54 protein-coding genes (1 of these 54 running past the window's edge) are annotated in these 56,177 nt (G+C 65.1%); 35 read left to right on the top strand and 19 right to left on the bottom strand.

What is annotated here, in order from left to right:
* Positions 1–134, bottom strand: partial view of a guanine deaminase gene (guaD, locus tag HBF24_RS08140; protein ID WP_167171618.1) — the beginning only. 1,198 nt of this gene lie to the left of the window's left edge; 134 of the gene's 1,332 nt are visible here — the first part of the coding sequence; the start codon lies at positions 132–134; its stop codon lies beyond the left edge, outside the window.
* Between the two features lie 102 nt (positions 135–236).
* On the opposite strand from guaD, the gene HBF24_RS08135 reads away from it, so the two are divergent.
* Positions 237–1,388, top strand: a complete 1,152-nt coding sequence (locus HBF24_RS08135; protein WP_167171615.1) for an acyltransferase — start codon at positions 237–239, stop codon at positions 1,386–1,388.
* 17 nt (positions 1,389–1,405) lie between these two features.
* Here HBF24_RS08135 and phhA read toward each other — a convergent pair whose 3' ends face one another.
* On the bottom strand, positions 1,406–2,293 hold the full coding sequence (phhA, locus tag HBF24_RS08130) for a phenylalanine 4-monooxygenase (protein WP_167171612.1): 888 nt from the start codon (positions 2,291–2,293) through the stop codon (positions 1,406–1,408).
* 147 nt (positions 2,294–2,440) lie between these two features.
* Here phhA and HBF24_RS08125 point away from each other — a divergent pair, with 147 nt between their 5' ends.
* From HBF24_RS08125 to HBF24_RS08080, 10 genes are all read left to right on the top strand, one after another.
* A complete protein-coding gene (locus HBF24_RS08125; RefSeq protein WP_167171609.1) occupies positions 2,441–2,917 on the top strand; it encodes an Lrp/AsnC family transcriptional regulator in 477 nt (158 codons plus the stop codon).
* Between the two features lie 67 nt (positions 2,918–2,984).
* Complete coding sequence (locus HBF24_RS08120; RefSeq protein WP_167171606.1) at positions 2,985–3,794, top strand: lysophospholipid acyltransferase family protein; 810 nt, start codon at positions 2,985–2,987, stop codon at positions 3,792–3,794.
* Positions 3,795–3,856: 62 nt separating this feature from the next.
* Positions 3,857–4,804: an alpha/beta fold hydrolase gene (locus HBF24_RS08115; protein WP_343162732.1), complete on the top strand. Its 948-nt coding sequence runs from the start codon at positions 3,857–3,859 to the stop codon at positions 4,802–4,804.
* 111 nt (positions 4,805–4,915) lie between these two features.
* Complete coding sequence (locus tag HBF24_RS08110; protein WP_167171601.1) at positions 4,916–6,013, top strand: PQQ-dependent sugar dehydrogenase; 1,098 nt, start codon at positions 4,916–4,918, stop codon at positions 6,011–6,013.
* A 46-nt stretch (positions 6,014–6,059) separates the two neighbouring features.
* A complete protein-coding gene (locus tag HBF24_RS08105) occupies positions 6,060–6,683 on the top strand; it encodes a YbhB/YbcL family Raf kinase inhibitor-like protein (protein WP_167171598.1) in 624 nt (207 codons plus the stop codon).
* 213 nt (positions 6,684–6,896) lie between these two features.
* Positions 6,897–7,055: a DUF1328 domain-containing protein gene (locus HBF24_RS08100; protein ID WP_167171595.1), complete on the top strand. Its 159-nt coding sequence runs from the start codon at positions 6,897–6,899 to the stop codon at positions 7,053–7,055.
* 144 nt (positions 7,056–7,199) lie between these two features.
* Complete coding sequence (locus HBF24_RS08095; RefSeq protein ID WP_167171592.1) at positions 7,200–7,610, top strand: DUF883 family protein; 411 nt, start codon at positions 7,200–7,202, stop codon at positions 7,608–7,610.
* A gap of 22 nt (positions 7,611–7,632) precedes the next feature.
* The gene (locus tag HBF24_RS08090) at positions 7,633–8,136 is read left to right on the top strand and encodes an ABC transporter ATP-binding protein (RefSeq protein ID WP_167171588.1); all 504 of its coding nucleotides are present in this window, start codon (positions 7,633–7,635) and stop codon (positions 8,134–8,136) included.
* Positions 8,108–8,395 (top strand): hypothetical protein, encoded by a 288-nt coding sequence (locus tag HBF24_RS08085; protein ID WP_167171586.1) that lies wholly within the window; start codon positions 8,108–8,110, stop codon positions 8,393–8,395. Before HBF24_RS08090 ends, HBF24_RS08085 begins: the two co-directional genes overlap by 29 nt.
* A complete protein-coding gene (locus tag HBF24_RS08080) occupies positions 8,392–9,546 on the top strand; it encodes an AI-2E family transporter (protein ID WP_167171583.1) in 1,155 nt (384 codons plus the stop codon). The genes HBF24_RS08085 and HBF24_RS08080 overlap by 4 nt, the downstream gene beginning before the upstream one ends.
* A 19-nt stretch (positions 9,547–9,565) precedes the next feature.
* Here HBF24_RS08080 and HBF24_RS08075 read toward each other — a convergent pair whose 3' ends face one another.
* Complete coding sequence (locus HBF24_RS08075; RefSeq protein WP_167171580.1) at positions 9,566–9,988, bottom strand: VOC family protein; 423 nt, start codon at positions 9,986–9,988, stop codon at positions 9,566–9,568.
* Positions 9,989–10,002: 14 nt separating this feature from the next.
* Positions 10,003–10,791 carry an undecaprenyl-diphosphate phosphatase gene (locus tag HBF24_RS08070; protein WP_167171577.1) on the bottom strand — a complete coding sequence of 263 codons (789 nt, stop codon included), beginning with the start codon at positions 10,789–10,791 and terminating at the stop codon, positions 10,003–10,005.
* A 701-nt stretch (positions 10,792–11,492) separates the two neighbouring features.
* Between HBF24_RS08070 and HBF24_RS08065 the strand changes: the two genes are divergently transcribed.
* The 12 genes from HBF24_RS08065 (at position 11,493) to HBF24_RS08010 (ending at position 26,760) form a co-directional block, all read left to right on the top strand.
* Positions 11,493–12,248 (top strand): TorF family putative porin, encoded by a 756-nt coding sequence (locus tag HBF24_RS08065; protein WP_167171574.1) that lies wholly within the window; start codon positions 11,493–11,495, stop codon positions 12,246–12,248.
* A 27-nt stretch (positions 12,249–12,275) separates the two neighbouring features.
* Positions 12,276–12,614, top strand: a complete 339-nt coding sequence (locus tag HBF24_RS08060) for a P-II family nitrogen regulator (protein WP_167171571.1) — start codon at positions 12,276–12,278, stop codon at positions 12,612–12,614.
* Between the two features lie 49 nt (positions 12,615–12,663).
* Positions 12,664–14,004: an ammonium transporter gene (locus HBF24_RS08055; RefSeq protein ID WP_167171569.1), complete on the top strand. Its 1,341-nt coding sequence runs from the start codon at positions 12,664–12,666 to the stop codon at positions 14,002–14,004.
* Between the two features lie 203 nt (positions 14,005–14,207).
* Positions 14,208–15,623 (top strand): type I glutamate--ammonia ligase, encoded by a 1,416-nt coding sequence (gene glnA / locus HBF24_RS08050; RefSeq protein WP_167171566.1) that lies wholly within the window; start codon positions 14,208–14,210, stop codon positions 15,621–15,623.
* 331 nt (positions 15,624–15,954) lie between these two features.
* Positions 15,955–18,969, top strand: a complete 3,015-nt coding sequence (locus tag HBF24_RS08045; RefSeq protein WP_167171563.1) for a response regulator — start codon at positions 15,955–15,957, stop codon at positions 18,967–18,969.
* Positions 18,969–19,373, top strand: coding sequence for a response regulator (locus tag HBF24_RS08040; RefSeq protein ID WP_167171559.1), 405 nt, complete (start codon positions 18,969–18,971; stop codon positions 19,371–19,373). The genes HBF24_RS08045 and HBF24_RS08040 overlap by 1 nt, the downstream gene beginning before the upstream one ends.
* Entirely contained in the window at positions 19,370–21,061 is a 1,692-nt protein-coding gene (locus HBF24_RS08035) for a GGDEF domain-containing response regulator (RefSeq protein ID WP_167171557.1), read from the top strand. Before HBF24_RS08040 ends, HBF24_RS08035 begins: the two co-directional genes overlap by 4 nt.
* A 414-nt stretch (positions 21,062–21,475) precedes the next feature.
* The gene (gene ahpC, locus HBF24_RS08030) at positions 21,476–22,039 is read left to right on the top strand and encodes an alkyl hydroperoxide reductase subunit C (RefSeq protein ID WP_167171554.1); all 564 of its coding nucleotides are present in this window, start codon (positions 21,476–21,478) and stop codon (positions 22,037–22,039) included.
* 131 nt (positions 22,040–22,170) lie between these two features.
* Positions 22,171–23,763 carry an alkyl hydroperoxide reductase subunit F gene (gene ahpF / locus HBF24_RS08025; protein WP_167171551.1) on the top strand — a complete coding sequence of 531 codons (1,593 nt, stop codon included), beginning with the start codon at positions 22,171–22,173 and terminating at the stop codon, positions 23,761–23,763.
* Between the two features lie 96 nt (positions 23,764–23,859).
* Positions 23,860–24,873: an ATP-binding protein gene (locus tag HBF24_RS08020; RefSeq protein ID WP_167171548.1), complete on the top strand. Its 1,014-nt coding sequence runs from the start codon at positions 23,860–23,862 to the stop codon at positions 24,871–24,873.
* Entirely contained in the window at positions 24,870–26,282 is a 1,413-nt protein-coding gene (ntrC, locus tag HBF24_RS08015) for a nitrogen regulation protein NR(I) (RefSeq protein WP_167171547.1), read from the top strand. Before HBF24_RS08020 ends, ntrC begins: the two co-directional genes overlap by 4 nt.
* Positions 26,275–26,760 carry a GNAT family N-acetyltransferase gene (locus tag HBF24_RS08010; RefSeq protein WP_167171544.1) on the top strand — a complete coding sequence of 162 codons (486 nt, stop codon included), beginning with the start codon at positions 26,275–26,277 and terminating at the stop codon, positions 26,758–26,760. The genes ntrC and HBF24_RS08010 overlap by 8 nt, the downstream gene beginning before the upstream one ends.
* Positions 26,761–26,807: 47 nt before the next feature.
* On the opposite strand, the gene HBF24_RS08005 is transcribed toward HBF24_RS08010, so the two are convergent.
* Positions 26,808–27,929 (bottom strand): hypothetical protein, encoded by a 1,122-nt coding sequence (locus HBF24_RS08005; protein ID WP_167171541.1) that lies wholly within the window; start codon positions 27,927–27,929, stop codon positions 26,808–26,810.
* A 127-nt stretch (positions 27,930–28,056) separates the two neighbouring features.
* On the opposite strand from HBF24_RS08005, the gene HBF24_RS08000 reads away from it, so the two are divergent.
* Positions 28,057–29,343, top strand: a complete 1,287-nt coding sequence (locus tag HBF24_RS08000; RefSeq protein ID WP_167171538.1) for an acetyl-CoA C-acetyltransferase — start codon at positions 28,057–28,059, stop codon at positions 29,341–29,343.
* 11 nt (positions 29,344–29,354) lie between these two features.
* Positions 29,355–29,831: an energy transducer TonB gene (locus HBF24_RS17465; RefSeq protein WP_167171536.1), complete on the top strand. Its 477-nt coding sequence runs from the start codon at positions 29,355–29,357 to the stop codon at positions 29,829–29,831.
* Between the two features lie 6 nt (positions 29,832–29,837).
* Here HBF24_RS17465 and HBF24_RS07990 read toward each other — a convergent pair whose 3' ends face one another.
* From HBF24_RS07990 to HBF24_RS07970, 5 genes are all read right to left on the bottom strand, one after another.
* Positions 29,838–31,760 carry a phospholipase D family protein gene (locus tag HBF24_RS07990; RefSeq protein WP_240922339.1) on the bottom strand — a complete coding sequence of 641 codons (1,923 nt, stop codon included), beginning with the start codon at positions 31,758–31,760 and terminating at the stop codon, positions 29,838–29,840.
* A gap of 70 nt (positions 31,761–31,830) precedes the next feature.
* A complete protein-coding gene (locus HBF24_RS07985) occupies positions 31,831–32,490 on the bottom strand; it encodes a YceI family protein (RefSeq protein WP_240922362.1) in 660 nt (219 codons plus the stop codon).
* 15 nt (positions 32,491–32,505) lie between these two features.
* A complete protein-coding gene (locus HBF24_RS07980; protein WP_167171530.1) occupies positions 32,506–32,979 on the bottom strand; it encodes a histidine phosphatase family protein in 474 nt (157 codons plus the stop codon).
* 53 nt (positions 32,980–33,032) lie between these two features.
* Positions 33,033–33,665: a ParA family protein gene (locus HBF24_RS07975; RefSeq protein WP_167171527.1), complete on the bottom strand. Its 633-nt coding sequence runs from the start codon at positions 33,663–33,665 to the stop codon at positions 33,033–33,035.
* Positions 33,666–33,704: 39 nt separating this feature from the next.
* Positions 33,705–34,736: a hypothetical protein gene (locus tag HBF24_RS07970; RefSeq protein WP_167171525.1), complete on the bottom strand. Its 1,032-nt coding sequence runs from the start codon at positions 34,734–34,736 to the stop codon at positions 33,705–33,707.
* Positions 34,737–34,926: 190 nt separating this feature from the next.
* On the opposite strand from HBF24_RS07970, the gene HBF24_RS07965 reads away from it, so the two are divergent.
* Positions 34,927–35,124, top strand: coding sequence for an antitermination protein NusB (locus tag HBF24_RS07965; RefSeq protein WP_167171522.1), 198 nt, complete (start codon positions 34,927–34,929; stop codon positions 35,122–35,124).
* 85 nt (positions 35,125–35,209) lie between these two features.
* Here HBF24_RS07965 and speE read toward each other — a convergent pair whose 3' ends face one another.
* The gene (gene speE, locus HBF24_RS07960; protein ID WP_167171519.1) at positions 35,210–36,061 is read right to left on the bottom strand and encodes a polyamine aminopropyltransferase; all 852 of its coding nucleotides are present in this window, start codon (positions 36,059–36,061) and stop codon (positions 35,210–35,212) included.
* Between the two features lie 273 nt (positions 36,062–36,334).
* On the opposite strand from speE, the gene speA reads away from it, so the two are divergent.
* Positions 36,335–38,221 (top strand): arginine decarboxylase, encoded by a 1,887-nt coding sequence (gene speA, locus HBF24_RS07955; RefSeq protein ID WP_167171516.1) that lies wholly within the window; start codon positions 36,335–36,337, stop codon positions 38,219–38,221.
* Positions 38,222–38,243: 22 nt separating this feature from the next.
* Here the strand turns inward: speA and HBF24_RS07950 are convergent, their stop codons facing one another.
* Complete coding sequence (locus HBF24_RS07950; protein ID WP_167171513.1) at positions 38,244–39,005, bottom strand: SDR family NAD(P)-dependent oxidoreductase; 762 nt, start codon at positions 39,003–39,005, stop codon at positions 38,244–38,246.
* 129 nt (positions 39,006–39,134) lie between these two features.
* On the opposite strand from HBF24_RS07950, the gene HBF24_RS07945 reads away from it, so the two are divergent.
* A complete protein-coding gene (locus HBF24_RS07945) occupies positions 39,135–40,091 on the top strand; it encodes an RDD family protein (protein WP_167171510.1) in 957 nt (318 codons plus the stop codon).
* Positions 40,092–40,179: 88 nt separating this feature from the next.
* Here HBF24_RS07945 and HBF24_RS07940 read toward each other — a convergent pair whose 3' ends face one another.
* From HBF24_RS07940 to radC, 3 genes are all read right to left on the bottom strand, one after another.
* A complete protein-coding gene (locus HBF24_RS07940; protein ID WP_167171508.1) occupies positions 40,180–40,776 on the bottom strand; it encodes an SPOR domain-containing protein in 597 nt (198 codons plus the stop codon).
* Positions 40,777–40,827: 51 nt separating this feature from the next.
* On the bottom strand, positions 40,828–42,516 hold the full coding sequence (gene argS / locus HBF24_RS07935; RefSeq protein ID WP_167171505.1) for an arginine--tRNA ligase: 1,689 nt from the start codon (positions 42,514–42,516) through the stop codon (positions 40,828–40,830).
* Between the two features lie 454 nt (positions 42,517–42,970).
* A complete protein-coding gene (gene radC / locus HBF24_RS07930; RefSeq protein ID WP_167171502.1) occupies positions 42,971–43,639 on the bottom strand; it encodes a DNA repair protein RadC in 669 nt (222 codons plus the stop codon).
* 132 nt (positions 43,640–43,771) lie between these two features.
* Between radC and coaBC the strand changes: the two genes are divergently transcribed.
* From coaBC to HBF24_RS07915, 3 genes are read left to right on the top strand one after another with little or no spacing between them, the layout of a single operon-like run.
* The gene (gene coaBC, locus HBF24_RS07925) at positions 43,772–44,983 is read left to right on the top strand and encodes a bifunctional phosphopantothenoylcysteine decarboxylase/phosphopantothenate--cysteine ligase CoaBC (RefSeq protein ID WP_167171499.1); all 1,212 of its coding nucleotides are present in this window, start codon (positions 43,772–43,774) and stop codon (positions 44,981–44,983) included.
* Positions 44,980–45,435, top strand: coding sequence for a dUTP diphosphatase (gene dut, locus HBF24_RS07920; protein WP_167171496.1), 456 nt, complete (start codon positions 44,980–44,982; stop codon positions 45,433–45,435). Before coaBC ends, dut begins: the two co-directional genes overlap by 4 nt.
* Before the next feature lie 29 nt (positions 45,436–45,464).
* On the top strand, positions 45,465–47,816 hold the full coding sequence (locus tag HBF24_RS07915) for a phosphomannomutase/phosphoglucomutase (RefSeq protein ID WP_343162731.1): 2,352 nt from the start codon (positions 45,465–45,467) through the stop codon (positions 47,814–47,816).
* 96 nt (positions 47,817–47,912) lie between these two features.
* Here HBF24_RS07915 and HBF24_RS07910 read toward each other — a convergent pair whose 3' ends face one another.
* Positions 47,913–48,596, bottom strand: coding sequence for a DUF4124 domain-containing protein (locus tag HBF24_RS07910; protein ID WP_167171493.1), 684 nt, complete (start codon positions 48,594–48,596; stop codon positions 47,913–47,915).
* 56 nt (positions 48,597–48,652) lie between these two features.
* Entirely contained in the window at positions 48,653–49,300 is a 648-nt protein-coding gene (gene pyrE / locus HBF24_RS07905; protein ID WP_167171490.1) for an orotate phosphoribosyltransferase, read from the bottom strand.
* 156 nt (positions 49,301–49,456) lie between these two features.
* Between pyrE and HBF24_RS07900 the strand changes: the two genes are divergently transcribed.
* Genes HBF24_RS07900 through HBF24_RS07890 form a run of 3 tightly spaced genes read left to right on the top strand, consistent with a single transcriptional unit; the run spans position 49,457 to position 51,845 of the window.
* Entirely contained in the window at positions 49,457–50,227 is a 771-nt protein-coding gene (locus HBF24_RS07900; RefSeq protein WP_167171488.1) for an exodeoxyribonuclease III, read from the top strand.
* Position 50,228: 1 nt separating this feature from the next.
* Positions 50,229–51,524, top strand: a complete 1,296-nt coding sequence (locus HBF24_RS07895) for an MFS transporter (protein ID WP_167171485.1) — start codon at positions 50,229–50,231, stop codon at positions 51,522–51,524.
* A 24-nt stretch (positions 51,525–51,548) separates the two neighbouring features.
* Positions 51,549–51,845: a hypothetical protein gene (locus HBF24_RS07890; protein ID WP_167171481.1), complete on the top strand. Its 297-nt coding sequence runs from the start codon at positions 51,549–51,551 to the stop codon at positions 51,843–51,845.
* Positions 51,846–51,929: 84 nt separating this feature from the next.
* Here the strand turns inward: HBF24_RS07890 and HBF24_RS07885 are convergent, their stop codons facing one another.
* Positions 51,930–53,051, bottom strand: a complete 1,122-nt coding sequence (locus HBF24_RS07885) for an anhydro-N-acetylmuramic acid kinase (protein WP_167171478.1) — start codon at positions 53,049–53,051, stop codon at positions 51,930–51,932.
* A gap of 6 nt (positions 53,052–53,057) precedes the next feature.
* The gene (locus HBF24_RS07880) at positions 53,058–54,515 is read right to left on the bottom strand and encodes a peptidoglycan DD-metalloendopeptidase family protein (protein ID WP_167171475.1); all 1,458 of its coding nucleotides are present in this window, start codon (positions 54,513–54,515) and stop codon (positions 53,058–53,060) included.
* A 204-nt stretch (positions 54,516–54,719) separates the two neighbouring features.
* Between HBF24_RS07880 and tyrS the strand changes: the two genes are divergently transcribed.
* Complete coding sequence (tyrS, locus tag HBF24_RS07875) at positions 54,720–55,928, top strand: tyrosine--tRNA ligase (protein ID WP_167171472.1); 1,209 nt, start codon at positions 54,720–54,722, stop codon at positions 55,926–55,928.
* Positions 55,929–56,177 lie beyond the last annotated feature (249 nt).

Here is a 56,177-nt window from a genome sequence, read left to right as displayed (position 1 = left end):
CGCCCGTCGGCGACGACCACCAGCGCATCGCTTTCGTAGCGGCGCGTGGCCTCTATGCCCTCGACAAACGGGTCGCCGGTGTAGGTGAGCACGGCGCCACGGATGGCGGTGCAGTGGGCGGGCAGCTGGGTCATGACATGAGTATGGCGCGAAAAAACGGCGCCAAGCCTAGCAGTTTGTTGGCTATGGCATGCGTGATCGGCACACTGGTGGTTTCAGCGACGAAAACCGGGCCAATGGCATCGACTCCACATCGTGCGCTGGCACGCAACAGCGGTATCGATCTGCTGCGCGGCGTGTCGATTGTGCTGGTGCTGTGCAACCACATCGGTTTGAGAATACCGCTGCAGCACACCGCACTGGCGGCGTGGCTTCCGGTGCGCCTGCTCAAAGCGGTGATCTACAACGGCCTGCCGGCGGTATACATGTTCTTCGTGATCTCCGGTTTCCTGATCACCACCAATCTTCTGCGCCGCTGGGGCGAGCCGGGCGCGGTGCGACTGCGTGCTTTCTACGCGCGCCGTTTTGCCCGCATCGTTCCATTGTTGCTGCTGGTGCTGGTGGTACTGAGTGGGCTGCATCTTGCCGGCGTGCCGGATTTCGTGATCCATCGACCGGGACAGTCGCTGGGCGGCGCACTGGCCTCGGCGCTGGGGCTGTACCTGAACTGGTACGAGGCGCATACCGGCTATCTGCCCGGCAACTGGGACGTGCTGTGGTCGCTGTCGATCGAGGAGCTGTTCTATCTCGGCTTCCCGCTGGTGTGCCTGGGGTTGGCACGACGCTGGCGTCTGGGCGTGGTGCTGGTGCTGCTCGCCTTGACCTTGCCGTGGGGCCGCGCGCTGGCCGCGCATGGCAACGAAATTTGGCTGGAGAAGGCCTATTGGCCGGGTATGGCCGCCATCGCCTGCGGTGCCAGCGGCGCGCTGCTGGCGGCCCAGCTAGACGGTTCGGTGCGCCGTGGCCGCGTGCTGGCTTGGCTGGGCGGTGTGATCCTGGCGCTGCTGCTGATCTGGGGCGATCGCCTGTGGCCATGGCTGGGCCAGGGCGTGATGCTGGCCTTGGTCGTGGCCACCACGATGCTGGTCATCGGGCTGCACGAGCGCGCCCTGGGCGTGGCAACGCCCTCACGGCCGTTGCCTGGGCTGGGTTGGCTGCGTGCTTGTGGGCGTTTGAGTTACGAGATCTATCTGACCCACATGTTCGTGGTCTACACGGCGGTGGGGCTTTATCACCGATGGGGCTCGGCACTGGCCGAAGGCTACCTGTGGTACGTACCCATGGTGGCGCTGGCCTTGGGCTTGGGGTCTCTGGTGGCGCGCACCGTGTCGCAACCCTGTGAGCGCGTCTTGCGGGCGCGCTGGCTGGAATCGAATCAAGCGGCGTAAGCGGCCGCCGCCGGAGGTTAGGCGTCGGCGTCGGTGGCGAAGCCTTCGCGCGTGCCCTCGTGGAACACGGTGTCGTCGGCGCGCACAGCGCGGGCGGGGAAGTCCTCCAGTTCGGCCAGGCGCTGGTAGATCGGCGCAAAGTCCGGTCGCGTGGCGTCGAACAGCTGCTCGAAGCTGTCGATCACGAAGTAGCTCTGCTGGAAGGTATCGATGCGGTACATGGTGCGCATGATGCGTTCCAGGTCGAAACCGAGGCGGTTGGGCGCGTCCGACTCCAGGCTGTAGATCGACTCGCCCTTGGAGCTGACGATGCCCGAACCGTAGATGCGAAGGCCCGCATCGGTGCGGATCAGGCCAAATTCCACCGTGTACCAGTACAGGCGCGTCAGGTTCAGCAGCGCCTGCTCGCCGATGCCGTGTGCCTTCATGGCGCCACGTCCGTAGGCTTCCATGTAGTCGGCGAAGATGGGGTTCATCAGCAGCGGCACATGGCCGAACAGGTCGTGGAACAGGTCCGGTTCGGAGATGTAGTCGATCTGATCGGGCGAGCGAATCCACCAGGTCACCGGGAAGCGGCGGTTGGCCAGGTGCTCGAAAAACGTGTACTCGGGCAGCAGACCTTCCACGCCGACCAGTTCCCAGCCGGTGGCCTGGCGCAGGATCGGGTTGAGTTCGGCGAATTTCGGAATCGCGTCGGCGCTCATGTGCAGCGCGTTCTGGCTGTCGATGAATTCCTGGCAGGCGCGTCCGGGAAGCACCTCGCGCTGGCGCGCGAACAGCTGCGACCAGACCTGGTGATCGGTGGCGCTGTAGCTATCCCAGGGCTGGTCGACCACACCGGTGGCGTACACCGGAATGGTGCCGCGATCGGTCTGCTGGTGTTCGACTTTGCGGGGAATCTGCATGACGCGCCTCCTGCTGCGGGCTGCGGAACGGGTGGCCTTCCAGCTTACGGTGATCGCCGCGCAAGGTGGTTGCGCGATTGCGTGATTAAGCCGCATTCATGCAATATCATTGCGCTCAAAAGCCGATATGACGCATGAATATTCGAAATGGCCATGGATCGCACCGATCACTGCATACTTGCCATGCTGCAGCGGCATGGACGGATCACCAACGCCGAGCTGGCCGAAAGGGTCAGTCTTTCGCCATCGGCGTGCCTGCGCCGCGTGCAGCGACTGGAGGCCTCCGGCGTGATTGCCGGCTATGCCGCGCAGGTGGACCCAGCGGCGATCGGGCTGGGCCTGCAGGCCTTCGTGCGCGTGCAGCTCAAGCAGCACGATGCGGCCACCGTGGAGCGCTTCGTCGAGCTGACCAATGGCTGGGACGAAGTGGCCGCCTGCCATGCGCTGACCGGTGACATGGATTACCTGTTGCACGTGTATGTGAGCGACCTGGAGCATTTTTCGCGCTTCTTGCTCGACCAGTTGCTGCGCACGGCGGGCGTGGCCGACGTCAACTCCAGTTTTGTGTTGCGCACGGTAAAACGCTCGCCATCGATGTCGCTGGCGCCTCCCGACGCCGCCTGATCGGCACGCGCGTGCGGGCGTGCATCTAGCGGTCAGGGACCGGCCTCGGCTACTCTTGGCAGCTTCTATGGACGCTTCGACTCACACCCCAGGCCCCGTGCGCGACAAGCGTGATCCATTGCGACCGCTGCGTTACGCCTATCGCATCCCTCTGCTGCTCGTGCACGTGCTGCTGGGCATTGCCCTGTGCGGCATTGTGCTGACGCTGTTTGGCGGCAAGGTGATGCACAAGGGCCGTGAACCGTTCGCGCATCGCACCATCCGCTGGTGGTCGACCGGCCTGCTGCGCATTTTCGGCTTCCGCGCGCGCCGCATCGGCACGCCGCTGAACGACCCGACGCTGTTCGTGTGCAACCACAGCTCGTGGCTGGATATCGAGCTGATGCATACCCAGCGCGCGGCGTGTTTCGTGGCCAAGGCCGAGATCGCACGCTGGCCGGTGGTCGGCTGGATGGCGGCGCGCGGCGGCACCATCTTCCATCGCCGTGGCTCCAACCACTCGCTGGCGGCGGTGATGCAGGTGATGGTCGATCGCATGCGCGGTGGCCGCTCGGTGGCGGTGTTTCCCGAGGGCGGCACCAGTTCCGGCGCCGATCTTCGCGTGTTCCATGCGCGCATCCTGCAGGCGGCGATCGATGCCGAATCACCGATCCAGCCGGTGGCGCTGCGCTATGCGCGCGGCGGCAAGCGCTGGCTGGACGTGGCGTTCCGGCCACGCGAGAGCTTTCTGTCCAATGTCATCCGCCTGATGGGCGAGCCGACGCTGGATGCCGAGGTGCATTTCCTCAAGCCCGTGCCGGTGCATCCGGACGGTCGCAAGCGCATGGCCGAGCAGGCCCGCGCACAGATTGCACAGGCGTTGGAAGACCCGGCATGACGCCGCCGAGGGGATCGGATTTCCTGCCACCACGCGTGCTGCGAAACGGGCATCTGCAAACCATGCTCTCTTCCAGCGGCATGCGCCGGCTGTGGCAGCGCAGCCACGCCCGCGCCGCGGTGCACGATGGTGCCGAGGCCGTCACGTTCACGTTGAGCGATGGCGTGCGTCTTTCCGGTGCGGTGACGCGGCAGAAGGTGCGCCAGAAGGCGCGCGGTTTGTTGATCCTGTTCCACGGCTGGGAAGGCAGCATCGATTCGACCTATGTGCTGCAGACCGGCGCGCGCATGCTGGCCGATGGCTGGGACATTTTTCGCCTCAATTTTCGCGATCACGGTGCCACGCATCATCTCAATACCGAGCTGTTCCATTCGTGCCTGATCGACGAGGTGGTCGAGGCGACAGCCGAGGCCACACTGCGCTATCTGCCATACGAGGGCGCGCCGCTGGGTCTGGTTGGTTTCTCGCTGGGCGGCAGCTTTGCGCTGCGCGTGGCGCTGCGTGCGCCGGGCGCCGGCATTCCGTTGTCCAAGACGGTGGTGGTGTGCCCGATCATCGATCCGCATGCGGGCCTGAGGTCGCTGGAAACGGCGATCTGGATCTACGAGTGGTACTTCATGCACAAGTGGCGCGGCTCGCTCAAGCGCAAGGCGCAGGTGCATCCGCAGCATCGCTACTTCGAGCCACGCGACCTGCGCCACAACATGCGCGAGCTGACCCGAGTGCTGGTCGAACGGCACACCGATTTCGGCTCGCTCGATGCCTACCTGGATGGCTACTCGGTGGGCGTGGATCGGCTGGCGCAGATGCAGGTGCCGACCACCATCCTGACCTCCGAGGACGATCCGGTGATTCCGGTGGCCGACTTCCACGACCTCAACCTATCCGAGGCGGTGGAGCTGGATATCTCGCGCTACGGTGGCCATTGCGGCTACATCCAGGATTGGCGCATGAACGTGTTCACCGACGACTACATCGCCGCGCGCCTCAACGCCTGCGCTCAGGACTGACCGCACCGCCTGGCCACGGCCAGCCGCGCTTCATGCGCGTGCGCGTACACTGGCGAGCGCCAGTGGCGCCGCTGTCGCGCCACATGTCGCCACCTGCGGGGAGTCCATGCGATGCGCTTCGTATTTGCCTTGATTGCACTGCTTTTGGCTGTGCCGGCCGGGGCCGCCACGCACCTGGACCGACTGACCCTGCCGCCGGGTTTTCACATCGCGCTCTACAGCGATCAGGTGCCCAATGCTCGCGAGCTGGCCCTGGGCACCAACGGTACGGTGTTCGCCGGTTCGCGTGATGCCGGCAAGGTCTACGCGCTGACCGACCGCGATGGTGATGGCCGCGCCGATCAGGTGCGCGTGGTTGCCTCGGGTCTGAAACTGCCGGTCGGCGTGGCCTTCCACCACGGCAATCTGTACGTGTCGGCCGTCAGCCGTATCTACGTGCTGCGCGACATCGAGCAGCATCTGGATGATCCACCCCAACCGCAGCTGGTCACCGACAAGCTGCCTGACGATCTGCACCACGGCTGGAAGTTCATTGCCTTCGGCCCGGACGGCAAGCTCTACGTGCCCGAAGGCGCGCCGTGCAACATCTGCCTGCCCGACAAGCAACACGCCAAGCTGATGCGCATGGACGCCGATGGCAGCCATTGGCAGGACGTGGCCTACGGCATCCGCAACACCGTCGGTTTCGACTGGCAGCCGGGCACGCACACGCTGTATTTCACCGACAACGGCCGCGACATGATGGGCGACGACGTGCCCTCCGACGAGCTCAACCGTGTCGATCATCGCGGTCAGCATTTCGGTTATCCGTTCTGCCACCAGGGTGATGTGCCCGATCCCGAATACGGCAAGGGCCACCCGTGCAGCCGGTACACACCGCCAGTGCTGAAACTGGGCGCGCATGTGGCCGCGCTGGGCATGCGCTTTTACACCGGCACGATGTTCCCGGCCGCCTATCGCGGCGCCATCCTGATTGCCGAGCACGGCTCCTGGAATCGCAGCACCAAATCCGGCTACCGGGTCATGGCGGTTCACATGCACGGGCGCAAGGTCGGTGCCTACACGCCGCTGGTGACCGGTTTCGAGCAGCACGAGTCGGCCTGGGGCCGACCGGCCGACGTGCTGGTGCTGAAGGACGGCAGCGTGCTGGTCAGCGATGACCTGGCCGGCGCCATCTATCGCATTACTTATCGCTCGCCCGATGCCTGAGCGCACCGGGCGCTATCGAACCCACGTTTCGCACAAGGAGTGATCCATGCATTTGCGCAGTGACAGCTTTGCCCATGGCCAGCCCATCCCGGTGAAGTTTGCCTTCGGCAAGATCGGCGATCCGGTCGAGCTATCGGACAACCTGAATCCGCACCTGGCCTGGAGCGGCGCGCCGGATGACACGCGCTCGTTCGTGCTGATGTGCGTCGATCCGGACGTGCCCAGCAAGCCCGATGACGTGAACAAGAGCGACCGCCAGGTACCGGCCGATTTGCCGCGTGCCGAGTTCGTGCACTGGCTGATGGTGGATATTCCGCCCGAGTGCCGCGAACTGGGCGAGGGCAGCTGTGCCGAGGGCGTCGCGCCGCATGGCAAGAAGCAGCCGCTGGGTCCGCCGGGCGCCCGCCAGGGTATCAATGACTTCACCAGCTGGTTCGCCGGTGACTCGGACATGGAAGGCGACTACTTCGGTTACGACGGCCCGTGCCCACCGTGGAACGATTCGATCGTGCATCACTACCACTTTCGCGTGTATGCGCTGGATGTGGCCTCGCTGGGCCTGGAAGGACGCTTCACGGTGGCTGACGTGCGCCGCGAAATGGATGGCCATGTGCTGGCCGAGGCTGCGCTGATGGGTACCTACAGCCTCAATCCGAAGGTGCCTGCGTAGGCAGGCGGTCATGCGCGCCGTGAACAAAGCCAGGCCGCCTGTTCACGGCGCGATGACGATGGTGAATACCGCCCCGGTGCGCCGCCAGGCTGTTCAGCAGGCGCTGTTGCCAGCATGCCAAGAATGGTCCCCAACGCGGCAGGACACGACCTCAAGCGACATCGTCCAAGGTCCTACGCGTCCACCGCACCAATAGTTGAGGAGGGTTCGACCATGCTTCATTACGCACTGATATTCCTGGTGGTTGCCATCATCGCGGGCGTCCTGGGTTTCTGGGGTGTGGCCGGTGTGGCCGCCACTGTGGCCAAGGTCCTGTTCTTCATCTTCCTGATCCTGTTCATCATCTCGCTGTTCCGTCGCGGACGGGTCTAGCCAGGGCTTAACAGGTGACGGTCGCCCGCAGCGACATCGTCCAACGCGTACGGCCGACGCGACGCCTGCCGGGTTGACCGGCATCAAGGGCCCGCGCCGGCCGTTGCACGATGCTTCAAGCACATTTGCGATAAGGAGGCTGACATGAGCAAGCAAGCCAGCAACAAGAGCCCGGCCGCCACGGCCGATACCGCCCCGACGGCGGCCAGCGCCGAGACCTCGCCGGCGCATCCGCGCTACGAGGAACAGGCCGAGCGTTTCAAGGGTGCCACGTCGGAGAAGATCCACCGCGCCAAGGACAGCGTCGACCGCACCGCCGACCGCGTCGAGTCGGGCATGCACAGCGCCACCGACCGCGTTGCCGACGCCGCTGACCGCGCCGCCGACCGCGCCGAGGCCGCCAAGCAACGCAGCCGCGAAGCCATGGACGAGGCGGTCGCCCACGGCAAGGACTGGCTGGAGCAGGCCAAGACCTACGTGCGCGAAAAGCCCACTCAGTCGGTGGCCATCGCGGTGGCCGCAGGTTGGCTGATCGGCCGTCTGACGCGCCGCTGATACACGCACGCAGGGGATTTCTATGGCACCGACGGCGTCGGCCGCCGACCACGCGCAGGCATCACCTGACGGCCCATCCGAGCCAGATGGGCAGACGCAGGCGGACAGGCGTGATGACAGCCCGCTGCCTCGCTGGCTGGTGCTGTTGCGCCAGGCGGCAGCGGGTGTCAGCGATCTGGCCTCGGCGCATGCGCGGCTGCTTGGCGCCGAGCTGAAGCTGGCGCGCGCTGCGGCCCATCTGGCGATGTTCGCGGCGCTGGCGGCCACCGTGTTCGCCGTCGCCCTGGGGCTGGCGCTTCTGGCCTTGCTGGGGCACCTGTTGGCGCAGTGGTATGGCTCGTGGGCCTGGTCGCTGCTGACCATCTGCGGTCTGCTCGCGCTGGGCCTTACCGGCTCTATCTTCACTTTCCGGCACTGTCTGCACCTACTCAGCCTGCCCGAATCGCGGGCGCACTGGCGGGCGCTGGTGGACGACGCCTTGCATGCGGGGAAACACGATGATGATGCTGATCCGCCGCAAGGCTGAGGTGGCCCGCGCCAAGGCCGATGTGCGCGCCGCGCGGCAGTCGCTGCACGAGCCGCTGGCCGAGTTTGCCGCCAGCGCGCGTGCTCACCCCTGGCCGTGGCTGGGCGGTGCGCTGGGTCTTGGCGTAGTGCTGGGCTGGACACGTCAGCGCATCTGGCGCATTCCTGGCATGCTCAGTCTTTTGTCCAGCGAGGCGCTGGACCAGCTGGCCGCCTGGCTGCCCGGCGGTGATGACGATACGGATGTGCCGCCCCCATGAGCGAAAACCAAGAGCCGTCGGCACCGAAGGCGGGATCAGAACCGGTGCAGGCCGAGGCCACGACGGCACGCGTGAGGCATGTGACCCGTTATCGCATGCCCGGTGCGCGGCGCTTCAACCGGCATTTTCGCGCCGTGCGCAAGGTGTTCAATGCGCTGCTGATCCTGGCCATCCTGTATACCCTGGCGCTGACCAAGTCACTGCTGATCCCGTTTGTACTGGCCGCCTTCCTGGGGCTGGGGCTGAACCCGATCGTGGCGGCGGCCACGCGTATACGGGTGCCGCGCGCGCTGGCGGCGGTGGTAGTCATGCTGGTGCTGGGCAGCGGTCTGGGAGCTGCCGTGGTGTCTCTGGCCGGCCCGGCGGCCAGCTGGTTGCATCGTGCGCCAAGCATGCTGCGCCACATGGCGCCCAAGTTGCGTCCGGTCACCGAGCAGCTCAACGCCGCCACCCGTGCCACGCAGTCGCTGGTCGGCGAACACGGCCATACGCACAGCGGCAATACCACCCATGTCGCCATCAGCGCCTGGGATGTGCTACAGACCACGCCGTTGGTGTTGGCCAATATCCTGACGGTGGCGCTGTTGGTGTTTTTCTTCCTGGTCTATGGCGAGGCGCTGTTGCGTCGGCTGGTGGAGATTTCCCCCACGTTCGAGCAGAAACGCCACAACGTGGCGATTGTGCGCTCGATCCAGATCGAGGTTTCGCGCTACCTGCTCACCACCACCATCATCAACAGTTGCCTGGGCGCCATTACCACGGGCTGGCTGTGGTGGATGGGCGTGCCCGATCCGTTGTTGTGGGGTGGCGTGGCAGCGCTGGCCAACTTCATTCCCTATGTGGGGGCCATCACCACCACGTTGCTGCTGGCAGGCGTCGGCCTGCTGCACTTTGCGCACACCTGGGACGGCGTGGTGCCGGCGTTGGGCTTTGCCTGCCTGACCGCCATTGAGGGCAACCTGATCACGCCGATGATCCTGGGCCATCGCATGCGCCTGAGCCCGGTGGCCATCCTGATGTGGTTGCTGCTGTGGGGCTGGCTGTGGGGTATTCCCGGCGCGCTGCTGGCCGTGCCCATGCTGACCAGCACCAAGCTCATCACCGAGCGCCTGCGCGGCTGGGAATGGTTCTCGCATATGGTGCAGCGCTGAGCGCGTGCGGTTGCCGGCCTTAGCGCGCGAACAGCTGGTTCATGTCGGCAAATGCCTTGAACTCCAGCGCGTTGCCGCAGAGGTCGAGCAGGAACATGGTGGCCTGCTCGCCGGGCTGGCCGGCAAAGCGCACATGCGGTTCGATGATGAAACGGGTTCCGGCTGCGCGCAGGCGCTCGGCCAGCGCCTGCCAGGCCTCCATCGACAGCACCAGCCCGAAGTGACGCACCGGCACCGCATCGCCATCGACGGCGTTGGTGTGGCGGTGGCCGGCTTCCTCCGGCGCCAAGTGCGCGACGATCTGGTGGCCATGGAAATTGAAATCGACCCAGTGCTCACTGCTGCGCCCCTCAGGACAGCCCAGCAGCGTTCCATAAAAGGCGCGTGCCTTGGCCAGTGAGGTCACCGGAAAGGCCAGATGGAACGGCGGTATCGAGTTCATCGCTTAAGTCCCCGTCAATGCGCCAGCATGACCAGCAGCGCGACACCGAACACGATGCGGTAGATCGCGAACGGGGTGAAGGTATGACTGCGGATGTAGCCCAGCAGCCATTTCACGGCGATGAAGGCGACGATGGCCGAGACCACAAAACCCACACCCAGCGCGGTCCAGTTCTCGTGCGCGACCTGACCGTCCTTGATGACCTTCAAAAGCTCGTAGCCGGTGGCTGCATACATGGTCGGAATGCCGACCAGGAAGGCAAATTCCGTCGCCGTGGGGCGGTGGCTGGTGCCAAACAGCATGGCCGCGAAAATGGTCGAGGCCGATCGCGAGGTGCCGGGAAAAATGCCGGCCACCATCTGCGCGATGCCGACCAGGATCGCCACCGTCCAGGTGATGCGACGGCTTTCCGGGCGACGCTCGGCAATCTGCTCGGCGGCGATCATCCAGATACCGCCGATGATCAGTGTCCAGGCGATCGGGCCGATGGCCTCGGGCAGCTTGAAGCCCATCTTCACGGCGATCAGCCCGAGCACCGCGGTGATCAGGAAGGCCACGATCAGCTTGGCCAGGTAATCGCGATTGTCCGGCTTGCGCCAGTGCACTAGCAGCTCCCACAGGCGGCGCCAGTAGATCAACGTCACGGCCAGGATGGCGCCGGCCTGGATGCCGACATTGAACAGGTCCGAACGCGCACCCAGCCAGCGCTCGGCGATGATCAAGTGGCCGGTGGAGGAAATGGGCAGGAATTCGGTAATGCCCTCGATGATGCCGAGCAGGATGACATTTAGCAGGTGGTTCATGCGCGCGCGCGTCCGGTGCCAAAGACATCAAGTGTAAGTGCAAATCGGGACGGCGCGATGACCTTGCAGAGGCGACGCGCGGGCGTCGTGTCATGCGTACAGGACATCGGGCTACTGTCCGTGGCAAGAGTATGCGGTATCTGCATCTGCGGTATTTCACATCACCAGGGGTGGAAAATTCCTAGTTCGTGACTGTTGCGTTGCAGCAATATTGCGTTGCAGTATCGAACGCAGCGACGTCAACCGCGAGCGTTGGAATGCGGTTCGTCACCGGCGCCCCGCGGCCTTCTGGCGCGATACTGGCGACCGCCGACCACCCCGGTCGGACATAGCACCACGGCTTGCTTCAGGCCCGGCCGCCATCGTGCGGGCGGCGCGCCATGCAGCACTTCGCATCCGCCTTTCCCGGATGCCAGTTCGGTTCAGCGGCCCATAGAGGGCCATCCCGGCCGCACCCGTGCAATGCGGTACGGGCTCGCTTGTCCGCAGCCACGGGGATCTTGCCGTCATGTCCGACCATCGCACGTCTATGTTGCTTGGCGCTGCCATAAGGACTGGCGTCCCGCCGCGTGCGTGTTCTGTCTTGTTTCGCCTGTTTTTCCACACGCCGCCGAGCATCAGCCGGTGGCGTATCGGTGTGTGACTTGCTGCTCGCCGCTCCGGTTCGGGTCACACCTGCCCCGCCCAAAGAGGAATGCACCATGCCCAGCCTTACCCGCTTAGCCTGTCGTGCTGTCGTTCTTGTCCTGTGCCTTGTCGGCGCTTTCAGTTCGGCCGTCTATGCGGCTGATGTATCCGGCAGCGCAAGCGTCGTCAGTGACTACCTGTTCCGCGGTCTGTCGCAGACCAATCGTGATCCCGCGCTGCAGGCGGGTATAGAGATAGATGGCGCGCAGGGCCTCTATGCCGGTGTCTGGGGCAGCAATATCAGCTGGTTGTCGGATGGCTCGACCAGCACCGCCCCGATTTCCAGCAGTCTGGAAACGGATGGCTACATCGGCTGGCGCACCACGTTCGCCAACAAGGCAAGCTTCGATGTCGGCCTCTACACGTACTACTACCCCGGCACCTACCCCTCCGGCTTTACCAGTCCGGACACCACCGAGGGCTATGTGGGCGTCGGCTATGCCGGCTTCCACCTGAAGTACTCGCATGCCTTCACCAACCTGTTCGGCTTTGCCGACAGTAAGCACAGCGACTACTGGGATCTGTCCTGGAGCCATGACCTGGCCGCGCGGTGGTCACTGTCGGCACACGTTGGCCATCAGCGCGTCAAGCACGTGGCGAGCGGCGACTACACGGACTGGAACCTGGTCCTCTTACGCAGTTTTGCGCATGGCTATTCGGTGTCCCTGGGCTACTACGACACCAATGCCGATCGCGGTGTGTACACCAATGCCCACAACCATTATCTGGGCCGCGCCACTGCGGTGCTGGCGCTCAGCAAGAGCTTCTGATCCGAACCGCCCACGAGGGAATCTGCCATGAAGTTGATCACCAGCATCATCCGTCCCTACAAGCTGGACGAGGTACGCGAGGCGTTGTCGCAGGCTGGCGTGTCCGGCATGACGGTGACCGAGGTGCGCGGCTTTGGCCGCCAGAAGGGTCATACCGAGCTCTATCGCGGCGCCGAGTACGTTGTCGATTTTCTGCCCAAGATCAAGGTCGAGGCGGTGGTCCCCGAAGACCTGCTGGAAAGTGCGCTCGAAGCCATCCAGGGTGCCGCACGAACCGGCGCGGTCGGTGACGGCAAGATCTTCGTCACCAGCGTCGACCAGATCATCCGTATCCGCACCGCCGAGGAAGGTGCCGATGCGCTGTAAGCGTGCGGCTCGTTCCATCCGTCAACGCCCTGCCTACGAGAGGTCCGACATGAACCGAACATCGCTCGTTTCTTCCCTGCGCGGTACGCGCTTGCTGACGCCACTGGCCGCTCTGGCCGTGTTTGCCCCCGCCGTGCATGCGGCCACGCCGGCAGCCCCGGTGGTGGACAAGGGTGACGTGGCCTGGATGCTCACCTCGACCCTGTTGGTGCTGCTGATGACGGTGCCAGGCCTGGCGCTGTTCTATGGCGGCCTGGTGCGTGCCAAGAATGTACTGTCGGTGCTGATGCAGGTGCTGACGGTGTTTTCGCTGCTTGTGGTGCTGTGGATGATCTACGGTTACACGTTCGCCTTCGGCAGCGGCAATGCGTTCATCGGGAGCGCCAAGGAGCTGTTCCTGCGCGGAGTGACGCCGTCCTCGCTGGCGGACACCTTCAGTGCCGGCGTGAAGCTACCCGAATACGTGTTCATCGCGTTTCAGGCGACGTTTGCAGGCATCACCGGTGCGCTGATCGTGGGCTCATTCGCCGAACGCATGAAATTTTCCGCGGTGCTGCTGTTCTCGGTGATCTGGTTTACCTTCGCCTACATTCCGATCGCGCACATGGTGTGGGGTCCCGGTGGCTTCATGCTGACCCGTGGCGCGCTGGATTTCGCCGGTGGCACGGTGGTGCACATCAACGCCGGTATCGCCGGTCTGGTCGGTGCCTTCCTGCTGGGGCCACGCATCGGCATTGGCCGTGAATCGATGCGCCCGCACAATCTGACCCACACCATGGTAGGCGCTTCGCTGCTGTGGGTAGGTTGGTTCGGCTTCAACGCAGGCTCCAATCTGGAAGCCAATGCCGGGGCCGCGCTCGCCTTCATCAACACCATGGTGGCGACCGCCGCCGCCGTGCTGGCCTGGCTGGCGATCGAGCGCGTGCTCAAGGGCAAGCCCTCGATGCTCGGTGGCGCATCCGGCGCGGTGGCCGGGCTGGTTGCCATCACCCCGGCCTGCGGCACCGTGGGGCCGATGGGTTCGATCGCGATCGGCGCGGCGGCCAGCCTGGCCTGCGTGTGGGGCGTCACTGGCATGAAGAAACTGATTGGCGCTGACGATGCGCTGGATGTCTTTGGTGTGCACGGTATTGGCGGTATCGTGGGGGCCCTGCTGACCGGGGTGTTTACCGCGCCATCGCTGGGTGGCACTGGCGCCGCCGGATTCTCCATCGGTCACCAGCTGGCGATCCAGGCGCTTGGCGTGATCATCACCCTGGTCTGGAGCGGCGTGGTTTCGCTGGTCGGCTATCTGGTCGTGAAGGCGGTGCTGGGGCTGCGCGTGGAAGAAGAAAAGGAGCGTCAGGGTCTGGATACCACCGTGCATGGCGAGACCGCCTATGAAACCTGAGCATGCGTAGTTCCCGCTCGCCGCATGCGGAGAGCGGCGTACGAAGCATCGCCTGCGCACCAGAAAGGAACAATTGGTGGGGTTGCTTGTTCCAATGTGGTGCATGTTTTTGCTATGGCATGCACCAACGCCCCGTTTTTTTCTACGCCCGGGTTGGCATACAGGTTGCATCACCCCGGGCATCTTTAATGTGAGGTTCGTCCATGTCCATTTCCGCCACCGATGTCCTGAACCAGATCAAGGATGAGGAAATCGAATTTGTCGACTTCCGCTTTGCCGACATGCTTGGCAAGCAACACCACGTGGCTTTCCCGGCGCACAGCGTCGATGAGGGCACCTTCGAAGACGGCAAGATGTTCGATGGCTCCTCCATCTCCGGCTGGAAGGGCATCAACGAGTCGGACATGATCCTGATGCCCGATCCGGACACGGCGCTGGTCGATCCTTTCAGCGCCCACAAGACGCTGATCCTCACCTGTGATGTACTCGAACCCAGCACGCTGCAGGCCTACGGCCGCGACCCGCGCTCCATTGCCAAGCGTGCACAGGACTTCCTGAAGTCCTCGGGCATTGCCGACACCGCCTATTTCGGTCCGGAGCCGGAATTCTTCGTGTTCGATTCGGTGCGCTGGCAGAACGACATGGGCCGTGTGTTCTACGAGATCGAGTCCGAAGAGGCGCATTGGAGCTCGCGCTACAAGTACGAGGAAGGCAACACCGGTCACCGTCCGGGCGTCAAGGGCGGCTACTTCCCGGTGGCGCCCGTCGACTCGCTGGCCGACCTGCGCGCGGATATGTGCCAGGTGCTTGAGGAGCTGGGCCAGGTGGTCGAAGTGCATCACCATGAGGTGGCCAACGCCGGCCAGTGCGAGATCGGCACTCGCTTCAACACGCTGCTCAAGAAGGCCGATGAACTTCTGATGATGAAGTACGTGGTCAAGAACATTGCCCACCAGAACGGCAAGACCGCCACCTTCATGCCCAAGCCGGTGGTGGGCGACAACGGCTCGGGCATGCACGTGCACCAGTCGCTGAGCAAGGATGGCGAAAACCTGTTCGCCGGTGACCTGTACGGCGGCCTGAGCCAGACCGCGCTGTGGTACATCGGCGGCATCTTCAAGCATGCACGCGCCATCAATGCGTTCTCCAACGCCACCACCAACAGCTACAAGCGTCTGGTGCCGGGCTTCGAGGCGCCGGTGATGCTGGCTTATTCGGCCCGCAACCGTTCGGCCAGCTGCCGCATTCCTTATGTAAGCAACCCCAAGGGTCGCCGTATCGAGGTGCGCTTCCCTGATCCGCAGCAGTCCGGCTACCTGACCTTCACCGCGCTGCTGATGGCCGGTCTGGATGGCATCATCAACAAGATCGACCCGGGCGCCGCCGCCGACAAGGATCTTTACGACCTGCCGCCGGAAGAAGAGAAGAACATTCCGCAGGTCTGCGCCAGCCTGGATCAGGCCCTGGACGCGCTGGACAAGGATCGTGAGTTCCTGAAGGCCGGCGGTGTCATGACCGACGACTTCATCGACGGCTACATCGCGCTGAAGATGCAGGAAGTGACCAAGTTCCGCGCGGCTACGCATCCGCTGGAATTTTCCATGTACTACTCCGGCTGATCGCCGACCTGCGGCCGTCCATGCGGCCATATGCGAAGAAGGCGCCCCTCGGGGCGCCTTTTCTTTTTCTGGTCCGATGAAAATACCTATCCGTACCATGAGGTACGGTACCTATTCAGGGAACTGGAAATCGGCCGATAGACAGGCCTATGCTTGAGAGCCGGATGGCCTAAAAAGGCTCCGGTCGCTGCCGGGAGGGCAGGGTCCCGGCGGGTGGCCGCATGAATTGCGGTCGCGGGGGGTGAGCGGTTGCAGGACGACCAGTGACGGTCGGTGCATCCGCCATCGAGTCTTGCGCGTGCTGCTTCTTGATGGAGGCGCAGGTAGACGCATGATCGAAAAAAACGTGGCTTCAAGGATTGGCCGCTTTCTGGGCATTCTCGCACTGCTTTGCGCCAGTACGTTGCTGGCTTGGCTGATCTACGCCTTCATCCAGCACCAGGCCAACCAGCACAGCGACCGCGTACGCAATCGCGCCGCCATCGAATTGACCCAGCGCACCATCGGCGGCGTATTGGGCAATGTGCGCGGCGATGTGCACATGCTCATCCAGTCGTCCGTGGTGCACGACTATCTGGACGACCCCACGTCGGCGCATGAGCAGAGCCTGCAACGATTGTTCGAGCGTCTGGCTCGGTTGCGTGGCTCCTACGCTCAATTGCGTTTGCTCGACGAACAGGGGCATGAACGTGTGCGTGTGGACTCGCACGGGTCGGCTACGCAGCTTATTCAAGGCCATCAGCTTCAGGACAAGGCATCAAGCTACTACGTGAAGGCGATCCGGCAATTGCCGCCGGGCCAGCTTTACATCTCGCCCATGGATCTGAATGTCGAGCATGGCCGGGTGCAGCAGCCATGGCTGCCAACCATCCGCGTTGGCGCGGGCGTGTTCGATGCCGATGGCATGCAAAAAGGCATGGTGGTGGTCAACCTGGATGGTCGAGGCCTGATCGCGCAGTTGCGCCAGGATGCCGGGCTGGCCGTCGGATCGATGTGGTTGCTGGACCGTGACGGCCACTGGCTGATCGGCCCCAGTCGCGAGGATGACTGGTCTTACATGCAGACCTCCGGCCGGCGCGGCGGACTGCCACAGCGCTACCCGCAGGTGTGGGGTGAGGTTCGTGCACAACAGGCAGGCCAACTGGAGACCGATGCCGGCCTGCTGACTTTCGCCAATATATCGCTGGGGGCCTCGGTGGCCGGCGCGCCGCCCTCGATGCTGCGGCTGGTGTCCCTGCGATCGGGCGACGGTTTGGACTGGTTTCCGTCGCTGCGTTTCTGGCCATTCTATCTGGTGACCTTTTTGCTTCTGGCTCTGATCGCAGCGTGGATTGCGCGACAGCAGGAGCTGCTCGGACGCGAGCGCGAGACCACCGAAGCCAACAGTCGCCTGCTCAACGACATCTTCCAGCACTCGCCGCTGATGATGAAGGTGAAGGATCTGGAGGGCCGCATACTGCGGGTCAACGAGACCGGTGCGCGCATGATCGGGCGTGATGCCAGTGTGCTGGAGGGCGAAACCCTCAAGCCAGTCGCCTCGCAGGCCACGCTGGCGATGATCGCCGAGCACGACGCCGAGGTCATGCGTACCAACCGTGTGACCCAGTATGAGGAGAACGTCGCTTACGTCGGTGGCAGTTATACCCTGCTGACCACGCGATTTCCCGTGACCGGCAAGCGCGGCAGCATCATTGGCGTGGGTGCGGTGTCGGTGGATATCAGCGCGCGTATCCATACCGAGGAAGTGTTGCGCCTGGCCAAGATCGAGGCCGAATCGGCCAATCAGGCCAAGAGCGCCTTCCTGGCGAACATGAGCCACGAGCTGCGCACGCCACTCAATTCCATCATCGGCCTGAGTGAACTGCTGATCGAGGACCTGGAGGAGGACAACCAGAATCAGCATGTGGAGCCGGTGCGACGCGTGGTGCAGGCGGGGCGGCATCTGTTGTACCTGATCAACGACCTGCTCGATCTCTCGCGCGTCGAGGCCGGGCGCATGGAATTGCGCCTGGAAAATTGCCTGGTGCGTGATGTGGTCGATGTGGTGGCCGGTTCCATGCAGCCGCTGATCGAGGCCAATGGCAACCGTTTCCACGTGGATATCGCGGCTGAGGTGGAACTGGTACACGCCGATCCAGTACGTCTGCGACAGGTACTGATGAACCTGCTGAGCAATGCCGGCAAGTTCACCCACAACGGCACTGTGCACCTGCAAGTGGCCTGTGCCGGCAACGGGAATGAACGACGTGTTTCGTTTACGGTGGCCGACTCCGGTATCGGCATGGATCCGGCGCAGCTGGAGACCGTGTTCGAGCCGTTCCACCAGGCCGACCCGTCCATTTCGCGCCGTTATGGAGGTACCGGCCTGGGTCTGGCGATAACGCGCCAGCTGGTGCTGCTGATGGGCGGCGATATCCGTGTCGACAGCGCCGTCGGGCGCGGCTCCACCTTCACCGTCTACCTGGCCTCGGGGATGCTTGGCGATAGCCGCGGAGGCGCGAGCACTTCGCTCGCCGACCGGCGTCCGGCCGGTAGTCCGTGGATCGACCATGACAACGGCGAAGGTGGCACACGCGGGCACACCGTGCTGATTGTCGATGATGATCCGGATGCCGTGCAGGTGCTGGCCAATGCCATTCGCCGCCAGGATGTGCGGGTGGTGGTAGCCAGTTCGGGAGCGCAGGCGCTGGCCATGGCGCGCAGCGAAGCCCCTGACCTGATGCTGCTGGATATCTTGCTGGGTGACATGAATGGCTGGGATGTGCTCGGTGCGCTGCGTGCCGACCCCCTGTTCGCGGAATTGCCTGTCATCGTCTGCACCATCACTGATCGCGAACAGCGCATGGTATCGCTGGGTGTGGCCGAGCATCTGTCCAAACCGGTCGACCGCAATCGCCTGCGCGCCCTGGTACGCCGGTTCATCCCCGAGGGGGATTCGGCGGTGATCGCCATTGCCGACGACGATGCCACCTACCGCCAGCTGCTGGCCGAAATTCTGCGCCGCGAAGGTCACGTGGTGTTCGACGTCGGCTCTGGTGGTGAAGTGCTGGATGTAATCCGACAGGATCCGTGTGATCTGGTGCTGCTGGACCTGTTCATGCCGGGAATGGATGGCATCGAGGTGATCGAGCGCATGCGCGAGGACCCACAGCTGGCCGACACCGAGGTGGTGCTGATCACCGCGGCGGACATCAATGGCCAGTTGCTCGATCGCATCCAGTCCAAGGCCATGACCCTGGTGCGCAAGCAGGCCGAGCCGGTGGCCGCCATCGTCGAGCGCGTACGTGGCATGCTGGCGCGCATGCGCAAGCGGCCACACACGGACAGTCACGGAGAGGGCCCCTGATGTGGCGGGTGTTGTACATCGAGGACGACGACAACAGCGCCTACATGCTGGCCCGACGCCTGGGCCGGGAAGGGTTTCAGGTCAGCGTGGCCCCGGATGGCGAAACCGGCCTGCTGCGCATGACCTACGAATTTCCGCACATCCTGATTCTTGATCTGGACCTGCCGGGTATTGATGGCTGGGAGGTACTGCGTCAGCTGCGCGACGATCCGCGCTGGAAATCCCTGCCGGTATTGGTGGTGTCCGCCCACGTACTGGCCGACGAGGCCCAGCTGGCGGTGGCTGCCGGTGCCCATGGATTTGTTGCCAAGCCACTGGATTTCAAAGCACTGCTGGCAAAGGTGCGCCAATTGCTGGATATTTCCGGGGACGATGACCTGGATGACCAGGGAGGGGATGCATGAACCAAAATGCGCGCATCCTGATTGCCGACGATGATGCCGACAGCCGCTATGTGTTGCGCCAGCAACTGCGGCGTCTGGGCTATGACACCATCATCGAAGCCGGCGATGGCGAGGAAACGCTGCGCCTGGTCAATCACGACATCGTCGATGTGGTGATTCTGGATTACATGATGCCCGGCCTTAGCGGCCTGGGCGTGCTGCAGGCCATGCGCGAAAGTGGGGTGCTGGCGCGCCGGCCGGTCATCATGACCTCGGCGCATCACTCCATGGACCTGATGGCACGCAGTATCAGCCTGGGCGCCGAGGACTACCTGATCAAGCCGGTCGACCGTGTGTTGCTGCATGCGCGCCTGACCTCGACGCTGGAGAAACTGCGCCTGCGCCGGGTGGAATCGGCCTTTGCCGTGCACTTTGATACCGATACGGGTCTGCCCAACCGCAGCACGCTGCTGGACAAGGTGGAGCTGTTTGCCAGCTCCAGTCAGCCCTACGCACTGGTGGTGCTGGTGATGCGCGATCACGCCGCGCGCGCACTGGGTGTCGGCGAAGGCCAGGCCGGCGTGGTCATGGCTCGCATGGCCGACTATTTGCGCGAATGTGCCCTGGGTGGCGACACGCTGGCGCGGGTGGCCGACGACAGTCTGGCCTGGATGGTGTCTGGAGTGGACGACAACGAGACGGGATTGCTGGACACCATCGAGGCGGCCCTGCGGCACCGTCACCCCGACGGCCACCTGGCTGGACCGGAGGGTACCTCAATGGCCACGGTGGGCGTGGTATTCGTCAGGTCCAATGACACCGGCAGCTCGCAGAACGCGCTGCGTCTGGCTATGAACGCGGCGGTCAACGTGCCGTTGGATGCGCCGCGACGGGTCGTGATTGCTCAACCAGGGCTGCGTGACGAAACCCGCAAGGCCATGCAGTTGTATCGCCAGCTGGAGCGAGCCCTGCACGACAACGAGCTGGTGCTGTACTTCCAGCCTCAGTACTACACCGCCGACCTTAGCCTGGCCGGCGCCGAAACACTGCTTCGCTGGCAGCATCCAGAACGGGGCCTGTTACCGCCGGGCCAGTTCCTGCACCTGGCCGAGCGCGGGCCGCTGGTCGAAGCCATCGACCGATACGTGCTCGCCGAATGCTGCCGCTACCTCAATACCCACGGTCAGCGCTTGCCGGACAACTTCGCGCTGGGCGTGAACATCAGCGCGACCAGCTTGACCAGCGGTGTGGTGCAGCGGGTCATTGAGCGCTCGTTGGACCCCAGCTATGCCCATCACCTGACGCTGGAGCTGACCGAGCGTGCGGTGATCGAAGATGTGGCCCGCTGCGTGCGCAGCCTGGGGCCGCTGCGCGAGCTGGGCGTACGCCTGGCGCTGGACGACTTCGGTACCGGCTATTCCTCCATCAGCCACCTGCAGCAGATTCCCTGCGAGGTGCTGAAGATCGACCGCAGTTTTGTTGATCGTGTCGATCGCCAGCCGCAGGCCAGGCGCCTGCTGCACGCGATGGTGGTGCTGGCGCATTCGCTGGATATCGAAGTGGTGGCCGAGGGCGTGGAGCGCGAAGAGGAATTGAAACTGCTGCGCAACTCAGGCTGCGAGCAGGTGCAGGGCTTTCTGTTGTCGCACCCACTGGCGCCGTCGCAGTGGCAGACGCTGCTTGACGACACCGTCCAGCTAACCCACTAAAAGCCCGTTGCGGTGCCAGTCACGGCATGGCGAAAAGCCCGTCCCGCCTCAGGGGTGCCTGCCTGCATTCGCCGTCGCCCGAGGCGGGTTTTCCTTCGTGCATACGCCCCGAAGGGAGTGGTACCTGCAGCGTCGTGATCGATCGACCATGTGGGCAGTGTGCCGTAACGCTTGTGTGCAGACGCTACCGCCGCCATGTGAACTGCGGGTCATCGGCCCAGGGGTGTACGTATTTTGGTCACATGTCTTCGGGCACCCTGTAGGCCGGGCGGTATCGGTGGTTATGGTGAGCGGCCCTTCGTGCATAGGCGATGGCTATCGAAATGATTGGATCAATCGATTTTCAATATGCTCTGACCTTCGGTACCGTAGGCCCCGTAACGCACTTTCTGGCACTAACCAAAAGGAACCGCAATGTCCCTTATCAATACCGAAATCAAGCCGTTCAAGGTCAACGCCTTCAAGGATGGCAAGTTCATCGAAGTGAGCCAGGACGACCTGAAGGGCAAGTGGTCCGTGTTCGTGTTCTATCCGGCCGACTTCACCTTCGTGTGCCCGACCGAGCTGGAAGACCTGGCCGACCACTACGAGCAGTTCAAGAAGCTGGGCGTGGAAATCTACAGCGTGTCGACCGACACCCATTTCGCGCACAAGGCCTGGCACGACACCTCCGAGGCCATCGGCAAGGTCAACTACACCATGCTGGGCGACCCGACCCATCAGCTGGCCAACAACTTCCAGGTGCTGATCGAGGAAGAAGGCATCGCCCTGCGCGGCACCTTCCTGGTCAATCCGGAAGGCCAGATCAAGCTGTGCGAAATCCACGACAACGGCATCGGTCGTGACGCCAGCGAGCTGCTGCGCAAGGTCAAGGCCGCGCAGTACGTCGCCGCCCACCCGGGTGAAGTGTGCCCCGCCAAGTGGAAGGAAGGCGAGTCCACGCTGACCCCGTCGCTGGATCTGGTCGGCAAGATCTAAGACGCCTGGCGTCTTGCCAAGTCGGGGCTGCGCTCAAGCGCGTCCCGCAGCGAGCCTGGCCGGACGCCGCGCGCGTCCGGCCACTTCCCGGCTCGTCTCTTATTCCCTGTTTCTCGACGGATTTCAAAGTCATGTTGGACGCCAACCTCAAGACCCAGCTCAAGAGCTACCTGGAGAAGATCACGCATCCGATCCAGCTGGTCGCCTCCCTGGATGACAGCGAGAAGGCCGGCGAGATGCAGGCATTGCTCCAGGACATTTTCGAACTGTCCGATCAGATCACCCTGGTTGAAGGCCATCACGGCGAGGGCCGTACGCCTTCGTTCGCCATCACCCGCCCGGGTACCGACATCGCCGTGCACTTTGCCGCCATTCCGATGGGCCACGAGTTCACCTCGCTGGTGCTGGCACTGCTGCAGGTGGGCGGTCACCCGATCAAGCTTGATCAGGATGTGATCGACCAGATCCGCGGCCTGGATGGCGATTACGAGTTCGAGACCTACGTCTCCCTGAGCTGCCAGAACTGCCCGGACGTGGTGCAGGCGCTCAATGCGATGTCGATCATCAACCCGCGCATCCGCACGGTGACGATTGATGGCGCGCTGTTCCAGGACGAGGTCGAGGATCGCCAGATCATGTCGGTGCCGACCATGTACTTGAACGGCCAGCCGTTCGGCCAGGGCCGTTCCAGCGTCGAGGAGATCATCGCCAAGCTGGACTCGGGCGCGGCCGAGCGTGATGCGGCCAAGCTCAACGAGCGCGACACCTTCGACATGCTGATCGTCGGTGGCGGTCCGGCCGGTGCCTCGGCGGCGGTTTATGCCGCGCGCAAGGGCATCCGCACTGGCATTGCCGCCGAGCGCTTCGGCGGCCAGGTGCTCGATACGCTGGCCATCGAAAACTACATTTCGGTGCCGGAGACCGACGGCCCCAAGTTTGCCGCCGCGCTGGAGCAGCACGTCAAGCAGTACGACGTGGACATCATGAATCTGCAGCGCGCCACCGGCCTGAAGACCGGTGAGGATGGCATCGAGATTTCGCTGGCCAATGGCGCCACTCTGCGCGGCAAGAGCGTGGTGCTTTCCACCGGTGCGCGCTGGCGCGAGATCAACGTGCCGGGTGAGCGCGAGTACCGCAATCACGGCGTGGCCTATTGCCCACACTGCGACGGCCCGCTGTTCAAGGGCAAGCATGTGGCGGTGATCGGCGGCGGCAATTCCGGCGTCGAGGCAGCCATCGATCTGGCCGGTGTGGTCGGCCATGTCACGTTGATCGAGTTCGACACCAAGCTGCGTGCCGACGAAGTGCTGCAACGCAAGCTGCGCAGCCTGGCCAACGTGGACATCATCACCCACGCCCAGACCACGCGCATCCATGGCGATGGCCAGAAGGTCAACGGTCTGGACTACACCGATCGTGCCTCGGGCGATCACAAGCACATCGAGCTGGAAGGCGTGTTCGTGCAGATCGGCCTGGTGCCCAACACCGAGTGGCTGAAGGATTCGGGCATCAAGCTCAGCAAGCACGGCGAGATCGAGGTGGACGCCAAGGGCCAGACCTCCATCCCCGGCGTATTCGCCGCCGGCGACTGCACCACGGTGCCGTACAAGCAGATTGTCATCGCCGTGGGCCAGGGCGCTTCGGCCGCGCTGGGCGCTTTTGACCACCTTATCCGTACTTCGGCGCCTGCTGAGGCCAAGGACGGAGTCGCTGCTGCCGCCTGAGCCTCCCCGCCCGCTCAGACGACACGGAAAGCCCCTCGATGCGTCGAGGGGCTTTTTTCATTTGCGCACCGCAGCAGTGCTCCCCAGAATGGTGCAATGGCCGCACCACTTTCATCCGACCTTGCCGAACGCCTGACCACCGGGCTGGCCGTGCTCGACACCGAGCTGCGCGTGGTCTGGCTCAATGGCGCGCTGGCCGATCTGCTGGCGGTGGGCGTGCGCGGCCTGCGCGGGCAGGTGCTCAGCGGCCTGATCAGCGAGCCGGGCTTTGCCGCCCATGCGGCGCGGGCGCGCAGCGAGGGGCGCGAGTTGCGTTTGCGCGGCATTACGCTGACCACGCTTCAAGGCGGCGAACAGGATGCGGATCTGGCGTTGCAGCCGCTGGGTGACGGTCAGTTGCTGCTGGAAGTGCATCCCCTGGCCGCCGCCGGCGATGCGCCGACGCCGCTGTCGGCGACGCTGCGCGGCTTCGCCCACGAAATGAAAAACCCGCTGGCCGGCCTGCGCGGTGCGGCGCAGCTGTTGCAGCGGCGCGTCGAGGAGGACGAGCTGCGCGATCTGGCGGCGATGGTGATTGCCGAAGCCGATCGCCTGACCACGCTGGCCAATCGTCTGCTGCATCAGGGCGAACGTCCGCATCTGGCGCCGGTCAATGTGCATGAGCTGGTCGAGCGTGCCGCCCAGGTGGTGGCACGCGAGCCGCGCGAGGTACCACTGAAGCTGCTGCGTGACTACGATCCGAGCCTGCCCAGCTTCACCGGCGATGCCGATCGGCTGCAGCAGCTGTTGTTGAACCTGGTGCGCAATGCCGCCGAGGCCGGTGCCGCGCAGATCGTCCTGCGCAGCCGGGTCGACCATGGTGTGCGTGTCGGCAATGGCGTGGCCCGGGCCGCTATCCGCATCGATATTGCCGACAACGGCGCCGGTGTGCCGGACGCCCTGCGTGGCAGCCTGTTCGCACCGCTGGTGTCCGGTCGCGCCGGTGGTACCGGACTGGGTCTGGCGCTGGCGCAGGAAATTGCGCGCGATCACGGCGGCGAGCTGCGTTACACCAGTCACCCCGGCGAGACCGTGTTCTCGCTGTACCTGCCGCTTGGAGAACCCGTGTGAGCGCCGAGATCTGGATTGCCGACGACGACCGCAACGTGCGTTTCGTGCTGGCCACCGCCTTGCGCGATGCCGGCTACAGCGTGCGCGAATTCAGCGATGGCGACAGCGTCATCGACCAGTTGGCCGAGCGTCGCCCCGCGGTGCTGGTCACCGATATCCGCATGGACGGCACCGACGGCCTGGCGCTGTTGCGCCGGGCGTGCGAGATGCACCCGCTGGCGGTGATCGTGATGAGCGCCTACACCGATGTCGCGGCCACGGCGGCGGCCTATCGCGCCGGCGCGCTGGATTATCTGGCCAAGCCGTTCGATCTGGACCAGGCGGTGCAGGCGGTCGAGCGTGCACTCAGCCAGGCGGCCAGCATCGAGCCGCCGCCGATGCCGGCTCCGGCGCATGCGCTGATCGGCGAAAGCGCGGCCATGCGCGAGGTGTTCCGCCTGATTGGTCGCGTTGCGGCCAGCGACTTGAGCGTATTGATCACCGGCGAAACCGGCACCGGCAAGGAGCTGGTGGCACGCGCGCTGCACGAGGAAAGCGCCCGTCGCGAGCGCCCGTTCGTGGCGCTCAATACCGCGGCCATTCCCTCCGAGCTGCTGGAGTCGGAGCTGTTCGGGCACGAGGCCGGCGCCTTCACCGGCGCCAACCGCCGCCATATCGGGCGCTTTGAGCAGGCCCAGGGCGGCACGCTGTTCCTGGATGAGATTGGCGACATGCCGCTGGCGCTGCAGACGCGGCTGCTGCGCGTGCTGGCCGGTGGCGAGTTCTACCGTGTCGGCGGTCGCGAGCTGATGCGCGGCGATGTGCGCGTGCTGGCGGCCACGCATCAGGACCTGGACGCCAAGGTGGCGCGTGGCGAGTTCCGCGCCGATCTCAAGCATCGTCTGGATGTGGTGCGCATCGCGCTGCCGCCGCTGCGCGCGCGCAGTGGTGATGTCGCCTTGCTGGCGCGCCACTTCCTGGCCGCCGCCTCACGCGAGCTGAAGCTGCCGGAAAAGCGCTTCTCGCGTGCGGCGCTGGCGGCACTGGCGCAGCGTCCGTTGCCGGGCAACGTGCGTGAGCTGGAAAACCTGTGCCGGCGCCTGGCGGTGATCGCCCCGGGCGCGGAAATTCTGCCCCAGGATCTGGACGATGGGGCCGGTGTGACCGAGCATGACGACGGCGACTGGTCGTTGGCGCTGCGCCGCTGGGCCGAGCACGCACTGGCATCGGGCGAGAGCGACATCCATGCGCGCGCCCGTGACGCGCTCGACCGTACGCTTCTGGAAGCGGCGCTGGCCGCCCATCAGGGCCATCGCCAACATGCCGCGGCCGCGCTGGGCGTGGGCCGCAACACGCTTACCCGCAAGCTGGGTGCCTCGCGGCGACGCCGCGCACCCGGCGCGCCGAAGGAACCCGAACACGATGACTGAATCTACCTCGTCCGCCGCCATTCACCTGCGCGCCGCGCACGCCGAGGACCGCGACCGCCTGGTGGCCTGGAACCAGGCCATGGCCATGGAGACCGAGGGCAAGCCGCTGGCCGCCGAGACGCTGACGCGCGGTGTGCAGCGCGTCCTCGACCAGCCGCAGCGCGGCTTCTATCTGATCGCCGAGCTGGATGGCGCGCCGGTGGGTGGCCTGATGGTCACCTACGAGTGGAGCGACTGGCGCGATGGCGACTTCTGGTGGATCCAGAGCGTTTATGTGGCCCCTGAGGCGCGTCGCCGCGGCGTGTTTCGTGCGCTCTACGGCGAGGTCCAGACGCGCGCCCGGCGCGCCGGCGCGGTGGGACTTCGCCTTTATGTGGAGACGGAAAACACCCGCGCTCAGGCTACCTACGCCGGCCTGGGCATGGCGCGTTGCCACTACCACATGTACGAAGCCGAATTCGGCGCCGACAACAGCTAGCCAGGCGCGGCGCCGTCGGACGCGGCGCGTGCCCTGTGCCGGCGCGTTTAATGCAGCGTGTCGACCGGCGCGCCCAGCTGGCCGTGCGCATCGAGCATGATGCAGCCCAGCGGTTCGGCTTCGGCGGCGCAGTCATAGCGTGCGCCCAGATCGGCCAGCAGTGCGTTGAGGCCGCCGCCCAGTGGAATGGCATGGGCCAGCACATGGGCCCGGCCGCCCGCGCGCTGCACCACGCTGACCACCACCGTGCCCAGGCCCGGTGCTTGATGGGCGACCAGCTGCGGCATGCCCAGCGCCGGATCGGCCTCGGCCAGCGGCAGATGCAGCACCGCGCGCTGCGGATCGTAGTCGCCGGCGGGGAAGTCCAGCGGCAGACGATGGGCCTCCAGCAACGCCGCGTGCTGGCGCAGCTCGAAGATGATCGCGGCCAGGTCGTGGCTCAGATCGGCGCGCGCTGACTGGCCGGCCAGCCACTGCAGCGGCGTCTGCGCCTGCACCACGCCACCGACGTAATCCATGGCCAGCCCGCGCGCGCTCAGCACGTGTTCCTCGCGGTACGGCGTCAGCAGCGCGGCTTCGATCAGCGTCCACAGCGCGGCCAGATTCATGTGCTCGTACTGCACGCAGGTCATCGCCATCAGGTCATGGCGGCTCAGATAACGCGCGTGTTCCAGACGCAGCCCCAGCGTGCGCATCAGGTAATCGGCGGTACGTGTACCGGCCTCGCCGCGGCCGACCAGCTCCACTTCCATGGCCTCGCCCAGCGCCTGGCCCAGCTCCGGTGGCGCCAGCAGGGTCCAGGGCACCAGCCGCATGGGGCTGCCGGCATAGCGCATGTCCGGTGCCAGCGGCTCGGCCGGCATGTGGCCCTGATGGGCGCCGAAGGCGATCACGTTGCCCTTGCCGCGCGGCACGCGCACGGCCAGTTCGTCCAGTGCTGTCCAGGTGGGAAAGCCCGGGCGCAGCAATTCCACCGCATCGAAATGCGCGCCGGCCACGGCCAGCTGGCTGCGCTCCACCTCGGGCAACAGCTGGCGCAAATCCTCGGCCATCAGGCCGGCCAGGGTTTCGGCCTCGTCGCGTTCGAGCAGGGGACGGCCGGGATCACTGCCTTCGGCCAGTTCCAGGGCCAGGACGGCGGGGCAGCTGGTCAGGTCGGAGCTTGCCATGGACAACGCATCACTGCTGGGAAGGGCGGGCCAGTCTATCACCGGCATGAACGCCATCCCGCGCAGGCTTCCGCACGGGCGCCGCGCGCGTTAGCCTTGAAGCAAACCCGATCACGGCTGTTGGACCATGGAAAAAACGCTCAAGCGCGTGGGTGTCATTGGCGGCGTGCGCATTCCGTTCTGCCGCAACAACACGGCCTATGCCGAAGTGGGCAACTTCGGCATGTCGGTGAAGGTGCTCGGGTCGCTGGTCGAGCGTTTTGGCCTGCATGGCGTGGAGCTGGGTGAAGTCGCCTTCGGCTCGGTGATCCGGCACGCTTCGGACTGGAACCTGGCGCGCGAGGCGGTGCTTTCCTCCGGCCTGGCGCCGACCACACCCGGCCTTACCACCGCGCGCGCCTGCGGCACCTCGCTGGACAACGCCATCATCATCGCCAACAAGATCGCCAGCGGGCAGATCGAGGCCGGCATCGCTGGCGGCGCGGACACCACCAGTGACGTGCCGATTGTCTATGGCGAGCGCCTGCGCAAGCGCCTGCTGGCGGTCAATCGCGCCAAGTCGCCGCTGGACAAGCTGCGTGCGGCCATGCGTGGCTTTTCCTTCAGCGAACTGAAGCCGTCCTTTCCCGGCGTGGCCGAGCCGCGCACCGGCAAGTCGATGGGCCAGCACTGCGAGCTGATGGCACGCGAATGGCACATCTCGCGCAAAGACCAGGACGAGCTGGCGCTGGCCAGCCACCACAAGCTGGCGGCGGCCTATGACAGCGGCTTTTTCGATGACCTACTGGTGCCGTTCCGTGGCTTGAAGCGCGATGGTTTCCTGCGTCCAGACAGCTCGCTGGACAAGCTGGCCGCGCTGAAGCCGGCGTTCGACAAGCGTTCCGGTCACGGCACGCTGACGGCGGGCAACTCCACCGGGCTCTCCGACGGTGCTGCCTCGGTGCTGCTGGGTAGCGACGAATGGGCTGCCAGCCGCGGGCTTTCGGTGCAGGCTTATCTGACCCATTGCAAGGTGGCCGCGGTCGACTTCGTGCATGGCGAGGGCTTGCTGATGGCGCCGACCATCGCCGTTTCGCGCATGCTCGATGAAGCCGGTCTCACGCTGCAGGATTTTGATTTCTACGAAATCCACGAGGCCTTCGCCGCGCAGGTGCTGTGCACGCTGCGAGCCTGGGAGTCGGACGAATACTGCCGCCAGCGTCTGGGCAAGGACGGCGCGCTGGGTGCCATCGATCCGGCCAAATTGAACGTGCATGGCTCCTCGCTGGCCACCGGCCATCCGTTCGCCGCCACCGGCGCGCGCATCGTTGCGTCGCTGGCCAAGTCGCTAGAGCAGAAGGGCTCCGGCCGCGGTCTGATTTCCATCTGCACGGCCGGCGGCATGGGCGTGACGGCGATCCTGGAGCGCCCCTGAGCGCGCGCGGTGTGAAGCCTCGTTCGGCCAGTCTCGGCATCTGCCTGCTGCTGCTGGCCATGTGTGTGGGTGGCACCGCCTGGTTGAGTCAGCTTGCGCGGTTGCCGGCACCGACCGAGGCCGGCCTGGTCGACGCACATGCACCGCGATTGGCGCCGTCAGTTCATCCTCCAACGGTGGCAAGGTCGCCGCGAACGCACCACTCGGTCGCCATGATCCATGAGCCGGCCGCACCGCCGCAGCCACTGCAGGCACCGTCACCGCGTTACCCCATCGAGGCGCTGCGGGCAGGTCGTGGCGGCAAGGTGGTGCTGGATGTGCGCTTGGCGACCAGCGGCCGGGTGCAGCGGGCCAGGGTGACTCATTCCAGCGGCGATGTGGCGCTCGATCACGCCGCGCAGCAGGCGGTACTGGGCTGGACTTATCCGGCGCAGGCGACACCACGCGATTTCGCTGTGCCGGTGCGCTTTCAGATCGACGCGCGCTGAAGCGATCTACAGTATGCCGCTCATACCGACACCGAAGGCGGTGATCAGGCGTGTGTAGATGGCCTTGAATGGCAAGTTCACTTCCGGGAAATCACCGACGGCGTGGTAGCACTTGAAGAATTGTGGATCGGTACGCATCAGCGGTGGACAGCCGGGATCGAGGTCGTAGCTGGTGGCGTAGCGGAATGGCCAGAAATCGAATAGAGGCAGATGCTCGGAAACCGTGCTGATGACCTTGTTGATGTCGGTCAGCAGCGGCACCTTGGACTGGCGCTTGGCGATCACCCAGGCGTTGTCGGGCCGGGTATCGACAAGTATCTCGTGGCGCACCTGCTGGGCGAAGCGACGGTCAAACACGATCACGCCCGACTCGGTGTTGTAGTGGTCCGAGCGCGGGTCGAAGTTGTGCGAGCCGACCATGGCGAACTCGCCATCGACCACGATCGACTTGGCGTGCAGCCCTGTGCGCACGCCTTTGGTGATCAGAGGTACCGGGCGGTTGCGGCGCCCACGGCTGCCCGATCCCGATCCCGAGCCGAAGCTGTGCGGTAGCTGCCCTTCGCCGGAGGCGCCTGCCTGCTCGGTATCGTGGCCACCAACACTCTGCTCCAGTGCCTTGTCGGCAACCACCGCCAGATCCTGTTCGGAGCCGGCGGCGCTGTGCTCGGGATGCGGCTTGAGCTCGAAGATATTGAAACCGTAGTCCTTCAGATAACGCTTGCGATGCTTGTAGGACATGGCATACACGGCGAAGGCATCGGTCGAGGCCAGCGAGTTGGTCGACACGATCACCTGTGGCGGATGCGCGCGTTTGTGCAGGTGGGTGAAGATCTTGCGCGCCTTGTCGCTGAGTACCAGATAGGGCGTCTGCAGCACGATCTGGTGCTTGGCGCTGGCCACCAGATGCATGATGTGGTCGGTCAGGGCGAGCGCCTGGCGGCGGTCCGGATCATCGGTCTTGGCCGGCAGGTCGGCGAAGAACTCCACTTTGCCCACCTTCAGCGTGTGCTTGAGCAGATGCGAGCCGATCCAGGCCGGATTTTCGGCATCAGTACGCAGTCGCGCCACGCGCGCCGGGTCTTCCCAGTCCGGCGTCTGCCAGCCGGGTGCATCCCGACCTTCCTTGCGCAGCAGGTGATTGACGTCGCGCAGGTGGGTCAGCGGCGTGGCGCGCTTGTGATGCCAGAAGCGGTTGAAACTCTTGGCCATGTCGCGGGCTGCCGGGCCGCCGACCATGACATCTCGATCGCGGTAATCGAACTGCGGGTCCCAGCCGAAATAGCGATCCTGGTAGTTGCGACCGCCGGTGATACCGATGGTGTTGTCCACCAGCACCAACTTGTTGTGCATGCGCTGGTTGAACTTGTAGAAGCAGCACAGCACGCCAGCGGCAAACTCCAGCGGCGGTGTCTCGGCGGCGTGGAAGGTGGGGTTGTACAGGCGTACCTGGAAGTTGGCATGCGTGCGTGCCAACCGTGCCAGCAGTTCGGTGCTCTGGAATGAGAACAGCTGGTCGGCGAGGATGTGCACCTTTACGCCGCGCTTGGCCGCACGCACCAGTTCGTCCAGCATCAGGTTGCCAACGTCATCCTGCTGCCAGATATAGGTCTGCACGTCGATGCTGTGGCGGGCGGCGCGAATGAGGTTGACGCGTGCGGCCAATGCGGCGCGCCCGCTCTCCAGCAGCGTCACGTAGTGCACCGGATGCCTGGGGGTGGACTCGGCATCGGCCTGGCGCGCTTCGGCCAGCAGTGGCGAGGGTGTGGCGCAGTGGTTGGCGTGGTGGCAGTCGCTGGCTTTGGGCTGGGTCACCGCGATCACCTGATCGGCCTTGCGGATTTGCGCACGCGAGAGCGAGCAGCCCTGCAGCAGCACAAGGGCTGTCAGCAGGCCGAGCAGGGGTGTCAGACGGCGGAAAGCAGGCATCATGGTCGGCAGATCATAGCGTGTGCGTGTGCACAAACTGTCGCCGTGCGACCGTGTGTCGGCCAATGCCACGCTAGGACAGTGCGTCCAGTCGGATATGCAGCACCAGCTGCACATGATCCGACAGCAATGTGCGATGCGCCGTCATGCCGTAACGCGAGCGTCGGATCTGGCCGCGAACGCTGACCGCGCAGGCCTTCTGTCCGGGATCGGGGCATTGCGTGGGAAGCAACCGGAAACGTACATGCCGGGTCACGCCACGAATGGTCAGGGCGCCCTCCACAGAGCCGCCGGTTCGCAGTTTGTCCAGCGCCAGCGGCGAGGACACAAAGTGCATGTACGGATATTGCAGTGCATCGAAGAAGTCGGCCGAGAGCAGTTGTTTGCGCATGCGCTGCCAGTCCAGCTGCACGCTTTGTACTTGCACCCATGCCTCCACCCGCACCTGCGGCGCCTGGTTGCGATGCCCAGGCAGCAGCTTGCCGCGACCAAGCACTTTGCTGAAGCGCCCGCCTATGTGGCGTAGCCAGAACAGGCGCACACTGAACTCGGCATACGAAGCGCGGGTGTCGATGCGCAGGCCGATGGCGTTGACCTTGACCGGATCGAGAGCGCTGACCGGCTCGGGCGCAGAGGCTGCCGACGCCGGTGGCCGGTGCTGCTGCTGTGCATGCACGCTGGCCATGCACAGCAGCGCGCCCAGCATCCCGCTTGCCCGCCGCTGCCAGCGCATCACCGCGCGCGCCCTTTAAGGAGACCAGAAGGCGTGCAGGCGACCCGCACCTGGTTCCAGCGCATCGCCGTCCAGGCTGATCCAGGCCACGGCCGCCGGTGGCATGCCGCGGTAGGCCTGCGAGCGGCCCTCGACCAGCAGCGCGACCAGCCGCTCCAAGCCAGGGTTGTGTCCGATCAGCATTACGCTGCGATGCTGTGCATAGCCATCCAGGAGCGTGATCAGCTGCCCCGGCGTGGCCTCGTAGATGTCCGGCTCGTAGTGCACCGGTGGCTCGCCGAGCAGGCCGATGACCTGCGAGGCGGTGCTCATGGTACGGCGTGCCGGCGAGCACAGGATGTGATCGGGACGGGCCTGGTGCTCGGCCAGCCACTGTCCGGCGGCACGTGCCTCGGCATCGCCACGCGCGCTCAAGGGGCGCGCCAGATCGCTGCCATCGGGTGTGGATGACATCGCCTCGGCGTGGCGTAGAAGTATCAGCTCGTGCATGGCGTTGGTAAATCTCCTGCGGCGCTGCATCTTGCCCCAGCGCGGCGGCCTTGTCAGCCGTGTCGCTGGCACCAGCGCAGCAGCGGTTTCCAGTCGTCCTGATGCTGGCGAACGGTCTCGGAGTGGTAGTCGAAAAGTCCCTTGCCCAGTCCAGCCAGAAACACGTAGGACTGGTTGTCGCGAAGCTGTGCCACCAGCGGGAAATACTGCGCCTTGAGCGCGGTGATGGCGTTGCGCGAGGTGACCGTGCGCGGACGCAGACGGTTGGCGACCAGTGCCACCGGCAGGCGCCCTTCGGCTACGGCCGGCAACGCCGAAAGCGCACCGAGAAAATCCAGTGTGGCATCGAAGTCGAAGGCTGAGGGCAGGGCCGGTACCAGCATCGCGCTGACATGCTCGAGCCAGGGCGCCAGTTGCCGCGCGGTGGTGCCGGCCGGGGTATCGATGATCAACGCGTCGGCATCGGGCGGCAGCTTGGCCATCACCGCCGGGCCGCGGGCCTCCAGTGCCAGCACACCGGAAAGATCATCGGGACGGCGCGCGCACCAGCGATAGGCCGAGCGTTGCGGATCGGCATCGATCACCACGGTGCGCCTGCCGGCATTGGCCAAGGCCGTGGCCAGGTTGGTGACCAGCGTGGTCTTGCCACAACCGCCCTTGCTGGCGGCAACGAGAATGGCGTGCATATGCGTGCGGCTCCCGCGTACCCGGTGATCTTGAGCCTACTACGAGTGCGATGGCGTCGCGCGTGGCTGGTCGGGTTCCTTCCAGTCGGCCGGCGCGTTCTGTGGAATGTCGAAGGCATGCAGCGCAGCCAGCATCACGCTCATCTGGGTGCCGCCATGGCGGGCCAGGGCCAGCAGCTTGTTGGCGACCTTGGCATCGTTGGCCGCGCGCGCCGAGAGCTTGCCGAACTGCTGCACTTGCCAGACCAGGTCACGGCGCTGAGTAGCTGCTTCGCTGCCGGTATCGGGCTTGTCGCTCAGCGTGGCCACCAGGTGCAGGCCCAGCGAGCGAGCCAGCGGATGGCTGCCCCATTCGAGAATGTGGCCCAGTTGTAGACAGTCATCCTTGACCTTGGCGCGGTCCTGATCGCTTTCGCACAGCTGCGCGATCATCGAGAAACCGGGCAGCGGCTGGGTCTGGCCCAGGCCGTAGACGATCATTACCTGAGCACCAGCGCGCGGCTGGCCATTGGCCAGTACCGACTTGGGCACCGGCAGCGTCATCACCGCATCGGCCAGCGCCTGCAGGCTGCGGCCGGTGTAGTCGTCATAGCGCGACGCCTGTGCGGCCCGGTGCAGCATCGCGCGCATGCCCTTGCGATCACCATCGCGTGCATGCACGCCGGTGGCCAGCATCCACACCGCGGCGTTGTCGGCATCGTCGCCTTCCAGCGCCTTGAGCGCGGCGGCGTTGGGGCAGTTGCCGGCCTTGGCATCGCAATCGGCCAAGGCCGCCCATTGTGTGGCCGGTCCGGCGTCTCCGGCATTCAGCGCGCGCTGGATCAGGCGGTGATAGCTCAGGCCCTTGCCTGGATCCTGCAGGGGACGGGCCAGCAAGGCGGCGCCCATCAGCGGCCGTGCCTCGGCGCGTAATGCCAGCACGCTGACCAGGTCATGCTGGAATTTCAGCAGCGCCTGGGCACGCGACTTCTGCGTGGCATTTGCTTGAGGTGCGTCGGCCTGCCTGGCCATGACCGGCAGGCCGATGGCGACGAGGGCAATGGCGACGAGCGCGGCGAACAGGCGGCGCATGGCAGATCTCCAGACACAGAAAGGCACCAGCATACGCAGCCGACGTGAAGAGTGAATAAAGCATCAATGCGCATTCATGCCCATGACCGTGCGCGTTACAAACGGCTTGTTACAATCGACGCCACCCACCCCGGTGTTGCCGTCGCACGGTTCCACGCCGGCGCATCCCCCGAGGCCTGCGGAGTGCTCGATGGATCAAGTTTCGATGTTCGCCTCCCAGGGGGCGCCGTTTTTCGTCGGCTGGGGCACGCTTGCCCTGGTCAATGCCGGACTGGCCCAGGGCAAGAATCGCAGCGGCCTGCTCTGGTTCCTGCTTTCGCTGCTGCTGGGGCCGGTGGCCACACTGATCATCGTGCTGCTGTCCAAGCAGCGCACCAAGCTGTTCTAGTTCTAGTCAGCCGTCTGCAAAAGAAAAGCCCCGCGGCGTGGCCACGGGGCTCAATATGACGTTGCTGCTTGATTGGCGTTGGGGCTTATTCGCCCAATTCCTCGCGCATGAACTCCGGCTGCGCCAACGCGGCGCGGTGGATGTCGGCGTTGTAGTAGCGCGTTGGGAAGTTCTTGGTGGCTGCGCCGCGTTCGCGGAAGCCCGCCAGGTCCGCGCCCTTGCGCGCCATGGTGCAGCTCCACCAGCCAGTGGGGTAGCAAGGCTGCGGGAATGGCAGCGTGCGCGTGGCGTGGAAACCGGCGGTGCGCATGGCCGCACGCATGGCCTTGATCAGCTCCAGGTGCGCCAGCGGTGATTCACTCTGCTGCACCAGGATGCCGCCCTGGCGCAGCGCCTTGTGGCAGCTGGCGTAGAAGGCGGCGTTGAACAGGCCTTCGGCCGGGCCGACCGGATCGGTGGAGTCGACAATGATCAGGTCGACGCTTTCCGGCTCGCACTCGGCCATGTACTTGATGCCGTCGATGAACTTGAGCTCGGCGCGCGGATCGTTGTTGGACTCGCACAGCTCCGGGAAGTGCTCTTCGGCCAGACGCGTGACGCGCTCGTCGATCTCCACCTGCACGGCGTGCTCGACTTCCTCATGACGCAGCACCTCGCGCAGCGTGCCGCAGTCGCCGCCGCCAATGATGATCACGCGCTTGGCACGCGGATGCGTGAACAGCGCCGGGTGCGTCATCATCTCGTGGTACAGGAAGTTGTCGCGGCTGGTCAGCATGACGCAGCCGTCGATCACCATCAGCTTGCCCCAGTCGGTGGTCTGGTGGATCTCGATGGTCTGGAACGGCGTCTTTTCCGAGTGCAGCAGTCGCTCGGTACGAAAGCCGATGGATGAACCGGAGGCCTGATGCGCTTCGGTGAACCAGCTGGGCTGCGACATGGGGAATCCTGAACACAAAAGGGTTGATCGGGGAGCGCGATTGTACCGGTATCGGCGCCCCGGCGGCTAACTTGCGCTTCTCGCCTGCGGCGATGAACCGCTAAACTGCACGCTTTCCAGGTTCGCCCCGCGGCGTGCAAGGCTTCCGGCGGCCTGGATGGTTTTTCGTCAAGGCCCGCCGCTGCGACGCCCCTTGCATCTGTCAGACCGGCCGGCGCTGTTTGCCGCGCCTGGACCGCCGGTCGGCACCGACAACCCCGGGAGATACGGCCGATGAGCGACTCGTGGACCCTCGATGACGCCCGCCGCACCTATTCCATTCCGTACTGGAGCGACGGCTACGTCGACGTCAATGATGCCGGCCACGCGGTGGTGCGCCCGCGCGGCCAAGCCGGTCCCAGCCTGAGCCTGCCCGAGGTGGTCGATACCGCACGCAGCCAGGGCTTGCGTCTGCCGTTGCTGGTGCGCTTTCCGGACATTCTGGCCGAACGCTTGAAACGCCTGCAGGCCGCCTTCGGGCGGGCCATGGACGAGCATGGCTACAGCGGCGGCTACACCGCCGTCTATCCGATCAAGGTCAACCAGCAACGTGGCGTGGCCGGCGAACTGGCGCAGGCCGGTACTTCCGGCTTTGGCCTGGAAGCGGGCTCCAAGCCGGAGCTGATGGCGGTACTGGGATTGGCGCGTCCTGGCAGTCTGGTGGTCTGCAACGGCTACAAGGACCGGCAATATGTGCGCCTGGCGCTGCGCGGCATCCAGCTCGGCCTGCGCGTGCACATCGTGGTGGAAAAACCGTCCGAACTGGAACACGTGATTGCCGAATCGCACGCGCTGGGCGTGACGCCGCTGTTGGGCGTGCGTGTGCGTCTGGCTTCCATTGGCGCCGGCAAGTGGCAGAACACCGGAGGTGACAAGGGCAAGTTCGGGCTCTCGCCGCGACAGGTGCTGGCGTTGATCGAGCGTCTGGACCAGGCCGGCCTGAAGGACAGCCTGCAGCTACTGCATTTTCACATGGGCTCGCAGATTTCCAATGTACGCGATATCGCCTCCGGCATGCGCGAGGCGGTGCGTTACTACGTGGAGCTGCGCAAGCTGGGCGTGCCGCTGGCCATTGTCGATGCCGGTGGCGGCCTGGGCGTGGACTACGAGGGCACGCGTTCGCGCAGTTTCAACTCCATCAACTACTCGATGGAGCAGTACGCCATGAGCCTGGTGCAGCCGCTGGCCGAAGCCTGTCGCGAGCAGGACGTGCCGATGCCGCACATGGTCACCGAGGCCGGTCGTGCCATGACCGCGCACCACGCCGTGCTGGTGGTCAACGTGTCCGAGGTCGAGCGCGTGCCCGAAGGCGAAGTGGCGCCGGCGGCCGAGGATGAGCCGGCTGTGCTGCGCCATCTGCGCGACGTGCATGGCGCGCTGGGCGAGCGCCCGGCGCTGGAGTTGTTCCACGAGGCCCAGCATCATCTGGCCGAAGGACAGACGCTGTATGCCCTGGGCCAGCTGGATCTGGCCCAGCGCGCGCGTCTGGACGATCTTTACTACGCCATTGCCAATGCCGTGCGCGGCCGCCTGAAACCGGAAGAGCGCTCGCATCGCCAGGCGCTGGATGAGCTGGACGAGAAGCTGGTCGACAAGTACTTCGCCAATTTCTCGGTGTTCGAATCCATTCCGGATGTGTGGGCCATCGACCAGGTGTTTCCGATTGCGCCGATTGCACGCCTCGACGAAGCGCCGACGCGGCGCGGCGTGCTGGTCGACATGACCTGCGATTCGGACGGTCGCATCGATGCCTACGTCGATGCCGAGGGCCTGGACGTGAGCCTGCCGCTGCATGCGCCTCGCGCCGATGAATCCTACCGGCTGGGCATTTTCATGGTCGGCGCCTATCAGGAGACGCTGGGCGACATCCACAACCTGTTTGGCGACACCGACGCGGTCAACGTGCGCATCGCCGGTGACGGCTTTGCCTTCGATCACATCCGCCGCGGCGATACCACCGACCTGATGCTCGATTACGTCGGCTACAGCCTGGACGCACTGCGCGAAACCTACGCCGAGCGCATTGCCTCGGCAGGCATGGATCAGGCCACCGGCGAGGCCACCGCCGCCGATTTGGAAGCGGGCCTCACCGGTTACACCTATCTCAAGGAAGGCCCTTGAGCGAAAGCACCCGCGCCTGAGCTCAGGCCTGGGTGTCGCGGTACGCCTGCAGGCCGGCCGCCGACTGGCTGGTCGGCATCACTTCGATGCGATTGACGTTCAGGTGCGGCGGCAGGTGCGCGATCCAGGCCACCGTTTCGGCGATATCTTGGGCGGTGATCGGGTGCGTGCCGGCGTAAAGCTGGTCCGAGGCGGCCTGATCGCCACCGGTGCGCACCAGGGTGAATTCGGTTTCGGCCATGCCCGGTTCCACCGACGTCACGCGCACGCCGGTGCCATGCAGGTCGGTGCGAAGGCCCAACGAGAACTGTGTGACGAAGGCCTTGGTGCCGCCGTAGACGTTGCCGCCCCTGTACGGGTAGCTGGCCGAGATCGAGCTGATGTTGACGATGGCGCCACGGCGCTCGATCAGGCGCGGCAGCAGCGCGTGTGTCAACGTGACCAGGGCGGTGACGTTGGTGTCGATCATCTGCCGCCACTGCGCCAGGTCGGCCTGTTGCGCCGGTTCCGTGCCCAGCGCAAGGCCGGCGTTGTTGACCAGCAGGTCGATGCCGGAAAACGCCTCGGGCAAGGCATCGAGCGCGGCCCGCATGGCCTTCGCGTCGCGGATGTCGAACGCGGCCGCGTGCACCTTGTCCGCGCCCAGCCGCGCCGCCAGCGCCTCAAGCCGCTCGGCACGCCGGCCGCAGATCACCACTTGCCAACCATCGTTCACCAGTCGTTCGGCAATGGCCGCACCAAATCCGGAGCTGGCTCCGGTCACCAGGGCTGTCTTTATGCTCATGTGCTCAAGTGTAGCGGTTCCGATCCGGATGGCGCAGGCTTTCGGTTACAGTGCGACGGTCACGGGGACATGCCAAGAGGGGGCAACATCATGACAAACCAATGGTCGGTTACCTTGACCGGCGAGCCCATGTCCGGCGTCGCAGCCGAGGCCATGTGGCCGGCGCTGGCGCGGTGGTTCAAGCTGGATGAGGCCAGCTTCTCGGCGCGCGTGCGCGAACGGGTGCCGATGAGCCTGACACCCGGCACCGCCGAGCAGGCGAACGCGCAGGCGGCCGAGCTGGAAGCGTTGGGCGCGCAAGCGGTGGCGCTGGAAGAGGTTGACGCGCGCCGTTTCTGGATTCGCCATGGCGGTCGCACCTGCGGACCGGTGAGCGCCGCGTTCGCCGCACATGCGCTCAGTAGCGGGCAGTTCAGTGCCGACAGTCATGCCTGCGTGCATGGCGGCAGCCAATGGCAGCGACTGGACCAGGCGTTGGCCGCCGGCACGCGCGATGAAGCTAGCCCGCCGCCGGTGCCGCCGGTAGCTTCCGCCACGGCGCGAGCGACGTCACCGCGGCTCACCGGCCCCCTGCCGGTGCACGATCAGGCGCCGGACCTATACGCCGGTTTCTGGCGCCGCGCCGGTGCCTACCTGATCGACGGCATTCTGCTGACGGTGGCCTGCGGTGTGTTGCGTGCGGTGGTCGGCTTCCCGGGACATATGACCATGATGGACTGGTCGGGCGGTGATTTTCATCATTTCCATGGCTACCACCACATGGCCTACACCGGCGGCAACCTGTTTGCGCTGCTGGTGGGCTGGCTCTACTACGCGTTCATGGAATCCTCGTCGCGCCAGGCCACGCTGGGCAAGATGGCGCTGGGACTGCTGGTGACCGACGAGGCCGGCCGTCGTATCGGCTTTGGTCGCGCCACCGGGCGCTACTTCGGCATGCTGGTTTCCTGGCTGACGCTGACCATCGGTTTCATGCTGGCCGGCTGGACCGCGCGCAAGCAGGCCCTGCACGACATGATGGCCGGCGCGTTGGTGGTCACCGGCGACGGCCTGAAGCGCCAGTTCGCCGAGCGTTCGCCAACGCCCTGACGCCTTGGGGCGACGCATGAAAAACGGCCCGGCAGCTACTGCCGGGCCGTTTGTGTTTTTTCGGACCTGTCCTGAGAGAGGATGGGTCTTACTGGGTTTCTTTAAGCGCGATGGCGTGGATACCGGCCGCGGTGAGCTTCTTCTTTACCGCTTCCAGATCCGAGGCCGATTTGTACGGCCCCAGACGCACGCGGTTCCAGGTTTGCCCGTTGACGGTGACCTGCTGCACGTTGGCGACAAAGCCCTGCAGCGCCAGCTTGGCCTTCACCGCGTCGGCATCCGAGGCGCTGGGGAACGAGCCCACCTGCAACAGATAACCGGTGCCGCTACCGGCGCTGGCCGGGCTGCTGGCGGTGTTGGCCGACGCGTTGCCGGACTCGGCCTTGGCCTGCTTGGAGATCTCCGCATCGGGGATCACCACTTCCTTCTCCGGCAACACCGAATAGAAGTCGTAGCTGGGTTTCTTCTGCGCCTGGTCGGCGACGCCCGGTTCGCTGCCACGTTGGGCGGTGGCCTGCGGATTGGGCGTGGGGCCGTCGTGCTTGCGCGTGATCGGCAGATAACCACCGCGCATCACCGCGGCCATGCCGATGGCGCCGATGACCAGACCGATCACCACCCAGATCCAGGCCGGCCAGCCGCCGTTGCGAACTGCCTGCCTGCCCTTGCCTTTGCGTGCCGCCATGTAGGTGTATCTCCGGAAGATTCGAGTGAAAGTGTACGCGTCGCGGGCTTACTACATGCTTTCCGGCGCGGACAGGCCCAGCACATCCAGACCGTTGCGCAGCACCTGGCGCGTGGCCACCACCAGCGCCAGTCGGGCCTGGCGCACGGCATCGTCGTCGACCAGGAACTGGTGCGAGTTGTAATAGGTGTGCAGTGCCTGTGCCAGTTCGCGCAGCCAGCCGGCCATCAGGTGCGGTTCGCGGTTGGCGGCGGCCGATTCAAGCATTTCCGGATAGCGCGAAAGCTCGCTCATCAGCGCCTGTTCGTGTTCGTTGCCCAGCGTATCGAGCGCGGCGAGGCCCGCTTCCAGGTCGAAACTCAGGCCCTTTTCCTGGCACTGGCGCAGCACCGAGCACACCCGCGCATGCGCGTACTGGATGTAATAGACCGGGTTGTCGTTGGACTGCGAGCGCGCCAGGTCGATGTCGAACACCAGCTGCGAATCGCCCTTGCGCGAGATCAGGAAGTAGCGCGTGGCATCCTTGCCGACCTCGTCGATCAGCTCGCGCAGGGTCACGTAGCTACCGGCGCGCTTGGAGATTTTCACTTCCTCGCCGCCGCGCATCACCGTGACCATTTGATACAGCACGTAGTCCGGGTAGCCCTTCGGAATGCCGGCGTCCAGTGCCTGCAAACCGGCCTTCACGCGTGCCAGTGAGCCGTGGTGATCGGCGCCGAGCACGGTTTCGGCGTGCTCGTAGCCGCGCTGCCACTTGGACAGGTGATAGGCCACGTCCGGCACGAAATAGGTGTAGGTGCCGTCGGACTTGCGCATCACGCGGTCCTTGTCGTCACCAAAGTCGGTGCTGCGAAGCCACAGCGCGCCGCCTTCCTCGTAGGTATGGCCGCGCTCGGTCAGGCGCTTGACGGTTTCTTCGACCTTGCCCTGGGTGTAGAGCGAGGACTCCAGGAAGTAGACATCAAAGTGGATGCCGAACGCCTTCAGGTCCAGATCCTGCTCACGGCGCAGATAGGCCACGGCAAAATCGCGGATCGCCTCCAGGTTTTCGGCATCGGCCGCGCCGGTGACGGTGCGATCGTCGGCCACCACCGACTCGCCGGCCAGATAAGCGCGCGCCACCTCGGCAATGTAGTCGCCGCGGTAGCCATCTTCCGGCCAGCCTGCGTCGCCCGGCGCCAAGCCACGGCAACGGGCCTGGGTGGAGATGGCCAGGTTCTGGATCTGCACGCCGGCGTCGTTATAGTAGAACTCGCGCGTCACCTTCCAGCCGGTGGCCTCCAGCAGGCGGCTGATGCAGTCGCCCAGCGCGCCGTTGCGGCCGTGACCGACGTGCAGCGGTCCGGTGGGATTGGCCGAGACGAATTCGACGCCCACGTGATGACCGGCGCCGGTCTGGCTGCGCCCGTAGATGTCGCCTTGGGCGATGATCTGGCGCAGTTCCTGATGATAGGCCTGGGCCGACAGGAAGCAGTTGATGAAGCCCGGTCCGGCAATCTCCACCTTGGCCAGCAGCGTGTTCTCGGGCAGCTTGGCGACCACCGCCTCGGCGATCTCGCGTGGCTTGCGGCGCGCGGCGCGGGCCAGGGTCATGGCCACGTTGCAGGCGAAGTCGCCGTGCTCGCGGCTGCGCGTACGCTCGATAACGAAGTCGGGCGTCTTAAGGTCGGCGGGCAGGGTGCCGTCTTGCTGCAGTGCGACAAGCGCCTGCAGTACCAGTTCACGTAGCTGCTGTTTCACGAGATGGGATGGGTCTTGTACAGGACCGGTAATGCTAACAGCCTCGGGCACTTGGGAGAATCATCCTTGCGTTGGGCACAGCGGTGGACGAACTTGTGGATAAGTCTGTGAGCAAGATGCCGACCCACGTGATGATGCGGCTTTTGGGACTAAGAAACTTTCCAAGCCGCATTGCAATATCAAATATAATCAAATACTTGAATTATTGATGTCGCAATCATGTCTAACAATTGGCAGCAACTGCCTCTTTGCGGCGATTGTGAATAACTTGCTGGCAAGGCGGCTGAAGGCATACGTCATACGCCTGTCACGGGCGCTGCGCACAATGCGCGGCGTCCGGCGGCGTTCTCCCCCGTTTGCCGGCGCCAAGGAGTGCGGTGTGGGGCGCTCCTTGATTCCCCCAAGGCGGCGGCGAGGTGTGGTGGCCTCGCCGCTGTTTTTTTTTGCCTTTCTTCTAGATCAGGCCGCGCTCGGCCATCGACACCGGCGCTGCAGCCCCGACCACCAGGTGGTCCAACACGCGCACGCCGACCAGTTCCAGCGCCCGGCGCAGGGTCTGTGTAATGTCACGATCGGCAGCACTGGGCTCGGCAACACCCGACGGGTGGTTGTGCGCGAAGATCACCGCCGCGGCATTGTGTGCCAGGCAGGCACGCACCACTTCGCGTGGGTGCACGCTGGCACTGTCGATGGTGCCGCGAAACAGCTCCTCGAAGGCCAGCACGCGATGGCGATTGTCCAGATACAGGCAGGTGAACACCTCGTACGGGCGATGCTGCAGCTGGGCTTTCAGAAACGCCGCGCTGTCGGCCGGTCCACCCAGGCCGGGTCCGCGTTGCAGCGGTTCGGCCAGTGTGCGACGGGCCAGTTCCAGCGCCGCGCCCAGGCGGGCGCGTTTGGCCGGCCCAAGTCCAGTGGCCTGGGGTGGCGCATCACTGGCCAGCAGAGCTGCCAGGCCGCCATGCGCCGCCAGCAGTTCACGACCCAGCGCGACGGCGTCCTTGCCGCGCACGCCCGAGCCCAGCAATACCGCGATCAGCTCGGCGTCGGACAGAGCGCCGGCGCCCCGTGAAAGCAGCTTCTCACGCGGACGCTCGCCCTCGGGCCAGTGCTGAATACTCATGCCGGCGGCAAGCCGTGGGGTTCAGTGCGGTCCATCAGCTGAGTATCCCTGCAATGGCGGTACATCGGACAGCGGCGCAGCCGGGTGAATCCGGTAAGCTAGGGGCTTGGTCCTTCGTCAGTGTGTTCCGACATGAGTCTCGCCCAACGCCGCATCCTGCTGGGAGTATCCGGCGGCATTGCCGCCTACAAGGCCTGCGATCTGGTCCGTCGGCTGCGTGAGTCCGGCGCCGAGGTGCGCGTGGTGATGACCGAGGGCGCCACCCACTTTGTCACCGCGACCACCTTCCAGGCGCTGTCGGGCCATCCGGTGCGCACCGCCTTGTGGGATGCCGCGGCCGAAGCGGCGATGGGACATATCGAACTGGCGCGCTGGGCCGAGCACATTCTCATCGCGCCGGCATCGGCCGACCTGCTGGCGCGTCTGGCCCATGGCATGGCCGACGATCTGCTGACCACGTTGTGCCTGGCCAGCCATGCGCCGGTGTCGGTGGCGCCGGCCATGAATCAGGCGATGTGGGCGCATCAGGCTGTGCAGACCAACGTAGCAGTGCTGCGCAAGCACGGTGTGGCGATTCTGGGCCCGGGCAGCGGCAGCCAGGCCTGTGGTGATGTTGGTGACGGCCGCATGCTCGAGCCGCTGGAGTTGCGCGAGGCGCTGGCGGCCCGCTTTGCCGGTGGCGCACTCCAGGGGCGTCGGGTGCTGGTCAGTGCCGGGCCCACCTACGAGGACATCGATCCGGTGCGTTTCATCGGCAACCGCAGCTCCGGGCGCATGGGCTTTGCCGTGGCGGAAGCAGCGGCTGCCGCCGGCGCCTCGGTAACCCTGGTGGCCGGACCGGTCAGCCTGCCCACGCCCGCCGGCATGGCCCAGCGCATCGATGTGCGCAGCGCACGCCAGATGCACGAGGCGGTGATGGCGCAGGCGCCCGAGGCCGACATCTACATCGCCACGGCCGCCGTCGGCGATTACCGTGTCGCCGAGGTTGCAGACAAGAAGCTGAAAAAGCGCGATGGTGCGCCGATGCAGCTCAACCTCACCGAAAACCCGGACATCGTCGCCGATGTCGCCGCGCTCGAGCGGCGGCCGTTCGTGGTCGGCTTTGCCGCTGAAACCCATGACGTGGCCGATTACGCGCGCTGCAAGCTCGAGCGCAAGGGCCTGGACATGATCGCCGCCAACCAGGTGGGCAACGGCATGGGGTTCGAGACCTGCGACAACGCGCTGACGGTGTACTGGGCTGATGGCGAGAAGGTACTGCCGCGTGCCTCCAAACAGGCGCTGGCCGAGGCGCTGGTGGCGCTGGTGGCCGAGCGCCTGCAAGTCAAGGAAAGCAATGCATGATTGATGTCGAGCTGAAGATCCTCGACCCGCGACTGGGTGACAGCATCGCGCTGCCGGCCTACGCCACCGATGGCAGCGCGGCGATGGACCTGCGTGCCGCCCCCGAGGCCGCGCTGACCCTGGCGCCCGGTGAAAGCGCGCTGATACCCAGTGGTGTGGCCATTCATATCGGCGATCCGGACTGGTGCGCGCTGCTGCTGCCGCGCTCGGGGCTGGGTCACAAGCATGGCCTGGTGTTGGGCAATCTGGTCGGACTGATCGATGCCGATTACCAGGGCCCGCTGATGATTTCGTGCTGGAACCGGGGCCAGGCCTCGTACACCATCGAACCTGGCGATCGCATCGCACAGCTGATGTTCGTGCCGGTGTCGCAGGCGCGATTCAAGGTGGTCGATACATTTGCACCCACTACCCGTGGCGATGGAGGGTTTGGTTCCACGGGGGTAGGCTAGGCATCAGGGGATTTCAGGGGGGAGGGGATGTGAAGGCACGAAGCGGGAAAACGCGCGCGCGCGCGGCGCGACCCTGGTGGCATCCACTGGCCTTGGCCGGCGCCACCTTGCTGGGCCTGCTGGGGTTGTTCCTGGTGTGGCAGGCCTGGGTAATGATGGACGACGCCCAGGCCAGCCAGCGCATGCGGCAGGTGGGTGCGCATGCCGAAAAAGTGGTTGCCAGCTACATCCATGACAAGCGCAGCCAGGTTCAGCAGATGCTGGCCGACGGCGTGGTGCAGCAGGCGCTGGTCAGTGGCGACGAGGGGGGGCGGCAGGCGGCCGCCGCCAGAGCGCGCCAGCTGCTGCCCGGCGTGACCCAGGTGGATTTCTACAGCGCCTCGCTGGACGAAGTCATAGACGCCGGCAATTATCATCATTTTGGCTATGCCAAGGCCGCGCAGCTGATCGATATCCAGGCCCGGCGACATGCGCCCCAATTTGAAACCACCCACCGTGGCGGCAGCCGCGCGCTGACCCTGGTGCAGCCGGTAAGCTCGAATGGCCAGCTGCTGGGTTATGCCTGGCTGCAATGGCCTTTTGCCCCGCTTCAGCAGGCATTCGCTAAGGTGGATGCTGGGCCGGGACGCGTCGAATTGCGCGAAGGTGACGGCGATGGCTGGGTGCTGGCCGCTCATGGCGCCAGCACGGCCGAGCCGGGAGCCAGTCGCAAGGGCGTTCCCGACAGTGACCTGAGCATCGCCACCGCGCTGCCGGTGCCGTTTGTGATGGCGCCGCGGCCATGGCCGTTGTCCGCCGTGATCGGCCTGTTGTGCCTGTTCGGTGCCGGCGCGCTGCTGTGGTATCGCGCCAGGGCGCCCAGATCTACAAATGCCACGGAAATAGAGGAACCGACCTTGTCAGATGTAACCCGCCAGATGGCGGCCGAGGAAGCCGCCGCCAAGTCCGCCGCCAAACCGGCGCCGGTGGCCGAGCCGGCCAAGCCGGCCGCAACGGTCTCCGTGGACCGGCACATGTTCCGCGCCTATGACATTCGCGGCGTGGTTGGCAAGACCCTCAACGCTGAGGTCGCGCGGTTGATCGGCCAGGCCATCGGCTCGCTGATGGCCGAAAGCGAGCTTACGGAAATCGTGGTCGGTCGCGATGGCCGCCTGTCCGGGCCGGAGCTGGCCGGCGCGCTGGCCGAGGGTCTGCGCGATGCCGGCATTGATGTGATCGACATCGGCGCAGCGCCGACGCCGGTGATCTACTTTGCCGCCTACCGCTTCAATACCGGTTCGGGTGTGGCCGTCACTGGCAGTCACAACCCGCCCGATTACAACGGCTTCAAGATCGTGGTCGGCGGCCAGACGCTGTCGGAGAAAGCGATCCAGGATCTGTACGAGCGCATCGCCGAGAATCGCCTGCACAAGGCCGAGACGCGCGGTGGGCTGCGCCAGGTCGAGGTGCTGGATGATTATGTCGATCGCATCGCCCAGGACGTATCGGCCGAGCGCTCGCTGAAAGTGGTGGTCGATGCCGGCAACGGCATCGCCGGTGCCGTGGCGCCGCGCGTGCTGGAGGCCATCGGCTGCGAAGTGGTGCCGCTGTACTGCGAGGTGGACGGCCAGTTCCCCAACCATCATCCGGATCCGTCCGACCCGAAGAATCTGGAAGACCTGATCCTGTCGGTGAAGCAGACCGGCGCTGACATTGGCGTGGCCTTCGATGGTGACGGCGACCGCCTGGGCGTGGTCACCCGCGAGGGTGAGATCATCTATCCCGATCGCCTGTTGATGCTGTTCGCGCGCGATGTGCTGTCGCGCCAGCCCGGTGCCACCATCATCTATGATGTGAAGTGCACCGGCCATCTGCAAACTGAAATCCTGCAGGCCGGCGGCAGTCCGCTGATGTGGCGAACCGGTCACTCGCTGATCAAGTCGAAGATGCGCGAGACGGAGGCCGCGCTGGCCGGTGAGATGAGCGGTCACTTCTTCTTCGGCGAGCGTTGGTACGGCTTTGACGACGGCATCTATTCCGGCGCGCGTCTGCTGGAGATTCTGGCCGGCGATCTGGAAGGCCGCGCCCCCGAGCAGATTTTCGCCACGCTGCCCAACGGCGTGTCCACACCGGAATTGAAGATTGCCACCGAAGAAGGCGAGAACTATGCCTTTATCGAGCGTTTCCGCGAAAAGGCGCAGTTCGAGGGCGCGCGCCTGACCACCATCGATGGCCTGCGTGCCGACTGGGACGATGGCTGGGGCCTGATCCGTGCCTCCAACACCACGCCGGTGCTGGTGCTGCGCTTTGATGCCGACAGCGCCGCGGCGCTCAAGCGCGTGCAGAAGGCGTTCCGCGAGCAGCTCAAGGCGGTCGACCCGGAACTGAAGCTGCCGTTCTGAGGTTCGACCTTCGCCTCTAGGCGACGATGAAAAAAAGGCCGGCCCGCTGCGGGCCGGCCTTTTTTGTGCCATGACTTGGCAGGAACGCGCCGCGGCTCAGTCGTCCGCGTGACCATCGCCCTGGTCATGATCGCGTGCATCCTGCGCATCGCGCAGCTGGCGGTAGTGTTCCAGCTGTTTGGCTTCGCGCTGACTGGCCTGGCGACGCTCATCTTGAAGATGGGAAAGGGTGTCACGCTGCTCACGCACGGCCTTGCGCTGCTTGGCGATGCGGTCGTTGAGGAACTTGGGCACCGGCTTGTTGGCGCTTTCCAGGTCAGCGGCATGGTTGAGCAGGTCTGACAATGCCTGCTCCTGCGTGCTCAGGTTCAACTGCGTGGTGTGGATCGACTGATCCAGGTGATCGAGCTCGGCCTGCTGCGCCGTCTTGAAGTCGGCGTAGGTGGGATAGGCGGCCAGAAGCTGCGCATCCTCGCGCTGGCGGCGGGCGTCGGCATCGCGCTTGTCGGCCGCGGCTTGATCGCGAGCCTCGGCGTCGGCCCGCTCGGCGGCGGTCAGTGGTCGCTTCACCTTGCGCACCACCAAACCAGCATTGTTGAGTACCTGGTAGCCGTGGTTGATGGCGTCCTGGGTCAGGCTGTCACTGTAATGCGCCTGGCCGTGGCTGTCGGTCCATCGGTAGTGGTAGGCATCGGCCTTGCCGTGCTGGGCGCGCGCCGAAGCACCCGCGGCCAGGGCGAGGGTGGCTGCAATGGTGGCGACAAGCCGCGTGTGGCGCATGGAAACAGGTCTCCTGGTTCGTTGCAGTATAGCCATGGGCGCTGGCGCGCGTCGCTTCAGGCCTCGACGCCGTATTGGCGACGGTAATCGAGCAGCTGCGCATGGGCTTCGCGCAGTGTCTCACGCTCGCCGGCGTACTCGAGCACATCGGCCAGACTGGCGATGGCCACCACCGGCATGCCGTATTCGGCGGCCAGCTCCTGCACCGCCGAGTGCTCGCCCTGGCCGCGTTCCTGGCGATCCATGGCGATCAGCACGCCGGCCGGCGTGGCGCCGTGCTCGGTGATCAGACGCAGCGACTCACGCACCGCGGTGCCGGCCGTCATCACGTCATCGACCACCAGCACCTTGCCCTTGAGCGGCGCGCCGACCAGCGTGCCACCTTCGCCATGGGCCTTGGCTTCCTTGCGGTTGTAGGCAAACGGCACATCGCGCCCGTGCTGGTCGGCCAGCGCGATGGCGGTGGCGCAGGCCAGCGGGATGCCCTTGTAGGCCGGGCCAAACAGCATGTCGAACTCGATGCCCGCTTCGATGGCGGCATGGGCATAGGCACGACCCAGCTCGGCCAGCGCGCGGCCGCTGTCGATGTGTCCCATGTTGAAGAAGTACGGGCTGACGCGGCCGGACTTGAGCGTGAACTGGCCAAAGCGCAGTACGCCGCGTTGCAGGGTCAGGTCGATGAAGTCGCGCTGGAAGGCTTGCACGGATCGCGTTTCCTTTTTGCCAAGTTCGGGCCGTTGCCTGCGATGGTAGCCGATCATGCCGCCACGGCCGCAGCGGTGCCGTGCATTGCTATGATGCGCGCTGGGCATGCCGACACGGTGTGTCGCTTATTCGTAGACGCTTTTTCCGGGAGACTCATGCGCATCATTTCGCTGAACGCCAATGGCATCCGCTCGGCCGGCCGCAAGGGCTTTTTCCAGTGGCTTGAGGCCCAGCAGGCCGATGTGGTCTGCATCCAGGAGACCAAGGCGCAGGAAGATCAGCTGACCGATCCAATGTATCGCCCCGACGGTCACCATTGCTTCTATCACGATGCGCGCTGCAAAAAAGGTTATTCGGGCGTGGCCATTTACGCGCGCCGCGAGCCCGACGAGGTGATCACCCAGCTGGGCAACGAGGACTTCGACCGCGAGGGGCGCTATATCGAGGCGCGTTTCGGCAACCTGAGCGTGGTTTCGCTGTACTGGCCGTCGGGCAGCTCCGGCGACGAGCGCCAGCAGTACAAGTACCGCATGATGGACTGGTTCGCGCCAATTCTGGCCGAGTGGCTGGCCTCCGGGCGCGATTACGTGCTGTGTGGTGACTGGAACATCGTGCGCAGCGAGAAGGACATCAGGAACTGGAAGTCCAACCAGAAAAATTCGGGCTGCCTGCCCGAGGAGCGGGCCTGGATGAACGGCCTGATCGATGGCGATGGCTGGGTCGATGCCTTCCGCGCTGTGAAACCCGATGCCGACAACGAATACACCTGGTGGTCCAACCGTGGCCAGGCCTGGGCCAACAACGTGGGTTGGCGCATCGATTACCAGGTGGTGACGCCGGCGCTGGGCCAGCGCGTGACCGATTGCGCGGTGTATCGCGACGAGCGCTTCTCCGACCACGCCCCGTTCACCGTGGACTACGCCTGACGTGACCGATACAGCTCCTGCCAAGCCGCGCGGCTGGCGTGGCGTCATCGATGCCTTCAAGACGCCGTCGGCACTGACGCTGTTCTTTCTGGGTTTCGGCTCGGGCCTGCCATTTCTGCTGGTGGGCTATACGCTGTCGATCTGGCTGCGCACGTCCGGCTGGGGGTTGGGGCCGATTGGCCTGGTCAGCTTCATCAGCCTCTTGTACGTGCTCAAGTTTGTCTGGTCGCCGCTGCTTGATGCGCATCGCCTGCCGCTGTTCGGGCGGCTGGGGCGCCGGCGCGGCTGGCTGTTTCCCGCGCAGCTGCTGCTGATCGGCGGGCTGGTGGCGATGGGCGTGGTCGGCCCCGCCCATTCGGTGCCGCTGTTCCTGGTGCTGGTGGGCCTGACGGCGCTGGCCGGCGCCACCCAGGACACCATGATCGATGCCTATCGCATCGAAATCGCACCCATCGAGGCGCAGGCGGCGCTGGCGGCCACTTCCACACTGGGTTATCGCATCGGCCTGATCTGTGGCGGCGCGGTGGCGCTGTTCCTGTCGGAGATTTCCTGGCAGGTAGCCTATCTGACCATGGCGGCATTGGCGGTGGTGCCGACGGTGACCACGCTGCTGGTGCGCGAACCGGTGCCGCCCGGCGACGAGGGCGTGCACAAGGTCGATCTGCGTGCCGACTACATCAAGCCGTTCCGCGACTTCTTCCAGCGCAATGGCTGGGCGCTGGGGCTGGCGCTGCTGGCCTTCGTCGGCCTGTTCAAGTTGCCCGACCAGATGCTGGGCGTCATTGCCGGGCCGTTCTACATCGACTCGGGCTTTACCACCGGCGACATCGCCACGGTGTCCAAACTTTACGGCGTGTGGGTCGGCATCGCCGGCGCTTTTGCCGGTGGCGTGGCCGTGGCCGCCTGGGGCATGCGCCGCACGCTGGTGATCGCGGCACTGGCGCTGGCGCTGTCCAATCTGCTTTATATTCTGATGGCGGTGTATCCGGGCCAGTTGTGGACCTTCGTGGCGACCATTTCCGGCGACAACATCTCGCAGGGCTTTGCCGGCACGGTGCTAGTGGCGTTCATGTCGGGATTGTCGGACAAGCACTACACCGCCACGCAGTACGCCCTGCTCAGCTCGCTGGCGTTCCTGCCAGGCAAGCTGGTGGGCGGCGTTTCCGGATACATTGTGGCGGCGTGGGGCTATATAGGCTTTTTCGTATTCAGTGCAGTTTCGATTGTGCCTACACTGCTGTTGATGGCCTGGCTGTGGCCGCGGCTGAACCGGCGGCGGCAAGCACAGGCAGACTGAGGGCTCACGGCGCGGGAGGGCGCCATGTCGGACATTCTGGTACGCCACATTGATGACCCCATGGCCGAGCGCATCAAGACGCTGGCACGCGAGCGCGGATGGTCGATCAACGACGTCGTCCTGCACGCGCTGCGCCATGGCCTGGGTCTGGCCGATGGCGAAGGCTTTGGCGAACACAGCCGCGAGCTGCAGGACATCGCCCACCTGGGCGGCACCTGGGACGCCGATGAGGCGGCCGCTTTCCAGTCTGCACTGGAAGCGATGGCCAGTACGCCCGACGGTTTTGGCGCTCGCCGCGAGGACAGCGCAAGCCAGGACTAGCGTTCGCGCTGTCTAATCGAGTGTATGGCTGGGCGCCTGGATTAGACGTGGCTGATAGCGATAGGACGGAAGGCGCTGTTTCGGCTATCGCACTGGGCGAGGGGCGGCATAACACACGCCGAGCAGCCGAGGCCCGGCGGCGCCGGTAACCGCTGGCAGATTGCCGGGGAGGCCGCGCAGTCGGCGCATGGCCAGCCAGGCGAATCCGGCCGCTTCCACGTGATCCGGGTCCAGGCCGATGGTGGCCACGCTTTGCACGCGCCGCGCCGGCAACGCCGCGGTCAGCGCCTGCATCAGTACCTCATTGTGCACGCCACCGCCACAGACCAGTACGCGCGTGCTGTTCGGCGCATGCCGGTGCACCGCGTCGGCCACGCTTTGCGCGGTCAGCGCCAGCAGCGTGGCCTGCACGTCGGCCGGCGCCAGGGCCGCCACGCCAAAGCGCTCGAGCCAGGCCAGGTGAAAGTATTCGCGGCCGGTGCTCTTGGGCGCCGGTTGGGAGAAATAGGGGTCGGCCAGCATCGCCGAGAGCAACACGTCGTCATGCTTGCCGCTGGCGGCAAAGGCACCGCCGGCGTCGAAGCGCTGGCCGGTATGGCGCTGGCACCAGGCGTCCATCAAACCGTTGGCCGGACCGGTATCCAGCCCCAGCACCCGGTCGGCGCCGAGCACGGTGATGTTGGCAATGCCGCCCAGGTTCAACACCACCTGGCAGGCGCTGTCGGCGCCCAGCACGGCGGCATGAAAGGCGGGCATCAGCGGTGCGCCCTGGCCGCCGGCGGCGACATCGGCGCGGCGAAAATCGGCCACGGTGTCGATGCCGGTACGCTCGGCAATGACGCTGGCATCGCCAATCTGCAAGGTGAAAGGCGTGTCGCCATAGGGGCGGTGGCGGATGGTCTGGCCGTGTGAGCCAATCGCGGTGACCTCGGCGGCGGCGGCCCCGGCGCGCTTGAGCAACGCCAGCGTGGCGGCGGCAAACTGCTGGCCCACTGCCACATCCAGCTGCCCATAGCGATCCAGGTCCAGCTGGCGCTCGCCTTGCGCCACCGCCAGCAGCTGCTCACGCAACCGCTCTGGCCAGGCGTGATTGTGCGCGGCGAGCGTCTGCACCTGGCTACCCTCAAAGCGACACAGCGCCGCATCGATGCCATCCACGCTGGTGCCGGACATCAGCCCGATGAAGAGCGCATCGCGGTCCGGCATGGGCGCTTACTGCATGCCGGCGGAGGCGCCGTTCTTGCCGGGGGTGTTCATCGCCAGACGCATGTCGTGATCCATGGCGTCGATGCGCGCCACCATCGGCTTGATGCGCTGTTTGAACGTGGCCAGCAGCTTCGGCGCCAGCGGCTTGGGCTTGGGCATGGTCACCGTCAGCGGATTGCGCTGCTTGCCGTACACGCGCACTTCATAATGCAGGTGCGGGCCGGTGGCCAGACCGGTCATGCCGACAAAGCCGATCACCTCGCCCTGGGTGACGTGGCTGCCCACATGCAGGCCCTTGGCAAAGCGCGACATATGGCCGTAGGCGGTGGTGTATTCGGCGTTGTGCTTGATCTTGATGAAGTTGCCAAAGCCGCGCGCCCAGCCACGATAGGTGATGGTGCCGTTGCCGGCGGCGTGGATCGGCGTGCCGGTGGGCGCAGCGTAGTCCACACCCTTGTGTGCGCGCGTGTAACCGAGCACCGGGTGCTTGCGGGCCAGGCTGAAGCGCGAGGAGATGCGGCTGAACTTCACCGGCGTGCGTAGCAGGCCGCGCTGCAGCGGGCGGCCGCTCTCGTCGTAGTAGGCATAGCTGCCATCGGGTTTCTTGAAGCGATAGGCGGTGTAGCGCTGACCACGGTTGTAGAACTCGGCGGCGATGATGTCGCCATGATGCAGGTAGGCGCCATCGCGGTAGACATCGTCGTAGATCACCGTGAAGCGGTCGCCCTTGCGGATGTCCTTGATGAAGTCGACATCGTATTTGAAGACATCGGCCAGCTCCACGATCATCGCTTCGCTCAAGCCCGCCTTGGCGCCAGCGCCGAACAGCGACGAGGTGATCACGCCGCTGGCCATGTGCTCGCGGCGCTCCAGCTCGCGTGCCACCACCTTGTGGGTCATGGCATCGCCGTTGACGCGCATCACCACGCGGTGGGTGTCGTCCTGGTCGAAGCGAATGCCCTTGAAGGCGCCGCCTGGACCAATCAGGAACGAAAACTCGTCACCCGGGTGGATATTGCGCAGCACCTGCGCATCCTTGGCCGAGGACAGCACCTGCTGCAGGTCGGAGAAGTTCAGCCCCTGCGACTGGAAAATGTCGGACAGGGTTTGCCCCGGCTGAACATGCACGGTGTGCCATTGTGCCGGCAACGGGGCTTGTTTGGCCGATTCGGGAAGCTTGGGCAGCGGCAGCGCCGTGACCTGGTGTACCGTAGGCGCCGGCGGCGGTGTCATGGCGTTGGCCCAGGCCGGAATCACCACGGCCGAAAGCAGCACCACCAGCAGCGCCGTGCCGGCCAGGATCCAGTGTTCGCGCTTCCAGTTCAGGGAGGTGGCGGTGTCACCCTGGCCCAGCGACCAGTGCGCACAGCGTTTATAGAAGTTTTCGTGGCGGCGTTGCGCCTTGCGGCGAATGGCTTCGCGCCTTGCGCTGTGCGCCAGACGCCCGCTGTGCTGCTGACCCATCGTGCTCCCCGCGCCCGTTTGAAGTGTGAAAGTAATGCGACGACAGGTACCATAGCCAGTCTGTGTAAAGCCCGTCAACGCCTTTCTTTTCAAGATGTTGCGAGGCAGCTTTGGTTAACAGCCAATTAACTCGATTCAGTTCGGTGAAGTCGTTTTTCGTTCGATTGAAACCCGACTGTCACCATGCCCTATATAGAGGAACCCATGAACGACATTGAGCAGGCACTGGCTCTTATCGGCCGCGGCGCGGATGAGATCATCAAGGTGGAGGAGCTGACCGAACGCCTGAAGCAGGGGCGGTCGTTGCGCATCAAGGCCGGTTTCGACCCCACCGCTCCCGATCTGCATCTGGGCCACACGGTGCTGCTGAACAAGATGCGCCAGTTCCAGGACCTGGGGCACACGGTGATCTTCCTGATCGGTGACTTCACCGGCATGATCGGCGACCCCACCGGCAAGAACGCCACGCGTAAGCCGCTCACACCGGAAGATGTGAAGGTCAACGCCGAAACCTACGCCGAGCAGGTCTATAAGGTGTTGGACCGCGACAAGACCGAACTGCGTTTCAACAACGAGTGGTTCGGCCAGATGGGCGCGGCCGACATGATCCGGCTGGCCTCGCGCCACACCGTGGCGCGCATGCTGGAGCGCGACGACTTTGCCAAGCGCTATGCCGCGCAGCAGCCGATCGCCATCCATGAGTTCATGTATCCGCTGGTGCAGGGCTACGACTCGGTGGCGCTCAAGGCCGATGTCGAACTCGGCGGTACCGACCAGAAGTTCAATCTGCTGATGGGGCGCATGCTGCAGGAGCACTACGGCCAGCCGCCCCAGGTGGTATTGACCATGCCCTTGCTGGAGGGCCTGGACGGCGTCAACAAGATGTCCAAGTCGCTGGGCAACTATATCGGTATCAATGAACCGGCCATCGACATCGTCACCAAGGCCATGAAGATTGGCGACGAGTTGATGTGGCGCTGGTTCGAGCTGCTCAGCTTCGACGTCTCGCTGGAGGAGCTGGCCACGCTCGCGGCCGATGTCGCCAACGGCACGCAGAACCCGCGCGACGTGAAGCTGCGCCTGGCCCGTGAACTGGCTGCCCGTTTCCATGGGGCCGCGGCGGCCGAGCAGGCCATTGCCGGTTGGCATGCGGTGGTGCGCGGGCAGGGCGACACCTCACTGTTGCCGTTGGACGAGATCCAGGTGAGTGATGAAGGCCTGCGGCTGCCGGCACTGCTGACCGCAGCGCGGCTGACCCAATCCAACTCCGAAGCCAACCGCAAGATCCGCGAGCGGGCTGTGCGCATCGACTCGCAAGTGGTCGAAGATGCCCAACAGACCTTCCAGGCCGGCTTCGAGGGTGTGCTGCAGATCGGCAAACGCAACTTCGCCCGCGTGCGCCTGGTTGCCTGAATAGTGAAATCAGTCGCTTACGGGTCGACCAGCGCCCGTAAGCGAACGTTGTGAAAAAAAGTTGAAAAAAGAGCTTGCCAAGATCGGGGACGGTCTCTAATATTCGCCCCCCTGCCGCTGACAACGCACCGTTAGGCGGCCGGAAACACCACGTTGGCCTCGGTCGACGGCTCGAAAAAAGATTTCGAAAAGGTGTTGACGGCAACGGAATCTGGTGTAAGATAAGCGGCTCACCTCGGACGAAATGTC

The sequence above is a fragment of the Oleiagrimonas sp. C23AA genome (assembly GCF_011759385.1).
GTDB lineage: Bacteria > Pseudomonadota > Gammaproteobacteria > Xanthomonadales > Rhodanobacteraceae > Oleiagrimonas.
The sequence above is the reverse complement of the archived record's forward strand: the minus strand, read 5'-3'. Positions and strand labels throughout refer to the sequence as shown.

What these genes read in the sequence shown, in the direction of transcription:
- HBF24_RS07975 (WP_167171527.1), bottom strand. Translation starts at nt 33,665, where the DNA reads ATGCACGCCATTCTCGTTGCCGCCAGCAAGGGCGGTTGTGGCAAGACC.
- speA (WP_167171516.1), top strand. Translation starts at nt 36,335, where the DNA reads ATGAGCGACTCGTGGACCCTCGATGACGCCCGCCGCACCTATTCCATT.
- radC (WP_167171502.1), bottom strand. Translation starts at nt 43,639, where the DNA reads ATGAGTATTCAGCACTGGCCCGAGGGCGAGCGTCCGCGTGAGAAGCTG.
- HBF24_RS08090 (WP_167171588.1), top strand. Translation starts at nt 7,633, where the DNA reads ATGGCACCGACGGCGTCGGCCGCCGACCACGCGCAGGCATCACCTGAC.
- HBF24_RS08075 (WP_167171580.1), bottom strand. Translation starts at nt 9,988, where the DNA reads ATGAACTCGATACCGCCGTTCCATCTGGCCTTTCCGGTGACCTCACTG.
- HBF24_RS08120 (WP_167171606.1), top strand. Translation starts at nt 2,985, where the DNA reads ATGGACGCTTCGACTCACACCCCAGGCCCCGTGCGCGACAAGCGTGAT.
- HBF24_RS08005 (WP_167171541.1), bottom strand. Translation starts at nt 27,929, where the DNA reads ATGGCAAGCTCCGACCTGACCAGCTGCCCCGCCGTCCTGGCCCTGGAA.
- HBF24_RS07970 (WP_167171525.1), bottom strand. Translation starts at nt 34,736, where the DNA reads ATGCGCCGCCTGTTCGCCGCGCTCGTCGCCATTGCCCTCGTCGCCATC.
- HBF24_RS08040 (WP_167171559.1), top strand. Translation starts at nt 18,969, where the DNA reads ATGTGGCGGGTGTTGTACATCGAGGACGACGACAACAGCGCCTACATG.
- dut (WP_167171496.1), top strand. Translation starts at nt 44,980, where the DNA reads ATGATTGATGTCGAGCTGAAGATCCTCGACCCGCGACTGGGTGACAGC.
- coaBC (WP_167171499.1), top strand. Translation starts at nt 43,772, where the DNA reads ATGAGTCTCGCCCAACGCCGCATCCTGCTGGGAGTATCCGGCGGCATT.
- HBF24_RS08115 (WP_343162732.1), top strand. Translation starts at nt 3,857, where the DNA reads ATGCTCTCTTCCAGCGGCATGCGCCGGCTGTGGCAGCGCAGCCACGCC.
- HBF24_RS08060 (WP_167171571.1), top strand. Translation starts at nt 12,276, where the DNA reads ATGAAGTTGATCACCAGCATCATCCGTCCCTACAAGCTGGACGAGGTA.
- ahpC (WP_167171554.1), top strand. Translation starts at nt 21,476, where the DNA reads ATGTCCCTTATCAATACCGAAATCAAGCCGTTCAAGGTCAACGCCTTC.
- HBF24_RS08085 (WP_167171586.1), top strand. Translation starts at nt 8,108, where the DNA reads ATGATGATGCTGATCCGCCGCAAGGCTGAGGTGGCCCGCGCCAAGGCC.
- HBF24_RS08080 (WP_167171583.1), top strand. Translation starts at nt 8,392, where the DNA reads ATGAGCGAAAACCAAGAGCCGTCGGCACCGAAGGCGGGATCAGAACCG.
- HBF24_RS07900 (WP_167171488.1), top strand. Translation starts at nt 49,457, where the DNA reads ATGCGCATCATTTCGCTGAACGCCAATGGCATCCGCTCGGCCGGCCGC.
- speE (WP_167171519.1), bottom strand. Translation starts at nt 36,061, where the DNA reads ATGTCGCAGCCCAGCTGGTTCACCGAAGCGCATCAGGCCTCCGGTTCA.
- HBF24_RS07980 (WP_167171530.1), bottom strand. Translation starts at nt 32,979, where the DNA reads ATGCACGAGCTGATACTTCTACGCCACGCCGAGGCGATGTCATCCACA.
- HBF24_RS08125 (WP_167171609.1), top strand. Translation starts at nt 2,441, where the DNA reads ATGGCCATGGATCGCACCGATCACTGCATACTTGCCATGCTGCAGCGG.
- HBF24_RS08095 (WP_167171592.1), top strand. Translation starts at nt 7,200, where the DNA reads ATGAGCAAGCAAGCCAGCAACAAGAGCCCGGCCGCCACGGCCGATACC.
- HBF24_RS08110 (WP_167171601.1), top strand. Translation starts at nt 4,916, where the DNA reads ATGCGCTTCGTATTTGCCTTGATTGCACTGCTTTTGGCTGTGCCGGCC.
- HBF24_RS08045 (WP_167171563.1), top strand. Translation starts at nt 15,955, where the DNA reads ATGATCGAAAAAAACGTGGCTTCAAGGATTGGCCGCTTTCTGGGCATT.
- HBF24_RS08065 (WP_167171574.1), top strand. Translation starts at nt 11,493, where the DNA reads ATGCCCAGCCTTACCCGCTTAGCCTGTCGTGCTGTCGTTCTTGTCCTG.
- HBF24_RS07910 (WP_167171493.1), bottom strand. Translation starts at nt 48,596, where the DNA reads ATGCGCCACACGCGGCTTGTCGCCACCATTGCAGCCACCCTCGCCCTG.
- HBF24_RS08135 (WP_167171615.1), top strand. Translation starts at nt 237, where the DNA reads ATGGCATCGACTCCACATCGTGCGCTGGCACGCAACAGCGGTATCGAT.
- HBF24_RS08020 (WP_167171548.1), top strand. Translation starts at nt 23,860, where the DNA reads ATGGCCGCACCACTTTCATCCGACCTTGCCGAACGCCTGACCACCGGG.
- HBF24_RS08070 (WP_167171577.1), bottom strand. Translation starts at nt 10,791, where the DNA reads ATGAACCACCTGCTAAATGTCATCCTGCTCGGCATCATCGAGGGCATT.
- HBF24_RS07880 (WP_167171475.1), bottom strand. Translation starts at nt 54,515, where the DNA reads ATGGGTCAGCAGCACAGCGGGCGTCTGGCGCACAGCGCAAGGCGCGAA.
- HBF24_RS07965 (WP_167171522.1), top strand. Translation starts at nt 34,927, where the DNA reads ATGGATCAAGTTTCGATGTTCGCCTCCCAGGGGGCGCCGTTTTTCGTC.
- phhA (WP_167171612.1), bottom strand. Translation starts at nt 2,293, where the DNA reads ATGCAGATTCCCCGCAAAGTCGAACACCAGCAGACCGATCGCGGCACC.
- HBF24_RS07940 (WP_167171508.1), bottom strand. Translation starts at nt 40,776, where the DNA reads ATGGCGGCACGCAAAGGCAAGGGCAGGCAGGCAGTTCGCAACGGCGGC.
- HBF24_RS08055 (WP_167171569.1), top strand. Translation starts at nt 12,664, where the DNA reads ATGAACCGAACATCGCTCGTTTCTTCCCTGCGCGGTACGCGCTTGCTG.
- ahpF (WP_167171551.1), top strand. Translation starts at nt 22,171, where the DNA reads ATGTTGGACGCCAACCTCAAGACCCAGCTCAAGAGCTACCTGGAGAAG.
- HBF24_RS08100 (WP_167171595.1), top strand. Translation starts at nt 6,897, where the DNA reads ATGCTTCATTACGCACTGATATTCCTGGTGGTTGCCATCATCGCGGGC.
- glnA (WP_167171566.1), top strand. Translation starts at nt 14,208, where the DNA reads ATGTCCATTTCCGCCACCGATGTCCTGAACCAGATCAAGGATGAGGAA.
- tyrS (WP_167171472.1), top strand. Translation starts at nt 54,720, where the DNA reads ATGAACGACATTGAGCAGGCACTGGCTCTTATCGGCCGCGGCGCGGAT.
- HBF24_RS07945 (WP_167171510.1), top strand. Translation starts at nt 39,135, where the DNA reads ATGTCCGGCGTCGCAGCCGAGGCCATGTGGCCGGCGCTGGCGCGGTGG.
- HBF24_RS07885 (WP_167171478.1), bottom strand. Translation starts at nt 53,051, where the DNA reads ATGCCGGACCGCGATGCGCTCTTCATCGGGCTGATGTCCGGCACCAGC.
- HBF24_RS07990 (WP_240922339.1), bottom strand. Translation starts at nt 31,760, where the DNA reads ATGATGCCTGCTTTCCGCCGTCTGACACCCCTGCTCGGCCTGCTGACA.
- HBF24_RS07890 (WP_167171481.1), top strand. Translation starts at nt 51,549, where the DNA reads ATGTCGGACATTCTGGTACGCCACATTGATGACCCCATGGCCGAGCGC.
- HBF24_RS08010 (WP_167171544.1), top strand. Translation starts at nt 26,275, where the DNA reads ATGACTGAATCTACCTCGTCCGCCGCCATTCACCTGCGCGCCGCGCAC.
- HBF24_RS08000 (WP_167171538.1), top strand. Translation starts at nt 28,057, where the DNA reads ATGGAAAAAACGCTCAAGCGCGTGGGTGTCATTGGCGGCGTGCGCATT.
- HBF24_RS07950 (WP_167171513.1), bottom strand. Translation starts at nt 39,005, where the DNA reads ATGAGCATAAAGACAGCCCTGGTGACCGGAGCCAGCTCCGGATTTGGT.
- HBF24_RS08035 (WP_167171557.1), top strand. Translation starts at nt 19,370, where the DNA reads ATGAACCAAAATGCGCGCATCCTGATTGCCGACGATGATGCCGACAGC.
- HBF24_RS08105 (WP_167171598.1), top strand. Translation starts at nt 6,060, where the DNA reads ATGCATTTGCGCAGTGACAGCTTTGCCCATGGCCAGCCCATCCCGGTG.
- HBF24_RS07985 (WP_240922362.1), bottom strand. Translation starts at nt 32,490, where the DNA reads ATGCGCTGGCAGCGGCGGGCAAGCGGGATGCTGGGCGCGCTGCTGTGC.